51 protein-coding genes and 1 tRNA gene are annotated in these 54,047 nt (G+C 45.0%); 24 read left to right on the forward strand and 28 right to left on the reverse strand.

All coding sequences use genetic code 11. The features are described 5' to 3' along the window. Positions 1–62: 62 nt before the first annotated feature. Together D9A03_RS14335 and D9A03_RS14340 are read right to left on the reverse strand one after the other, a co-directional pair. The gene (locus D9A03_RS14335) at positions 63–1,859 is read right to left on the reverse strand and encodes a methyl-accepting chemotaxis protein (RefSeq protein WP_120497901.1); all 1,797 of its coding nucleotides are present in this window, start codon (positions 1,857–1,859) and stop codon (positions 63–65) included. 140 nt (positions 1,860–1,999) lie between these two features. Then, the gene (locus tag D9A03_RS14340; RefSeq protein WP_120497902.1) at positions 2,000–2,992 is read right to left on the reverse strand and encodes an arginase family protein; all 993 of its coding nucleotides are present in this window, start codon (positions 2,990–2,992) and stop codon (positions 2,000–2,002) included. 164 nt (positions 2,993–3,156) lie between these two features. Between D9A03_RS14340 and D9A03_RS14345 the strand changes: the two genes are divergently transcribed. After that, positions 3,157–4,089, forward strand: a complete 933-nt coding sequence (locus D9A03_RS14345; RefSeq protein WP_120497903.1) for a LysR substrate-binding domain-containing protein — start codon at positions 3,157–3,159, stop codon at positions 4,087–4,089. On the opposite strand, the gene D9A03_RS14350 is transcribed toward D9A03_RS14345, so the two are convergent. Further along, on the reverse strand, positions 4,086–5,162 hold the full coding sequence (locus D9A03_RS14350) for a P1 family peptidase (RefSeq protein WP_120497904.1): 1,077 nt from the start codon (positions 5,160–5,162) through the stop codon (positions 4,086–4,088). The two genes, D9A03_RS14345 and D9A03_RS14350, sit on opposite strands and share 4 nt — an antisense overlap. Positions 5,163–5,457: 295 nt before the next feature. On the opposite strand from D9A03_RS14350, the gene D9A03_RS14355 reads away from it, so the two are divergent. Further along, positions 5,458–5,946 (forward strand): YHS domain-containing (seleno)protein, encoded by a 489-nt coding sequence (locus D9A03_RS14355; protein WP_120497905.1) that lies wholly within the window; start codon positions 5,458–5,460, stop codon positions 5,944–5,946. A 73-nt stretch (positions 5,947–6,019) separates the two neighbouring features. Here D9A03_RS14355 and D9A03_RS19795 read toward each other — a convergent pair whose 3' ends face one another. Beyond that, a complete protein-coding gene (locus tag D9A03_RS19795; RefSeq protein ID WP_162938168.1) occupies positions 6,020–6,172 on the reverse strand; it encodes a hypothetical protein in 153 nt (50 codons plus the stop codon). Positions 6,173–6,582: 410 nt separating this feature from the next. Here D9A03_RS19795 and D9A03_RS14360 point away from each other — a divergent pair, with 410 nt between their 5' ends. The 4 genes from D9A03_RS14360 to D9A03_RS14375 all read left to right on the forward strand — a co-directional run bounded on the left by D9A03_RS14360 (position 6,583) and on the right by D9A03_RS14375 (position 9,698). Then, positions 6,583–7,116: a PAS domain-containing protein gene (locus D9A03_RS14360; protein ID WP_120497906.1), complete on the forward strand. Its 534-nt coding sequence runs from the start codon at positions 6,583–6,585 to the stop codon at positions 7,114–7,116. A gap of 4 nt (positions 7,117–7,120) precedes the next feature. Then, positions 7,121–8,272: a methyl-accepting chemotaxis protein gene (locus D9A03_RS14365; RefSeq protein ID WP_120497907.1), complete on the forward strand. Its 1,152-nt coding sequence runs from the start codon at positions 7,121–7,123 to the stop codon at positions 8,270–8,272. Positions 8,273–8,460: 188 nt separating this feature from the next. Continuing rightward, positions 8,461–8,946: a YajQ family cyclic di-GMP-binding protein gene (locus D9A03_RS14370; protein ID WP_120497908.1), complete on the forward strand. Its 486-nt coding sequence runs from the start codon at positions 8,461–8,463 to the stop codon at positions 8,944–8,946. Positions 8,947–9,188: 242 nt separating this feature from the next. Beyond that, a complete protein-coding gene (locus tag D9A03_RS14375; protein ID WP_162938169.1) occupies positions 9,189–9,698 on the forward strand; it encodes a hypothetical protein in 510 nt (169 codons plus the stop codon). A gap of 16 nt (positions 9,699–9,714) precedes the next feature. On the opposite strand, the gene D9A03_RS14380 is transcribed toward D9A03_RS14375, so the two are convergent. Beyond that, positions 9,715–9,805 (reverse strand) — tRNA-Ser (locus D9A03_RS14380). A 226-nt stretch (positions 9,806–10,031) separates the two neighbouring features. Here D9A03_RS14380 and D9A03_RS14385 point away from each other — a divergent pair. Then, positions 10,032–10,346: a hypothetical protein gene (locus tag D9A03_RS14385; RefSeq protein ID WP_120497910.1), complete on the forward strand. Its 315-nt coding sequence runs from the start codon at positions 10,032–10,034 to the stop codon at positions 10,344–10,346. 259 nt (positions 10,347–10,605) lie between these two features. Here D9A03_RS14385 and D9A03_RS14390 read toward each other — a convergent pair whose 3' ends face one another. The 3 genes from D9A03_RS14390 to D9A03_RS14400 form a co-directional block, all read right to left on the reverse strand. After that, positions 10,606–10,953, reverse strand: coding sequence for a YdbL family protein (locus tag D9A03_RS14390; protein ID WP_120497911.1), 348 nt, complete (start codon positions 10,951–10,953; stop codon positions 10,606–10,608). A gap of 25 nt (positions 10,954–10,978) precedes the next feature. Continuing rightward, entirely contained in the window at positions 10,979–11,191 is a 213-nt protein-coding gene (locus tag D9A03_RS14395) for a YnbE family lipoprotein (protein ID WP_254055055.1), read from the reverse strand. Between the two features lie 120 nt (positions 11,192–11,311). Next, positions 11,312–14,278, reverse strand: coding sequence for a YdbH domain-containing protein (locus tag D9A03_RS14400; RefSeq protein ID WP_162938170.1), 2,967 nt, complete (start codon positions 14,276–14,278; stop codon positions 11,312–11,314). A 223-nt stretch (positions 14,279–14,501) separates the two neighbouring features. On the opposite strand from D9A03_RS14400, the gene D9A03_RS14405 reads away from it, so the two are divergent. The 4 genes from D9A03_RS14405 to D9A03_RS14420 all read left to right on the forward strand — a co-directional run bounded on the left by D9A03_RS14405 (position 14,502) and on the right by D9A03_RS14420 (position 18,390). Continuing rightward, the gene (locus D9A03_RS14405) at positions 14,502–15,458 is read left to right on the forward strand and encodes a PDR/VanB family oxidoreductase (RefSeq protein ID WP_120497913.1); all 957 of its coding nucleotides are present in this window, start codon (positions 14,502–14,504) and stop codon (positions 15,456–15,458) included. Positions 15,459–15,599: 141 nt separating this feature from the next. Beyond that, a complete protein-coding gene (locus D9A03_RS14410; RefSeq protein WP_120497914.1) occupies positions 15,600–15,764 on the forward strand; it encodes a DUF3012 domain-containing protein in 165 nt (54 codons plus the stop codon). 28 nt (positions 15,765–15,792) lie between these two features. Continuing rightward, positions 15,793–16,773, forward strand: coding sequence for an alpha/beta hydrolase (locus D9A03_RS14415; protein ID WP_162938171.1), 981 nt, complete (start codon positions 15,793–15,795; stop codon positions 16,771–16,773). Between the two features lie 570 nt (positions 16,774–17,343). Next, positions 17,344–18,390 (forward strand): cytochrome-c peroxidase, encoded by a 1,047-nt coding sequence (locus D9A03_RS14420; protein ID WP_120497916.1) that lies wholly within the window; start codon positions 17,344–17,346, stop codon positions 18,388–18,390. Between the two features lie 399 nt (positions 18,391–18,789). Here the strand turns inward: D9A03_RS14420 and D9A03_RS14425 are convergent, their stop codons facing one another. Then, positions 18,790–19,446: an O-methyltransferase gene (locus D9A03_RS14425; protein ID WP_120497917.1), complete on the reverse strand. Its 657-nt coding sequence runs from the start codon at positions 19,444–19,446 to the stop codon at positions 18,790–18,792. A 210-nt stretch (positions 19,447–19,656) separates the two neighbouring features. Here D9A03_RS14425 and D9A03_RS14430 point away from each other — a divergent pair, with 210 nt between their 5' ends. The 3 genes from D9A03_RS14430 (at position 19,657) to D9A03_RS14440 (ending at position 21,800) form a co-directional block, all read left to right on the forward strand. Continuing rightward, positions 19,657–20,064: a 2Fe-2S iron-sulfur cluster binding domain-containing protein gene (locus D9A03_RS14430; protein WP_120497918.1), complete on the forward strand. Its 408-nt coding sequence runs from the start codon at positions 19,657–19,659 to the stop codon at positions 20,062–20,064. 177 nt (positions 20,065–20,241) lie between these two features. Next, the gene (locus D9A03_RS14435) at positions 20,242–21,087 is read left to right on the forward strand and encodes a fumarylacetoacetate hydrolase family protein (RefSeq protein ID WP_120497919.1); all 846 of its coding nucleotides are present in this window, start codon (positions 20,242–20,244) and stop codon (positions 21,085–21,087) included. A gap of 185 nt (positions 21,088–21,272) precedes the next feature. Then, entirely contained in the window at positions 21,273–21,800 is a 528-nt protein-coding gene (locus D9A03_RS14440; RefSeq protein WP_162938172.1) for a PAS domain-containing protein, read from the forward strand. A gap of 108 nt (positions 21,801–21,908) precedes the next feature. Here D9A03_RS14440 and D9A03_RS14445 read toward each other — a convergent pair whose 3' ends face one another. From D9A03_RS14445 to queC, 5 genes are all read right to left on the reverse strand, one after another. Further along, complete coding sequence (locus D9A03_RS14445) at positions 21,909–28,118, reverse strand: DUF5801 repeats-in-toxin domain-containing protein (protein WP_120497921.1); 6,210 nt, start codon at positions 28,116–28,118, stop codon at positions 21,909–21,911. A gap of 482 nt (positions 28,119–28,600) precedes the next feature. Then, complete coding sequence (gene queF, locus D9A03_RS14450; RefSeq protein WP_046504319.1) at positions 28,601–29,068, reverse strand: preQ(1) synthase; 468 nt, start codon at positions 29,066–29,068, stop codon at positions 28,601–28,603. Positions 29,069–29,157: 89 nt separating this feature from the next. After that, positions 29,158–29,946, reverse strand: a complete 789-nt coding sequence (gene queE / locus D9A03_RS14455) for a 7-carboxy-7-deazaguanine synthase QueE (protein ID WP_120497922.1) — start codon at positions 29,944–29,946, stop codon at positions 29,158–29,160. Next, positions 29,943–30,299, reverse strand: coding sequence for a 6-pyruvoyl tetrahydropterin synthase family protein (locus tag D9A03_RS14460; RefSeq protein WP_120497923.1), 357 nt, complete (start codon positions 30,297–30,299; stop codon positions 29,943–29,945). The genes queE and D9A03_RS14460 overlap by 4 nt, the downstream gene beginning before the upstream one ends. Positions 30,300–30,302: 3 nt before the next feature. Continuing rightward, positions 30,303–31,058, reverse strand: a complete 756-nt coding sequence (queC, locus tag D9A03_RS14465) for a 7-cyano-7-deazaguanine synthase QueC (RefSeq protein WP_216825493.1) — start codon at positions 31,056–31,058, stop codon at positions 30,303–30,305. Positions 31,059–31,405: 347 nt separating this feature from the next. Between queC and D9A03_RS14470 the strand changes: the two genes are divergently transcribed. Continuing rightward, positions 31,406–32,857 carry an NAD-dependent succinate-semialdehyde dehydrogenase gene (locus D9A03_RS14470; protein ID WP_120497924.1) on the forward strand — a complete coding sequence of 484 codons (1,452 nt, stop codon included), beginning with the start codon at positions 31,406–31,408 and terminating at the stop codon, positions 32,855–32,857. 48 nt (positions 32,858–32,905) lie between these two features. On the opposite strand, the gene D9A03_RS14475 is transcribed toward D9A03_RS14470, so the two are convergent. The 5 genes from D9A03_RS14475 to D9A03_RS14495 form a co-directional block, all read right to left on the reverse strand. Then, on the reverse strand, positions 32,906–33,721 hold the full coding sequence (locus tag D9A03_RS14475) for a hypothetical protein (RefSeq protein WP_120497925.1): 816 nt from the start codon (positions 33,719–33,721) through the stop codon (positions 32,906–32,908). 4 nt (positions 33,722–33,725) lie between these two features. Beyond that, positions 33,726–34,685 carry a hypothetical protein gene (locus D9A03_RS14480; RefSeq protein ID WP_120497926.1) on the reverse strand — a complete coding sequence of 320 codons (960 nt, stop codon included), beginning with the start codon at positions 34,683–34,685 and terminating at the stop codon, positions 33,726–33,728. Continuing rightward, positions 34,678–35,352, reverse strand: a complete 675-nt coding sequence (locus D9A03_RS14485; RefSeq protein WP_120497927.1) for a TetR/AcrR family transcriptional regulator — start codon at positions 35,350–35,352, stop codon at positions 34,678–34,680. Before D9A03_RS14485 ends, D9A03_RS14480 begins: the two co-directional genes overlap by 8 nt. 127 nt (positions 35,353–35,479) lie before the next feature. Continuing rightward, positions 35,480–36,406 (reverse strand): pseudouridine-5'-phosphate glycosidase, encoded by a 927-nt coding sequence (locus tag D9A03_RS14490; RefSeq protein ID WP_120497928.1) that lies wholly within the window; start codon positions 36,404–36,406, stop codon positions 35,480–35,482. A gap of 29 nt (positions 36,407–36,435) precedes the next feature. Further along, positions 36,436–37,362, reverse strand: a complete 927-nt coding sequence (locus tag D9A03_RS14495; RefSeq protein WP_162938173.1) for a carbohydrate kinase family protein — start codon at positions 37,360–37,362, stop codon at positions 36,436–36,438. Positions 37,363–37,594: 232 nt separating this feature from the next. Between D9A03_RS14495 and D9A03_RS19800 the strand changes: the two genes are divergently transcribed. Beyond that, positions 37,595–38,080, forward strand: coding sequence for a hypothetical protein (locus D9A03_RS19800; protein ID WP_162938174.1), 486 nt, complete (start codon positions 37,595–37,597; stop codon positions 38,078–38,080). Between the two features lie 188 nt (positions 38,081–38,268). On the opposite strand, the gene D9A03_RS14505 is transcribed toward D9A03_RS19800, so the two are convergent. Beyond that, positions 38,269–39,186, reverse strand: a complete 918-nt coding sequence (locus tag D9A03_RS14505) for a GNAT family N-acetyltransferase (protein WP_120497931.1) — start codon at positions 39,184–39,186, stop codon at positions 38,269–38,271. Further along, a complete protein-coding gene (locus D9A03_RS14510; RefSeq protein WP_120497932.1) occupies positions 39,173–40,165 on the reverse strand; it encodes an MDR family oxidoreductase in 993 nt (330 codons plus the stop codon). The genes D9A03_RS14505 and D9A03_RS14510 overlap by 14 nt, the downstream gene beginning before the upstream one ends. 334 nt (positions 40,166–40,499) lie before the next feature. Between D9A03_RS14510 and D9A03_RS14515 the strand changes: the two genes are divergently transcribed. Both D9A03_RS14515 and D9A03_RS14520 read left to right on the forward strand, forming a co-directional pair. Beyond that, complete coding sequence (locus tag D9A03_RS14515; RefSeq protein WP_120497933.1) at positions 40,500–41,291, forward strand: cache domain-containing protein; 792 nt, start codon at positions 40,500–40,502, stop codon at positions 41,289–41,291. A gap of 176 nt (positions 41,292–41,467) precedes the next feature. Continuing rightward, complete coding sequence (locus D9A03_RS14520; protein WP_120497934.1) at positions 41,468–43,411, forward strand: methyl-accepting chemotaxis protein; 1,944 nt, start codon at positions 41,468–41,470, stop codon at positions 43,409–43,411. A 124-nt stretch (positions 43,412–43,535) separates the two neighbouring features. On the opposite strand, the gene D9A03_RS14525 is transcribed toward D9A03_RS14520, so the two are convergent. Next, a complete protein-coding gene (locus tag D9A03_RS14525; protein WP_120497935.1) occupies positions 43,536–44,633 on the reverse strand; it encodes a GGDEF domain-containing protein in 1,098 nt (365 codons plus the stop codon). A 311-nt stretch (positions 44,634–44,944) separates the two neighbouring features. On the opposite strand from D9A03_RS14525, the gene D9A03_RS14530 reads away from it, so the two are divergent. Next, a complete protein-coding gene (locus D9A03_RS14530) occupies positions 44,945–45,862 on the forward strand; it encodes an ion transporter (RefSeq protein WP_254055056.1) in 918 nt (305 codons plus the stop codon). Between the two features lie 41 nt (positions 45,863–45,903). On the opposite strand, the gene D9A03_RS14535 is transcribed toward D9A03_RS14530, so the two are convergent. After that, positions 45,904–46,752, reverse strand: a complete 849-nt coding sequence (locus D9A03_RS14535) for a mechanosensitive ion channel family protein (protein ID WP_120497936.1) — start codon at positions 46,750–46,752, stop codon at positions 45,904–45,906. 235 nt (positions 46,753–46,987) lie between these two features. Here D9A03_RS14535 and D9A03_RS14540 point away from each other — a divergent pair, with 235 nt between their 5' ends. Next, positions 46,988–47,476 carry a PAS domain-containing protein gene (locus D9A03_RS14540; RefSeq protein WP_120497937.1) on the forward strand — a complete coding sequence of 163 codons (489 nt, stop codon included), beginning with the start codon at positions 46,988–46,990 and terminating at the stop codon, positions 47,474–47,476. Positions 47,477–47,494: 18 nt separating this feature from the next. Here D9A03_RS14540 and D9A03_RS14545 read toward each other — a convergent pair whose 3' ends face one another. Further along, the gene (locus tag D9A03_RS14545; protein ID WP_162938176.1) at positions 47,495–47,821 is read right to left on the reverse strand and encodes a hypothetical protein; all 327 of its coding nucleotides are present in this window, start codon (positions 47,819–47,821) and stop codon (positions 47,495–47,497) included. 298 nt (positions 47,822–48,119) lie between these two features. Between D9A03_RS14545 and D9A03_RS14550 the strand changes: the two genes are divergently transcribed. The 4 genes from D9A03_RS14550 to D9A03_RS14565 all read left to right on the forward strand — a co-directional run bounded on the left by D9A03_RS14550 (position 48,120) and on the right by D9A03_RS14565 (position 50,640). Further along, complete coding sequence (locus tag D9A03_RS14550; RefSeq protein ID WP_120497939.1) at positions 48,120–48,983, forward strand: radical SAM protein; 864 nt, start codon at positions 48,120–48,122, stop codon at positions 48,981–48,983. 166 nt (positions 48,984–49,149) lie between these two features. Beyond that, positions 49,150–49,752, forward strand: a complete 603-nt coding sequence (locus D9A03_RS14555; protein ID WP_254055057.1) for a YitT family protein — start codon at positions 49,150–49,152, stop codon at positions 49,750–49,752. A 173-nt stretch (positions 49,753–49,925) separates the two neighbouring features. After that, positions 49,926–50,141 carry a hypothetical protein gene (locus D9A03_RS14560; protein ID WP_120497941.1) on the forward strand — a complete coding sequence of 72 codons (216 nt, stop codon included), beginning with the start codon at positions 49,926–49,928 and terminating at the stop codon, positions 50,139–50,141. Between the two features lie 172 nt (positions 50,142–50,313). Continuing rightward, positions 50,314–50,640, forward strand: a complete 327-nt coding sequence (locus D9A03_RS14565) for an SH3 domain-containing protein (RefSeq protein WP_120497942.1) — start codon at positions 50,314–50,316, stop codon at positions 50,638–50,640. On the opposite strand, the gene D9A03_RS20300 is transcribed toward D9A03_RS14565, so the two are convergent. The 4 genes from D9A03_RS20300 to D9A03_RS14585 all read right to left on the reverse strand — a co-directional run. Then, positions 50,641–50,856, reverse strand: a complete 216-nt coding sequence (locus D9A03_RS20300) for a hemagglutinin repeat-containing protein (RefSeq protein WP_120497943.1) — start codon at positions 50,854–50,856, stop codon at positions 50,641–50,643. A gap of 172 nt (positions 50,857–51,028) precedes the next feature. Continuing rightward, complete coding sequence (locus tag D9A03_RS14575; protein WP_120497944.1) at positions 51,029–51,280, reverse strand: hypothetical protein; 252 nt, start codon at positions 51,278–51,280, stop codon at positions 51,029–51,031. A 62-nt stretch (positions 51,281–51,342) separates the two neighbouring features. Continuing rightward, entirely contained in the window at positions 51,343–51,762 is a 420-nt protein-coding gene (locus D9A03_RS14580; RefSeq protein ID WP_216825494.1) for an SMI1/KNR4 family protein, read from the reverse strand. 3 nt (positions 51,763–51,765) lie between these two features. Further along, positions 51,766–54,047, reverse strand: a 2,282-nt coding sequence (locus D9A03_RS14585) for a hemagglutinin repeat-containing protein (RefSeq protein ID WP_174233655.1), incomplete at its 5' end; no start/stop codon positions are given.

Genomic DNA, 54,047 nt, shown 5'->3' on the forward strand with positions numbered 1-54,047 from the left:
AGAGGGTATCTGACGCAGAAAACTTATTCCATATCAAGTTGAATTTGACTCCAATAAAATCACTAAACAGGCGATGAAGCAGCATTTAAAATCAGCCTTAGATCATTCTGCATGTGCCCCAAAGCTGATTTAATCAGATCGGACGTTTTCATCAATTTGTCAGTTGCATCACCAGTGGTTCGTGACGCGTCCCGCATAGCAGCAGTACTACCAGATACCTTTTGGGCATTTTCTACAGAGTCTTTGACAAATCGTGCAATTCCATTAGATGCATTTGACTGTGCCTCAAACAACTGGACCAGGCCACGCATCGACTGATCTACCTGATTGATACGCCCTTCGATAGTCGTAATACCCTGTGCTGCCTGCTCCGATACATCGCGGATAGATTTAACCCTGACAGCTATCGCATCTGTCGCTTGTGATGTTTCCGCAGACAACTTCTTAACTTCTTCGGCAACAACAGCAAACCCGGCACCTGCCACCCCGGCACGAGAAGCCTCAATAGTTGCGTTCAAAGCTAAGAGATGGGTTTGCCCGGCAATCTTCTGAATCATCTCAATAATCTCTTCCACCTGATTAGCCGTTTCATAAAGATCTTCAACAGTGGAATGTGCCTCTTTGGTATCCATAGTTGCCAAAGAAGTCAGCTTGATTTGCTGATCAACAGCTTCTGACATTTCTGAACTACAGGATATGAGATCTTCAGAAAGTTCTCTGATTTCGCCAGCCATTTTCGCATTGATATCTGCCAGCTCGATTGTCTCGCCAGCCTGTTGATTGGTATTGGTCGCAAAGCTTTGCAGTTGGTCAGACATAACAGCCAGATCGTCGGCATGTAAGGTAACATTTTTCACGCTGGAATTCATGCCACTTTCAAGTTGGGATGCCACATTGACAAGTCTATCTTCAACGGCTTTTTGATTACGCAGACGCTCCTTCTCGTTTTCTTCTCGTAAAACAGCCGCTTCATCCCTTGCCTGCTGAAAGCGTTCAATGCCCCGAGCAAGAGAGCCTATTTCATCAATACGGCTTGTTTCACCTAAATCGACATTTTCACCATCTGCAACTTCACGGGCGGCAGCCTGCAAGCGAACGAGTGAACGCGTTACCAGACTGCGGCTAACACCAAAAATAACACCAAGGATCAAAACAACAGCCAACCCGCCGAGGCCAATTGAAATTAAAAGTGCCAAATCCGCAAAAGCTTTTACCTCTTCATCTTTCTCGCGAATGACATCCACATGTTGAAGAATGGCAATGCGTTTCTGTTCCGCTTCCAGTGTTGCATCGGCCAGTATTCCCTTGAGCGACAGAACCTTTCGCCCCAAAGCATCATCACCTGAATTTTCCTGAGAAATTCTGGCCACTTCACGGTCAACATCAGCAAGAGCAAGCTGATCAAAGCGAAACTCCTTCACCTTGTCCTGATATTTATTACCTGCAAAAACTCCAAGGGATACAGCGGGTTTTCCGCCCGCCTCATCGATGACAAAAAATCCGTTCTTGGACAGATCCCTGCGCTGATTTCTTGTTTTATAACGGGCCTTAATGTCATTTCGTCCGTCATGAATTGTAATGATTCCACCTTGAGAAACAGCCCAATTCTCTATTTCTTTAGAAGCGTTGACTTCAAGATGCGTCCCAATGGAAAGATAACTTGTCTGCAGATCTGTTATCTCTGTCCGCAACATCTGATTCATTTCACGTAAGAGTTGGTTTCGAGCCTCTTCTTTTTCCATGATGTTTTTCATCAGAAGCTCAAACCCGAAAAGAAGCCCTGCCATAAGCGGAACCAGCACTGCGATCAAAGAGATAATCAGTTTGATATCAATTCGGGATTGTATAGCGGTAAACATAACGACCTCACACCAACAACAAAGGGGATAACATCTTTTTGGTCAGTGATCGGTAAAGCGAAAGTATTACATCTTAACGATAATTAAATGACTCTAAATCTAAATCTCTATTAAATTTCAAATACTTCTAAAACACAACGTTAACGTAAATTCCTTTGCCTGTCAGATATCAGGCAAATTAACTCAAACATGATAGACATCGCGACCATGGAAGTAATTTTATTTGGATTATCCTTTGTAGGCATCAGGCAGACCACATCACCGCCAATAATGTTTAAACCTCTTATCCCACGTAAAAGACTATTGGCCTGATCTATTGTGAAGCCATTTGATCCTGCCTCTAGATTTGAAACGGCAGGGGCTATGGATGGATCGAGGCAATCCAAATCAAAGGTGACATAGACAGGATCATCCCCAATGCGATTACAAAATCGACGAATTGTTTCTTCGATCCCAATCTCATCAAACTGCTCTTTCGTTATCAACTGATACCCCAGATCATCACTTGTATTGGTCCAGTCCAGTGTTCGTAAGTTTCCTCGGATACCAATCTGCGAACTTAAGTTTCCATCAACCTGCCCTTGCTGAACGAGATAACTCCCCCAATGAGCCGCAGATTTTTTAGCACCCAACCAATGATCAAGATTATGAAAAGTATCCGTATGCGCATCAAAATGTAATAGCGCTATCTTTTTCCCTTTTGTTAGTTTTGATCCTTCACAGCCAAGCCCCTGAATGATGCCGCCTGTTACTGAATGATCCCCGCCAATAGACACAACAGGTATTCCGCGTTGCGCCAAGCGAGTATAATAATCGGTTATACGTTGAATTGACGCTTCGTTATCATTTGCCTCTGGAAGAGGGACATCCCCCAAGTCAAAAATTTTACTCTCGGCCCAGGGATCAAGTTGGTATTTTCCATGAACACGTCGACCAATTGGTGAAACATCTCTAACAGCGCGCGGCCCCAAATGTTGATCTTTTTCAGTAGTCCCATTCCCGGACGAATGCGGAACACCAACCAACGCAATATCGCATTCCGTTGGATTTTCCTCATACGGGCAGCGGAATAATGTTGGAAGTCCCCACCAATAAAGTGCTTCCATAACCTTTTTATGATCATCATCCGACATCGCCACTTGCTTGAACTCCCGAAGATATAGAGTTGAGATTTTCTCAAGAAATAATTCTCCAGAACATCTTAAACATCTTGGACATATTAGATATTCAGTTTTGATCAAAACCTGATTGAGTTTTATTCAAGTTCCCTATTTTCAAAAAAATGATAACGTGAAGCATGCCACGAAACGCAATGATCCCTCTTAACGCTATCCGTGCCTATGAGGCGACCATTCGCTTGGGCAGCGTAAAGGCAGCCGCAAAAGAGCTTTGCGTAACCGAAGGCGCGATCAGTCGACAAATTAAAAAGCTTGAAAATGTATTGGAGCTTTCGCTTGCGAGAAGAGATCAACATAAGATCGCAGCAACTGCTGTAGGCAACAAGCTTGCGCAAAATTTGACAACTGCCCTTGATCTTGTTGATCAAGCCGTGTCAGAAGCACAAAACAAACACACAAGAATAAGATTACAAGTGGCCCCAAGCTTTGCCATCAGGTGGCTCATGCCCCGATTAGAACAGCTCCACCAATGCCTTCCCTTGCTTGACATACGCGTAACAACTACGCTTCTGGATAATCAATTTGATCAATACAGCTTTGATGTTGGTATTATTTACGGCGACGGGAAATGGCCTAATCTCAACACCACAAAGCTTTCAAACGAGTATTTGCTTCCTGTTGTATCATCAAATACCTCAACACAAGCAGTTAGAAACTTCCAAGAACTAACCTTTTTGCACACCACTGTAGATCAACGGGACTGGAAATTGTGGGTAAAAAAATCAAAACACGATCAGTCGGTAGCCCTGACAGGACCAACCTTTGAAACATTAGATCTAGCCGTACGTGCAGCAGAAAATGGCTTTGGCATCTCCCTTGGTGATCTCAGTTTAATCCATGACAATATTCGCGCAAATAGCCTCAAGACACCATTTGGGCCAATGATTAAAACTGGACGCGGGTATTATCTCGTGCATGAACCAAATCATTTATGTGGGGGCGCCATTAATGACTTTAAACGATGGCTTCAACCTCAGAGCCCTATTGAAAGAATAGATGCTGAAGCTATTGCCCAAAGTATGGGAATTAATCTGATTTCAGCAACTTCTTAGATCAGTATAGAAGTTAATCGTTCCAACGGTAATTCATGAACAACCCTGCCTTTATAGCCGATTGTTGTTGTCGCCTTGCAAATAGAATTAACGATTGCTTCCTCGGTAGCCTGAACCACACCGTGAAAGAGCGGATTGATATCTTTCTCAGGAACAATTTTCAAATTTGCATGCATCCCCTCTTCTCGTAATTCGAGAATATTACCTGTAGAGAAAGCGATAGCATAATCGCCACTACCATTATGACCATAGCCACCTGTTCGTCCCAATCCTAATGTTGCTCGTCGGGCCAGACGATCACACTGTTTGGATGAAAGAGGAGCATCAGTGGCAACAACGATAATAATGGATCCATCTTCGACATGAGGTACCCGCTTTCGATCTGGCACAGGAACATCTGCATCCGGAATCTGTTCCCCAACTGAGACACCATTGATACGCAAGTCTTTTCGGTCACCATAATTGGCCTGTACCAACACACCCACCGTATAGGTTTCACCCAGAACATTTACTTCCCGAGAAGATGTCCCAATACCTGCCTTGAAGTCATGGCAAACCATGCCAGTCCCACCCCCCACGCAACCTTCTTCCACAGGGCCAGAATGTGTATCATTCATTGCCCTGGCAACGTGCTCGGTCGTCAAGGCAAATGCATTAGGGTCACTCAACCACCCGTCCCAGGTTTCAGCAACAATCGGATGGGTACCACTATGCGTATCCTTATCATCACAAAGCTGGTTTATTCCCCGGTGAACTGCCCCCACTCCATAATAGGATGTTAAAAGAATAGGTGATGACAGTTGACCAGCTTCTTCCAACCAGCCCCGCCCGGTCATTTCGCCATAGCCATTGAAGACACTCGATCCCGCAAAAACGCCATGGCTCCAGAGTTTCTCTTTCCCAAGCGGTAATATCGCCGTAATACCTGTGCGTAATACCGACGGCGTCTCTTCCCAAACGGTACAGTGTCCGACTTCAAGTCCGGATACGTCTGTGATTGCGTTTAGGGGGCCAGTCGGTAAATCACCAACTTCTATACCTAAATCACGTAGCCGTTTTCTCTGGTGTGACATTTTCAAATCTCTCTGCTTAGCCAAGATCCTCGACCTTAAATCAAGCCTTGCTGATTCGTACAGAGATCTAGATAAAAAATGACGTTCATAAACAGATTTATCGAAAAGCCTTGTTCAAAGCGTTTTCAAAAATCTTTCCTTTGACGGTATTCACTCAACGAAATGTGATATGCACTTTATCCCCATACCACTTATCTATTCCTTGCCAGTTATTCATGGGGCTAGTTATTTATTGGGCTAGTCATTTATTCTGGGCAACTTATCTTGTTAAGCAAAGATTTTAGGAGAAAAAGCAATGTCCCGCTCGCACGATATAAACAGACGCAATTTACTGAAAGCTACCGGATCAGCGCTTGCCGCAGTCTTTATTATATCTGGGCCGACAAAATCCTTTGCCGCCCAAGATCCGGTTTACACCAGCTTTCTTTCTTCAGTCGCAATCAATGGTTATGATCCCGTCGCCTATTTCAAAGCAGGCAAGCCGGTAGAAGGGTCCCAAAACCACAAGACGGAATGGATGGGGGCAACCTGGTATTTCGCGAATAAAGAGAACCTGGATACCTTTATCGCATCACCCGAGGCCTATGCCCCACAATATGGCGGCTATTGTGCGTGGGCCGTTGCTCAGGGAAATACAGCCTCCACAGATCCTCATGCCTGGAAAATTATCGATAACAAACTTTATTTGAATTACAGTGCTGATATTCAAAGTCGATGGGAACGTGATATTGCCGGGAACATCAAAAAGGGCGACAGCAACTGGCCCAAAGTGCTGAACGATTAAAGTCAGATAACCAGATGAAAACTCTTTAGCTGTCCTCTTTCCATAGACAAACTTTCGAGTTAGTACTTATGCGCTAAAACAAATCTAATCTTTGGCCAGATGGATCACCGATGTGATCACCAAATGCCCGTCGGCTGACACTATAGTGTTTTGTAATATTTGCCACGTAGTTCATTGTTTCGTAATCGATAATCTTACGTGTGATTTGCTCAATGTTGGAAACCATTTATTGGAATTCAACCCTTTCTTTACAGCCTGCTCCCACATGAAGTGAACTTTGTTTGGCACTGCATTACAGGCCGTAAACGTGAAATCAACAATACCTGAATTCACCCCATAGTTTTCACCAAGCTCAACCAAAAGAAAATCAATAACAGTTTCACTCTAAGTAATTATTTATTAAGGGCTACAAGTTATTATTTTCATGAAAACAAGGGTAGTGAACTGAGAGAATTCGCATTTTATATACATAAAAATAAATGTGAAATCATACCCTCTTTTCATAAAATCTTAACATGTGCGGTACCAAAGCTAAGTGCGTTAAACCAGAAAAACTGAACGCAACTAATCGTTCACTTTAGTGTTCGCAGTGCAACTGGATCTTACTCTACTTTTGCCACCCTCTCAGAGGTCCAAATGAAAAACTTACCCATTACAAACAAGGAACGTTTTTTTGCCGATGATGATATAATTGTCAGCAAAACCGACCTGAAAGGCCGTATCACCTATGTCAATCAAATATTCCTTGAAATTGCAGATTACAAAGAGCAAGACGTCCTCGGACAACCCCACAATCTGATCCGCCATCCCGACATGCCACGCTCAATTTTCAAACTTCTTTGGGATACCTTACAGAATCAACAAGAAATATTCGCCTATGTAAAAAACCGTGCCAAAGATGGCGATCATTACTGGGTTATTGCCCATGTTACGCCCAGTAAAAATGCTCAGGGGAAAATTATCGGTTATCATTCAAACCGAAGAGTCCCTGATCGCAAAACATTAGATGAAACGATTATCCCCCTATATCGCAGCCTTCTTGAAATTGAACAAAGCTCGGATAGAAAAACCGGGTTGGACAACTCATACAATAAACTGACGACCATCCTTCATGATCATGGTTTGGCGTACGATGAATTTATTGCAAATGTCATGAGAAAAGCGGGGTAAAGTTATGTTTGGGAGCAGTTCAAGCAAAGAATTACAGCAGATACTCGATGTATGCCAAGCCGTATCCAACGGGGATTTTGAAGCCCGTATCACCGATATAAAATCAACAGGCAAGACTGCAGAGATCATGCACGCGATTAACCGGATGATTGACCGTACAGATGCCTTCATGCGCGAGGCAACGGCTTCGCTGGAATATGCCAGCCAAAACAAATATTATCGTCGCATTGCTGAAAAAGGCATGGTTGGGTCCTTTGGTGTTGCTAGTCAAACAATCAACGAAGCCATGGATTCAATGGAAAACCGAGTGCATTCTTTCTCTGATATTGTGACAGACTTTCAGGAATCAATGAACTCAATTGTGTCAACAGTTTCGTCTGCCTCGACCGAGCTTAATGCCACATCCGAAGCCATGACAGCCACAGCAAGTCAAACCAGTGAACAGGCAACCGTTGTCGCCGCAGCATCGGAAGAAGCTGCCGTCAATGTGCAAACCGTTGCATCTGCTGCAAACCAGCTTTCGAGTTCAATTAACAAGATAAACAAACAGGTCTCGCAATCATCAAGCATTTCCATCGAAGCCGTTGCCGAAGCCCAGGAAACAGCTGCGATGATTTCCACGCTGTCAGAATCATCAGAAAAGATCAGTGAGGTCATGAAGCTGATCAAAGACATTGCAGAACAAACCAATCTGCTTGCTCTTAACGCCACCATTGAAGCTGCCCGCGCCGGAGAAGCAGGAAAAGGTTTTGCCGTTGTCGCCTCAGAAGTCAAAAATCTTGCAAATCAGTCAGCAAAAGCAACCGAAGAAATTGCCTTGCAAATTTCCAGTGTACAGGACGCAACAAAAAATGCTGTCTCGGCCGTCGACAAGATCAAAACGGTTATTGAGCAGGTCAACGATAGCTTCACAAACATATCTGCCGCAATAGAGGAACAAGGGGCAGCTACACAGGAAATAGCCCGTAACGTCGACGAAGTTTCCACGGGAACAAATGAAGTCACCAGCAATATTCAGAAAGTAACGGCTGGATCTGTTGAAACCGGTAATGCATCAAAAGATGTATTAGTTGCGTCGTCTGAACTTTCCAAACAAGGAGAGATGCTAAACGGTGAAGTTAATCGCTTTCTGGAATCTGTGCGCGCCGTGATCTAGCCAATCCATTGGCCGTTAAAGCCACGACTTTTATATTTTAACCCCCGTACAGTTCGGCTATTCTGCTTCGCAATGGCAGTACGCCGACGGTACGAGGGTTTTACACTGGCCGTTCACAGTCGCCAAAGACAGGCAATAACACCAGATCTCAATAAATACAGGTCGCAGTAAACAAGGAAGAATTTACGATGCCATCATTTGATATCGTCTCAAAAACCGATATGCCGGAAGTTAACAACGCGCTTGATGGTGTGCGCCGGGAAGTCACCCAGCGCTATGATTTCAAAGGCTCAAACTGTGAAATCACAATTGAGGGCGAGATCATTACCATTCTGGCCGATGATAATCTGAAATTGACCCAGATGCAGGAACTCCTGAAAGGTCATGTTACCCGTCGTGGTATTGATGCCGCGGCACTCGATTTTGGCAAGGAAGAAGCCGCATCCGGCAATATGGTACGTCAACAAGTTACCCTTAAACAGGGTATTGACCGCGAGCTTGCCAAAAAGATCACCACAGCCATCAAGCAATCCAAGCTCAAGGTTCAAGCCGCTGTTCAGGGCGATGAAGTCCGTATCACAGGTAAAAAACGTGACGATCTCCAGGGCGCTATCGCCATGATTAAAGAACTGAACATCGAACAGCCGCTACAGTTCGAAAACTTTAGAGATTAGGACTACAATTTTGAGTAAAGCTGCGAAAGCCCGGCATTCATGTCGGACTTTCTTCCAGCAAATGTCAACAGTAGTAGACTCTTCCTCCTCAAGCATATTCTACCTAGCCGAACTTACTTTAGCTGGTTATCGGAGACAGCCCCTGATATAAAAAAATGCGTGCAATAGAACCCATCCATACCGAAATCGAAGAACTCGCCTCTGTTATGGACATAATCCATAAGCTGTGCCTATAACGGTTTATGGATACTCAAATTATCAGAAACTTGTTTTTATTCTTGGGAGCTTCATTATCGCTAACAAGCATGAGTTTTGCGCAAGAAAAAGTTAACGTTGTCAGTGAATCAAATTTTCATGCCTTAATCATTGATAAAAATGGTGTCACACGAAAATATGAGACAACTGTGATTCCAAACATACCAGACTTTGTTTGTTATGGTTGGCAATTACAACTCACTAATGCTGACAATCTTGTCAAGTTTACAGAAAAATTCTCACTGCCATCTGAACCTGACTATTGGGCAAACGAAGATAATAAGTACGCGACAAATACTATTTCAAATGATCGGAAAACTTCCGTGACCGAAAAATTTGTAGTGCCTGACAATGAGTGGATTGAAAACAGTTGGTGCATAGCTGAAGGTGATCCCAACGGAATCTACACAATGGAGGTTTTCATTTCGGGTGCTTTAGCCCATGAATTTAAGTTTGAAATTGTATCTGTTAAAGAATTTCAGAAACTTCAAAATTAAGAATGCATCAAGATAATGGCGGAGAGAGAGGGATTCGAACCCTCGATACGCGATTAACGTATACACACTTTCCAGGCGTGCGCCTTCAGCCACTCGGCCACCTCTCCAGCATTATAGGGCACCCTTGGGTGCGAGGCGGAATTTAATGGGTATGGGCAGAGGATGCAACCATTTTTTGCACCAGATTAGCACACCATTTATTGAACTTCTGGCAAAGCAGTTAAGTCTTGATTTTGACAGACAAAATTTCTTTACTCATCCTTATACTATTGGGTTTTATGCTGACATTCGTGACGGCATAACTTGAGCTAAAATTTTATCGGAATAGAAAGTATGACTCTCGTCCTGCGAATACTCGGCTGGCTCTTTCTGGCAATCGCCCTCGCGTCGCTCGCCTTTGATCTCTTCCAGTTGATGGGAAAGGATAGTTTTCGGCTCTCGTTGTTGGGAGAAAACTGGTTTGCCGTGCATTCCGGCTCACTCAATCTGTTACAAGCCATCACCGAACGCTATATCGGATTATGGCTATGGGATGATGTCTTCTCGCCCCTACTCTTTCTTCCGACCCTGGTTTTCGGCCTTATCGCCGCCGCGATCTTCTTGATACCCGGTTATCTGTTTAAAAGTAGCCGCAGAAGACGCCGCTAGAGAAAATTCGGTTAAACAGAAAATAATGCAAAAAGCGGTACGACAAAGCCTCGGAATATCTAAAGTGTTATGCTTTTTACAAACATAAAAGCTCATGCCCCGATACTCTCAATTACTTCAGGCATCATAAAAAATTTTATAACATTTCCTCACATAAAAGAGGCAGAAAGATAATAACAAATCTTTCTGCCTCTTTTATGTATAAGTCTCGCGATTGCAGGGCTTTGACAACTAAGCTTAAAGTCTGCCGCAGATTATTTTACTTCTGCACCCAGGAACCATCTTCAGCCTGGAACCATGTTCCACTTGGTGCTTTGTTCATAATCTGTTTGGCGTAAACCATACCGACCTGCTTGACACTGACGCCTTCTTTATTCGCCCGCTCCTGATAAATTTGTGTCCGTTTTGCATTTGTAGCAGACACAAAATCAGATGCCGAACCATCACGTGCAACCGCCAAGCCATCGTAACGCTCACCGACAGCGCCAGAACTACGCAAGCTATCAAGATCAGCGGCCCAGGCTGTTGGCCAGGCTATTGGAATGACCGATGCAAATGCAAAAGCCACAAACAGAACTCTCAACATTTTCATGCTTTTAAAAACCATTGTTTCAGTTTCCTCCACCGACAATCTAGAAGAGATCTGGGTTATTATTGATGTCATCTTTCGCCTGATCTTCAAGACGGACGCGGACTTCGGCATCCAGCTTGATATTCAGGTTGATTGTGATCGGCTCTTTTGGGGCCTCAACCTTGACCGTTGGCGTACAAGCCTGAAGCCCCATTACAACCGTGGCAACAAGAACAAGCTGCTTGTTTATATTTTCATTCAGAAGGCCACCCAAGGCGTTATCCTCTGTTATTAGTCATTAAATTCTCTGAAGAATAGTCATCGAAATAAGGCAAGGGAAAGGCATTTTTACGCCCGCTTGCGATTTCGATACCATTTCAAACATTATTATTGCTTATTTATTCAACAGCCCCGAAACCAACCCTTGTGAAAGTTTTTGCCCTTGCAAAAGGACCTCAAGCAAAGGTTCTACCTTGGTTTCAAGATTAATATTCAATCGAAAAGGATGCCCGTCGAGAACGTCTTTATTAGCGCCACTAATGCCCAAACTTACCTGAGCTGGAGAGTTGATTGGCTTATCAATATCCAATGTGAGTTCTGTGTATTCAAAATTCTGCAAAGCTTTCACCAAGAGCTCGACCTGTTCCCCCCCTGCTGCCAAGGCATCCGCGATTAACTGCGAACGAATTTGTAAAACTCCCGGCCCTTCCGTCGCCAAAGCGCCTTTTTCAATAATAATTTGCTCCCCTTCAAACTTAATAGGGATCTGCCCCGTAAGCTGCCCTGTACCACTGAGATCTTCGCGCCCAATCAAGGTAAAAAGCTCTTTTAAATCCAACTTTTCTACTTGTAGAAGTATCGATTTTCGATCTGCGAGAACTGGAATTTTTTGCGGTTCAAAACCAAGATTCCCCCCCGCGATCATCAATCCGGCGTTACGGAGATCAACAATAAAATCATCCTCTTTGGACTCTATACCAAACACCAATTCTATATTTGAAATTGGTACTCCCGCATCAAAAGATGCAACCTCAAGCTTCTGACCGGGCGGCAAGACTAGTTCTGCTATGCCTTGAAAGAAAAATCGCCCGACCAAATTCTTGAAAGGAAGTTCATTAATCTCTGCGTCGGATAGATCCACATTCAAATACCCGTGCCCATCGGGAACACCCTTGTTGAGATCCAGCTCAACACGCCCGGAAACCGAGCCATCACTGACCTTTAGATCAGACAGATGCGAGGTGAATATCTTCGGTTGGATCCCATTTTCACTAAAGGAAATCTGAGGAATAGCCGCTTCAATCTTTCCATCAAGTGAAATCAAATCCATATTCCCGACAAGGTTCAATAACTGTGTACCCTCGAGAAGCTTCACATCAGCAGACAGATCTGTCTTTTCCAATGGCCCCGAAGTCTTCCCCATAAAGGTAAATACAGGTAAAGCAAGCTCGGGATCTTCCGGTTTGATGTTAGCTTCGAACAAGCCATCAAGAAAAAGTTTCTTAACATCAAAATCGCTGGTCAGTTGAAAGAAAGGCGTGGTGACATCATTACGAATAGCGTTGATCTTTAACTTTTGATCCGGCAATTCGATTTCAGATATTGTTGTCCCGATATGCCATTTATCCCCCTCGCGTCCTCGAAGTTTGCTCGAAAAATTAGAAACAATAATATCATTGTTTTCTTTGACCAGATTGAGTTTCAGCGCTTTAGCACGAAAATCACCAGAAACACTTTTGAGTTCAACAGCATTTTCTGCCGCGTCCGGCAGAAGTTGGAGCTCACTCTGAAAATCCTTAAAAGAGAAGACCTCTTTGGCCTGAGTTCGAATAACACCAGGAACTTCGAACTTTGCAAGCTTGATTTGTCCCTCACCACCGATGAATATCAGCTTCTCTCCATCTAAAGCTAGCCCCCCTTGTGCTTTGCTTTGTGTAGCATTGAGAAGATAATCTTGCTGTTCTTTAGACTGAGTATTATCAACACCCTCTGTTTTCACGCTCCAGTCACCCCGCCAACCTTCTGAAGCGCCTTTCAAGAGATTGATAGCTAAGGATCCGTCAGATATTTTATGTCCAGCAAACTCTAGTGCTCTTCCTCTGACATCAAGAGCCGCATTTTCGAGTTGTACTTGGTCATATCCTCGACTGATTCTTCCCGTTGCCTGCATCAAAGACGTTATCTCAACAGGTGTTTCTCCGCGGATTGTAACCCCAATCCTACCCGTAACAGGCTGTTCATCATTCAGGTTAAAGGTAATGATCGTTTCGGCAGGGTCGATTTCCCCGGATAAGGACGGACCGAACATTTGTTTTATGGCAGGGGGAATTGTTTCATCGGTGGCCCAATTCTTTAAATTGAACTGCCCAACTTCTCCAAGGCCAATTTCGGTCTCGGGACCTTTTTGTATAAGCTTTAAGGGTATTTGCCCATCAAAACGAGCTCCTGAAATCAGCTGCCCCTCTGCCCAAAGATCTGTAATCAAGTTCACTGTCGCTTGCCCCAGATGAAGCATCAGGGGATTGATTGCCTCTCGCCATCTTGAGAGCTGGACCTCACCCGTATCAATCTGGCCAACACCATCCAGATTAACCTTTACCCGGGTACGTTCTATATCTGGTGGCAAAAAAGCCTTTGGAATATTACCTGTTATATCTCCGAAAGCATTCCAATTCAGGCCGGGGTCATCCAGAAAAAAGGATGCCGCACCTTCCCCTGAAACACCAACCTTCTGCCACTTGATATCCCAGTCAATTTGCAGGTCAGAACTTGAAAAAATAGCTCCGAGATAAAATTCTTCCGGTTCATAATCGGCCAGATGGCCCCCTTCAAAGCTAATCCATCCCTGCAGATCATCTTCCGAATGCCCCCTGACTTCGACAGCAAAGGGCAACTGCGCAGCCCCCAGATCAGTCATAATTTGAAGATTACTATTATTGATTTTAAGTGCGGGCCTAAAAGGGAGTACAGGTAAAGATGATTGAGACTCTGTTTGCCCTTCAGATCCAAACAAACTGTCCAAAGATCCTAAAACAGGCCCTTGACCAGTGACATCAAGCGACAAGAATAAACGATCGATATCAACCGCCAACTCACCCCCTTGCCACAAATCGATCAGATCATAGGTCAAAACAAGACGATCAAGGGTAATCTCTCGCTCGTCACCAATGACTATGTCCTGAACGACAACTTCATGGTGGGATAGTTCAGAAACTTCGGCAAAAAAACCGGGTACTACCAAATTGTCTGCTACCTGATCCAATAGATACTGAGCAAGCGAGAGACGATAATAGATTGCGGAACCGCCAATCAAAAGCATCACGGCCCCGAACCACAAGAGCCTAAGCCCCCATTTTTTCAAGCTATTTTTTCCTGCAATCATATCCTCAGATTAACACAGGAAGCGTCGGAGGAAAGTCACTATTCATTTCATACTTTAGAATAATCAGGTAAAAATTTCATAGGGAAACAAACACTTAATCCAGAACACTTTATGGTAAAGCCATGTCGCATATTGTACCTTGTCTGATGAGAGCACACCTAAACATAAGCAGATAGATAATATTTCAGGAGCACGTGAGGCTATGGCACAGAGGATCAAGGTTCTTATTAATGCAATCAAGGATCAAGCCCTCAACATCAAAACCTATGAACTTGTCAGCTCCGACGGCGAACCTCTTCCCCCCTTCTCCCCCGGTGCACATATTGATTTTTTCCTGCCTAATGATCTGATCAGGCAGTATTCCCTGTCAAACTCTGCCAATGAGAGAAACCGATACGTCGTTGGCATTCAAAAAGAAGAGCAAGGCCGTGGAGGATCACGCCTCATCCACGATCACTTCAAGGTCGGTGATGAAGTCGAAATTTCTCCACCCAGAAATAATTTCGAGCTAGATGAGACAGCCCAACGCTATAAGCTGATTGCTGGCGGAATTGGCATTACCCCGATCATGTCCATGGCGCGCCAGCTGAAAGCCATCGGTAAACCTTTTCAACTCTATTACGCTTGTCGCAATGAACAACGTGCAGCTTTTCTTGAAGAGCTGAGGTCAACAGAATTATCGAAGCACGTGGTGCTTTCCTATGATGATGTTCACGGCCCCCTGAATACATTAACCCTGTTCGGACGAGCAGAGCCAAATGTGCAAATATATTGTTGTGGCCCAACCGGGTTGATGGGTGCCGTAAAATCAGCGACGAGATCCTGGCCAGCAGAAAGCGTTAGATTTGAACATTTCTCAGCAAGTGAAGACACTGGCCCGCGAGACAATGACGGCAGTTTCGAGGTCATCATTCAAAGTACGGGACGTGTTTTACAAATCCCCGCAGATAAAAGCATCCTCAGCGTTCTGGAAGAAAACGGAATCTTTATAGATCATGCCTGTTGCGAAGGTATTTGCGGCACATGTGAAACAGGTCTTATCGACGGGGAGGCAGATCACCGTGACATGATCTTAACCGAAGCTGAAAAACAGGAAAATCAACAAATCATGGTTTGTTGCTCCAGAGCAAAAACGCCAACACTGACACTGGACCTTTAAGATGTTGCTGACTGTACTAGGCTGTAAAAAAACAATGTTTTCTCCTTAAGTAAAATCACGAGGTGGCATCAAACGTTTTTCTGACCTATCATGTTTGCAGTTTAATCCTTTACCCATTCATAACCTATTTCGGGGGAATTTATGACTTACTTAAAACTTGCTCTTGCCGCTCTTTTTATTACAGGTCTTAGCGCCTGTTCACCAGAAGTTGGTAGCACAGAATGGTGTGATGCACTGAAAGAAAAACCAAAAGGTGATTGGTCAGCCAATGAAGCCGCTGATTTCGCAAAGCACTGCATTCTATAAACACACACTACTTTACAAAGGTATGCCTATGAGTGAGGGGTTGGATAAAGAACTTCAGGAGTTCGTCTCGGTATCAGAGAGTTTTTCTATACCAGGAACAACCGACCTGAAGGATATCAGAGCCGGTTACAATCTGATGTGTCAGCATTACAATACCCCTCACCCCGAGGACCTTAAGATTCTCGAGGGCGTTGTCGAAGGCCCGGAAGGTGACATTCCTATCCGGGTTTATCGCCCCATTGAAACGATTGAAGAAGCAGACCCAAGAACGCCGACTAAACTTCCAACTTTCTTGTATTTTCACGGTGGTGGATGGGTACTTGGTGATCTTGATAGTCACGATGCCATTACGGCTGATCTTGCCAGTCAGGCAAAAGTACAGGTCATCGCCGTCGATTACCGATTGGCCCCAGAACATGTGTATCCGGCAGCTCTGGACGATTGCTGGGCAGTCTATCAGGCCATTACAGAAAACCCGAAAATATTTGGTGTTGATAGTAATCGTTTAATTATCGGGGGTGATTCAGCTGGCGCTTCGTTGGCTGCAAGTGTTGCCCTTATTGCCAGAGATATGAATCTTCTGGGGCTTAATGCTCCGTCATTAGCAGGCCAGTTGCTGATTTATCCTGCTCTAACAAGTGAAAACCTGCCATCACGCACAACACAGGCACAAGCACCTTTGTTCAGCACATCCGATCTGGATAACTTCATCGACTATTATCTCGGGCATAAAGCCATCGAAGAAAACAAACAAGATTTCAAAATCTTCCCAGCCCAAGCGGAAGATTTTTCAAAGTTACCAGCTGCCTTTATCAGTGCCGCAGAGCTTGACCCCCTCGCAGACGACGGTCCGGATTACGCTGACAAGCTGAAAGTTGCGAGTGTTCAGGTAAAATCCATCGTCGAACCCGGCCTGATGCATGGCTGGCTGCGCGCCCGACACACCAGCCCAAGAGCATCTGAAGCCTTTGCCAGAATCGTGCAAGCACTAAAGAGTTTGTCTATCTGAAATAAAACTTACGATACTCAGTTGATACTTTAAAATTCACTAATCTGGTCGTTATTTTCCCAACGAAATGTTCGATTAAACAGTTTTATTTTGACTGATTTAAACGACACTCTCTTATAGTCGCCATTTAATATTATCACGGACATCCCTTATAGAAATTTAAGCAATACATAACTTATCTTTTGACCAAGTCCAGAATTAGAATTTTCAGTTATAATGACTATCGGAAAACTCCTACAATTTCTCTTGGTCGAGGGCCAAGTGTTTTCTGTGAATCAGTTTCAATCCGCCACCTATAAGTAGCTAATATTTATTTAACCGCGAAGATCCGCTGCGTACGTGTCATTTGATTCGTTGCCGCTGTTTATCGCTATTTCTGGTGGGCTTTAAATTTATTTTCTAGGTTCGCCGCAGATATAGTGCTCTCCGATATTAAATCGATCACAAACACTACCTATCCCAATAATATATATAGAAAAAATACCTATTTTAGAATTGATCTAAATCATTGGCATAATAATTTTTAGATCGAATAGTTATCGAAACGAGTTATTAATATGGAGTAGAACAATGAACACAAAACTCATGTTGACCAGTATCTTGTTTGCCTCAATATCTCAGGTGGCATTGGCCGACGAATTACGCGATGTAGCCTTGGAAACTTTCAAACCGCTACCGTCAACTATTCCTGCAGTAAATGATAACCCAATCACCAAGGAAAAAGTGGCACTTGGCAAAGCGCTTTTTTTTGATCCACGGATGTCTGCTTCTGGCGTGTTCTCTTGCAATTCTTGTCACAATCTAGCTACTGGTGGAGATGATAATCTTGAAACCTCTATTGGCCATGGCTGGCAAAAGGGCCCTAGAAATTCTCCTACGGCCTTGAACTCCGTCTTCAATGAAGCACAATTCTGGGATGGTCGCGCCGCTGATCTCGCCGAACAGGCAAAAGGGCCAGTTCAGGCTGGGGTAGAGATGGCCAATACGCCAGACAATGTGATTGCAACCTTAAAGTCCATGCCTCAGTACGTAACTTGGTTTGAATCTGCATTCAAAGGGGAAACAGATCCAGTCACATTTGACAATTTTGCAAAAGCGATTGAAGCATTTGAGGCAACACTCATTACTCCCGCTCCTTTCGATGCTTGGCTGAATGGAGATGATGCTGCAATGTCAGAGATACAGTTGGCTGGTCTTGAAAAATTCATGGATCTGGGTTGTTCTTCTTGTCATTCTGGAATCAACGTTGGTGGGCATGGTTATTACCCATTTGGCCTGATTGAAAAACCAGGCGCAGATGTTCTTCCCGTTGGTGACAAAGGCAGATTTTCAGTAACGGATACAGTGGATGACGAGTATGTTTTTCGGGCGTCACCGCTACGTAATGTTTCCCTAACAGCGCCTTATTTCCACTCCGGAAAAGTTTGGGATCTGAAAGTCGCAGTCGAGATCATGGCAGAAAGCCAATTAGGAGAAGAGATTGACGAAAAAACCACTACGCAGCTCGTGGCTTTCCTTAATAGTCTTACTGGAACATTACCTGAAGTAATTTACCCTGTTTTACCAGCGGAAACGTCGAGTACTCCAAGGCCGAACGGTGAAGTTTTACCTAAATAGCCACTTTTCTCGAACGTAAAGTGGCGCAACTTAAAGGCCTCCTATCAATACCACTTATTCAAGCTTGGCTGATCATTAGAAACCAAGTCTGGATTTCGTATATTTCAGGAGGCCTTTATTTGTTTTATCAAATGTCATTTTCTTCGCAGGTCTGGTAATAGGCTTCTGAAATAGTGGATTGAAATCCAACGATCCTAACCCTAATTCCACGATCTTGTGCTCCCTTACAAATTCGACTGAAATGACTTCCATCACATTCTAGGTGTATTGCGAAGCTACTTATTCGTGCTCACACCTTAGCCAAGATAGAATCTCAATTAGATTTCGACCACTTCGGCACTTAACCTTGATAGCTTTTTTAAAGCGAGAATATTGCAATTTTTTATATGATAAACTTGCTTATTTTTTACGAACGAGTGTCATGCCATCCGAAAAGGGAAGCATCACCATTTCCACCCGTTCATCTTTAACAACAGCTTCATTTAATCGACGGATAGCGTCTGTAACGGGCTCTTTCACAGTTGCCTTGGCAACGTTTCCATACCAAAGAACATTATCAATCACCAACAAACCATCTGTCTTCAAAATTTTGAGGCAAGCCTCGTAATATTCAGGATATCGTTCTTTATCGGCATCAAGGAAAATCAAATCAAACTCAAGTCCCTTGTCCTGCAATCTGGCGACTTCTGCCAAGGCATCACACAGGCGGAGTTCGATCTTATTTTCAACACCAGCCTCGAACCAAAAGGCCTCGGCAATATCTGTGAACTTCTTTTGATTATCCAGCCCAAGCAGTACACCATCATCAGGCAATGCCCTGGCCATACACAAACTGCTGTAGCCGGTGAAAACACCAATCTCCAAAACGGATCGGGCCTTTAGCATCTTAACAAGAAAGAACAGGAATTGCCCCTGTTCCGGACACACCTGCATATGGCCGAATCTCATTTGCAATGTTTCTGCTCTCAATCGGGCTAGTAGCGAATCTTCCCGCCCGCCAAAATTGAGTAAATATTCTTGCAGTTCATCCGTAATAGAAACATGGCGAGAATTCATAAAAAAATTCCATTGTTTTCAAATAATCACGACACCTTTTACCATGGCAACGACCTATTTTCACAAGCATAAATTACAGTGTCGCAAACGTCGATCTCGCTGTCGTTTTTCAAGGCGCCCAAGTGACAGGGTTTCATAAAATCGGCCTAAGAAATGAACTTAAAAATGACAACTCCTCCAGGTGTTTCATGACGTTAATCTTTTGATTTTATGAAAATAATTGGGAAGTCGGTCCGCGATATTCTCAATACGGCAGGCTTCAACATGGAACAATACCATGAAGAAAACTTTGAAGCGCCGATCATTGAAGAGGAAGACCATCCAGAGCACGACGACATCATCATTGATGACGATGCGAAATCATCTGTTAGCTTCACAAAATCGAAGAAAGACACCCGAGTTCAAGAGTCCGATACCATCCTGAGCGCCGCCAAGAAAACAGGCCTTCATATTCCGAGCGCCTGCCAGTTTGGTGTTTGTGGAACCTGCAAAGTCAAAAAGGTTTCCGGTGAAGTTCATATGGTTCACAACGGTGGCATTACCCAAGAGCAGATCGACGATGGTTATGTTCTTGCCTGTTGTTCCAACCCGTTGGGAGATGTCGTTATCGACTTCTAAGTGTATACTTGAAACAAGGAGATGACCTTTGACAGGATCATCTCCTCTGCAACCTTCATATAATTATATGACCTCTTTCGTGCCCAACAGTCACAAATCTTTTCCAAACTTTCCTATCGTCTCTTCATATTTCTGACGTTACTGTAGTCGCAAAGATATAAAAAGGGACTAGAGATCATGAAATTACTGCGGTATGGCCCCATTGACAAAGAAAAACCCGGATTGTTGGATCAGCAGGGAAATATCCGAGATCTTTCCGCAGTCATTGACGATATCAACGGCAAGAATCTCAATTCTCAAGCTCTTTCAAAAATAAAGGAAATAGACCCTGCCACTTTGCCATTGGTAGAAGGCACACAGAGGGTAGGCCCCTGTATCACTAATGTTGGTAAAATCATCTGTATCGGCCTGAACTATCACGATCATGCCAAAGAAGTCGGCGCGAAACCAACCCCAGAACCCCGCATTTTTATGAAGGCAACATCTTCAATCTCTGGACCTTATGACAATGTTGAAATCCCTAGGGACTCAGAGAAAACCGATTGGGAAGTCGAGCTTGGCGTCGTCATCGGTAAAAAAGCAAAATACATCGAAACAAATCAAGCTATGGATCATATCGCCGGTTACTGTTTGGCAAATGATGTGTCAGAACGGGATTTTCAAATGCATCGATCCGGACAATGGGTAAAAGGCAAAAGTCACGACACTTTTTGTCCCCTCGGCCCGTGGCTGGTTACATCAGATGAAATTGAGGACCCCCACATGCTTCCAATTTGGCTGAAAGTTGATGGCACGCGCTATCAAAACAGCTCAACAAGCAACCTTGTCCACCGTATTCCAGAAACAATTGCCCATCTTAGTCATTTTATGACGCTATTCCCTGGGGATGTTATTTTGACAGGCACACCTTCTGGTGTCGGCATGGGGATAAAACCGGTTCCACTTTTCCTGAAACCAGGCATGACAATGGAACTTGGAATTGATGGCCTTGGTATCCAAAAACAAATAGCCGTTTCTGCGTAAAGATCTCCCCGTTAACATTTCGCAATTATTCTACGACAAACACATCAAAAGGATGTGATCTACAAATTTGTGCTTCCGTTTTGCCTTAAATAATATAAATACTGGCTCCCAATTAGATATAAGAAATGAACAAGCCTTCGGCACGATAGGAAATCGCGCCCATAAAATTGGATCCAGTGTTGATAGTGACCTTGAAAAAACTTCATAACTATTGGAGTAAGAAAAAAGAGCAACGGCCTTTTCCTGCCCGAAAAGATCTTGACCCGCTCGATTTTCACTATGCTCTTGGTGACGTTTCTCTGATTGACGTTGAGCAAAATGAAAATACTCCTAATCCAATCTACAAAGTTCGCTTGCTAGGTAGTAATATTCAAGAGCGTATAGGTAGTTCTTTTTCCAATCGCAATCTTGATGATTTCCCCGAACAGGGCTCCCTCAACAAGATGCGTATTGCCTATCGGGAAGTTCTCAAAACAGGGGAACCTCTGGCTTATCCCAGCTTCTTTAAGTATGGCGAAAAAGAACAGCCCTTTGTTTGCTGTATCTGGCCGCTTTCAAGTGATGGGAAAAAAGTCGATATGCTGCTTTGCTGTCGAGAGCAGATCTTTAATAAGGCTCTTGTGCCCGATCAATGCCATCTCTCGAAAGAACCGGAAATATGGCCGTACCAACAATGGGGAACCAGTCCCCTTTTCTCTACTCTGGTTCATTAAAGAGCATGCTCTTTAACTATTTAAAAACCTAAAAAGGCTCTGAATGAAAAATTCAGAGCCTTTTTAATTAGCGTAAAAGTAAAGCCTTACATTTCAGCACTTCATCCTTTATTCAACGATCAACTTTTGACTATCTAACAAGGCTTTTATAGCATCGTCTTGCGAGCCACCATTCAAGAGATCCACATTATCGAGACGGATCGTTGTTGTGATATTACTCGCCCCAGCACCATCATGATCTATTGTTACAACAGTGCTCCCCTGATCTTCTGAAAGAGATAGATAATCTTTTAACGCAACCGCAGTTGCTTCACTATTTGTCCCGGCAGTAAAACCACTAAGAAGAGCGCTCAGATCAAGAACATCACCTTCGGAAGCATCAAAATCAGTAATGATATCACTCCCGCCAACACTATCAGCTTTGAAGACAAAGATGTCTGCACCATCGCCACCTGTCAGGGTATCGTTGCCTGAACCGCCGGACATTTTATCTTCATAAATACCGCCGATAATAATGTCGTTACCTTCACCGCCATCAATAAGTCCGCTGATACGGCCACTTGATCCTGAATCTTCATGGAAAAGATCAATGATATCGTTACCGTCATGAGCATAAAGACCACCGGTAACATTTACACCGCCTGAGAGTTCAATAGAGTCATTTTTATCAGATGCAACGATATCTCCATTGATATCTCCATTTGTAGAGATCGCATAATGCGCTCCTTTACTGCCCTGAGCAGGACTTGTGGCTAAAGTCATACCATCAACACCATGCGAGTTACCGTTTTGACCGATACTATCCGGAGCTAAATCACCATCCCATGTGCCGGATGACAGATGAATATTCCATGGATTAACGGCCCCAGGAACAGGATCAACATCTGTCTTACCGTTAATATCAATAACAAGTTCAGCGATGCTCTTATCACCATCTCGGTCTTCAACGGTATAGGTAAAGGTTTCTTTTAGAACACCACCATCATTGAGATCATCGACAACAGCATGGGCATTATTCAACTCATAACTATAGCTGCCATCATCTTTGACGGTTAGGGTTCCATAAAGGCCTCCGACAATCATCCCTGTTGCTTCATCCCAGGTAATGGATTTAAAGCCATCAGCCCCCAGCTTGTCCGCGTTACCATCAGTGCTGTTATTGTCACCAGAAGTCACATCATTCCCGGTTACAACATTGCCTGTTGCCACTAAGCCGCTATCTTCGGTTACACTGTCAATGTCATCAGTTGCTACAGGTGTACTGTCTTTAACGTTGATGATAATACTAGCTGTCGCTGTATCCCCGTCACCATCAGTCAGCTTGACTACGAATTTTACAGGAAGCGAATCACCATTGGGATGATTATGATCCAGTGCTTTGGTCTGGCTATAAACATACTTGCCTGAGGTCGTATTAAAGACCAGCTTGTAAACCAAAGCACCTGTTGGCTGACCATTATCCAGCTCACGACCTTCAATTGTAATATAAGAGCCACTAATGACCGGATCAGTCGCTTCAACATCCACACCATTGGCATGGAGAGTTGTCGGACCTTCAATCTCAAATTTATGACCGCTGACATCAGCACCAATATCAAAGGTCATTTGACCTGCAACAGCACCGCCAACTGGTCCGCTTCCAGCACTGGCACCATCGACATCAATCTTGAGATTCAAATCGCCATAATCTGCATCAGAATATGGGAACCTTAGATCTTCCCAGTTATAATTGCCCTCATGGTCATTGTCTAATACATGCGTAGTACCATCACTATTCAATCGTGGGTCAGAAAAATAAGCCGATTCACCAGCACCTTTGACTTCATCATTGCCAATAAAGGCCGTCCACTTCCCATTGATGTTCTTGAAGGTGACGGCGGCCCCATCCTTGAAATAAGACCCATTGTGATCAACACCATCAGGTACAGTAAAGAAGCCGAATGTTACACCATTTGGATAGTCTGCCTTGTTAATAATAGCACTTACATCATCACCGACCTTGAAAACAGTTGAATGCGCATCCGCCTGAACGATCTGCCCACCAATCGGATTGCCATTCGCATCAGCGACAAAGAAACCGATGCTGTTATGATGCCCGGCATAAGATGTTTCTGCAGATTCAATGTTGATTGTGACAGTATCTTCTGCGTTCTCCAGATCATACACACCCTGAACAAAGTTGCCTTCATCCAACTCAGCGGCGGTATTCTCGATAACTGGCCCCGAATCAGCGACTTCAACGATCAACTGACCTTTATCTGTATCCCCGTCACCATCAGTAACTTCGTAACCGAACACCAGTTTCAGGGCTGCATCAAGTTTCGCACCTTTGTGATCCAGCGCCCCAAATTGGCGGAAAGTATAGTCACCCGTTTCTTTGTTCAGATAGACGTCAAAAACAGGCTTACCATCTGCACGACCAACCAGGACAAGATCATCACCGTTTTCTGTCAACTGAATAGAAATCGGGTTACCGCCAGAAGACAGGTCGGCAAGATTGACGGGATCACCGTTATTGTCAGTAACAGCATCCAATGTAATTGCCGTAAACTCACCGCCATCAGCACCGAAATCAACATCGATTTCACCTTCGGCAATTGCTGTTGCACCAGGTAAGCTGTCTTCGTCGACAGACGTATTAACTTGCTCTTCAACAACAGGCACACTGTCCTTGACGTTAACAACAATATCAGCTGTCGCAGTATCACCGTCACCGTCGATCAACTTGACGCCAAACTTAACAGGCAAGACTTCGCCATTCGGATCATTGTGATCCAAAGCTCTGTACTGGCTGTATACGTATTTCCCTGTTTTGGTATCAAACGTCAGCTTATAGACCAGATCCCCATCAGAAGTCTTTCCTTCGATAACAATTAAAGAGCCGGAAATGATTGGTGTCCCTGCTGTAACGACCTCACCATCTGAAACCAGATCGGACGGACCTGTAATTTCGAACTTGTGACCGACAACATCTGTACCAACATCAAAGCTCAATTTACCAGAAACGGCGCCCCCGACAGGTGCTTCGGCATTTTTAGCTCCATCAACCTTGATTTGAAGGTTTAGATCGCTGTAATCCGCATCAGATCCGGGGAAGCGAAGATCTTCCCAGTTATAGTTACCGCCGTGCCCATTATCATAGACATGAGCAGCACCGTCACTGTTTAAAGTTGGATTTGAGAAGTACGCAGATTCACCGGAACCTTTAACCGGGACACCATTGATATGCGGTACAAGTTTGCCATTCACATTTACAAATGTAACATCGGCACCGTCTGTATAATCACCGCCGAGATGGCTATTTTTATTCCCACCGTTAGGAACGATAAAGAAACCAAATGTTGCTCCATCCGGGTAATCTGCCTTGTTGAAGCTAACAGAAGCATCTGATCCAACTGCGAACTGACTGGAATGTCCATCAGCAACGATGATCTGCCCACCAATTAAATTACCATTGGCATCTGCAACATAAAACCCGATGCTGTTATGAAAACCAGCCCGTGATACATCAGCGGATGTCACCGTTATAGTCACTGGATCCGTAGCATTAACCAGATCATATTCACCCTGAACAAACTTGTCTTCGTCCAGACATGATGATGAACCTGTGATCGTCGGCCCATCGTCTTTAAGATCAATCTTGGCTTCGGCATACGGGCTCGCGTCACCTTCGTCATCAACAGCACGGTATTTCAGAACCAGCTGTTTCAAGTCATTATGATCAGATGGGATGCTGCCATCGGTATCGTGGTTAATCTGCCCATATTGGACAAAAGTCATTTTCACCGACCCAGAAGACGTAGTTCCCGGTTGCCCCAGATGCACAGCAAAAACAGCATTTCCGCTTGGATCAAGTCCCCAAACAATATTTGGATTGGCATCATCTGTATGAAGCGTGATTGCAACTGGAGCAGCATCCCCACCTGTGTAAAGACCGCTTGGTGTGCCGTTATAATCCTCAAACTGCAGAGATTCCACTTTTACATCAGCTGCGTCCTTTGGCGTACCTGCACCATCCGTTTTAAAGTCAAAGGCAACATCACCTTGGGCTTGTCCGATCACTGCCCCATGCTCACCAACAGTACTTGCAACAAGTGCTGCAACTACACCGGCATTTAACGAAGCCTGATCGCCTGTCCCGGCATCAACACCGTCTGTCTCGTCATGAGAAAAATGAACTTCTTCAACTGTAGGAGTGTCTTCATTAACTTTAACAGTGTGAGTTGTCTCGCTCTCGGAACGGTTGTTATCTGTTGTTAGCTCTTGGTCTGTTGTATTTGTTTCTTCGGCAATTGCTTTGATTTTTATTACCGCGTCACCACCATTATGTGGCTCCCCATCGCTCCAACGTGATGAAGACCAATCCTGCGGATTAAATTCGAAATTTAGGTCAACATTTTCACCAAGAGACGTCACGTCAATCGTGATGGAATAGGTTGTGTTAAGACCAATCTTACCCGGGTTTTCTCCGCCCAGACCATCAATCATGTCCGGCGTGAATGGAAACTGCGGTATCCAGTCAGAAGGAATGTTACTAAGAACGATTGTATGGGTTTCAGATCCGTCATTATCAGTGAAGGTAACATCAACAGGCACTTCAACAATCGCCTGTTCATCGTATACATTATCACCCTTATCAGATGGTCCCGAAATACCTTTGAGCAAGTTGGCAAGAAGATCTGAACTGTCGGACGACAGGTCCAGCACTTTCCCACGGCCCAGGAAATCTATAAGATCTTTATATGTATCTTTAACATCAGAAGTCACCATAAAAACAGGTACAACACCTGATGCTTCAAGTGCAGCTTTCAACTGTGCAAGCTCTGGATAGTCTTCATCCAGATCGTTTGTCAGATCACCATCGCCATCATTCTTACCAAGGCGTAGTGCATCACCAGCTTTGTGAAAATCTGCATCCGTTGTCAAAACAACATATTTTGTTGCGCCCTCACGAAATCCCAGATCAGCAGCATTCTTGGCAAGATTAAACAGTGCCTCAATTTGAGCTTCCGGACCATCACCACCCGAACCAAGAGTGAAGGCATCGACTGCCGCTTTTACAGCATCCAAATCAGCGGAAACATCCTGCGCATTTTTATAAACATAGTCCCCATCACGTCCAAGACCACCAATTGCTTTATCAATAAAGCTCCCCGCACCAAGATGGACATCTGCTGAAAAATCACCATTCTTAATTTTACCAATTAAGTCGGCAATTGCCTGCTGCACATTAGGCACATCGTCACTAAAAGAACCGGAAAGATCTTGCAGCAAATACAGATCAACAAGACCATCACCGTCCAAACTACCCTCGTTACCAAAAATCGGTTTGTCAGCAACAGCATCAATAATTGCAACGACTTCAACCGGGATTGAAGTACTTTCACCAGAATCCGGGTCTGAAATATTAGCCGTAACATTCAGTGTAAGATCAACATCAGAGTTTGTGTCCGGCTTGATAAATACCTGATCAAAGTCACCCGGCGTTATCGTTACGGGGAAAGGCCCACTATAGATATTCGCGGCATCAGAGCCCCCGACATAAAGCACTGCATTTTCAGGAAGCGCCTCAATAACAATTGAATCAAGTGTTTCGTTATCTGACGGTGTGAAGTTGAATTCGACCTGCATTGGCGCAGGTCCTTCATTACCAATATGCTGATTTGGTCCCCAATCTTCGAAACCGCCGTCATAATCACGTGCTTCAATACCACCTTTCACTTCACCGACGGCTGTTCCGGTTGTGATAAAGCTGACATCAAAGGTACCTTCGGCAGGATCAGTGATATCCCCACCATTTGCGAGTAGTCCGAACTCAAGCTCTGTGCCCCCAAGCGTTCCCAAAGCAGACAAGCCATCAATGACATCCCCCAGATTGTCATTGTACTGGCTTCCCCCGCCCCCTGTTGGACCGGCATCTGCGCCCGCAGCAGTCTCCAGTGTTTCTCCTTCACCAAGGGCTTGTGCCTGACCGATCAAAAGGCCAGCTGAAAGCTCAACACCACCGATCACAAGAACCGGGGCATCTGTGCCCTGAGACTCCTCGACCAGATTTTGGAATACAATCCGACTATCTGCACTGCCATCACCATTTGTATCGAAAGTCAGAACAAAATCATTTCCTTCAATCAGCGGCGTTGCAGCTGTAGCATCAAAATTCAGGGTTGCCGTTTGCCCTTTACCAAGAGAAATATTCTTGGTTACTCCACTTTCCGGTGCCGTAATTTCTTGTATCTCAGCCCCCTGACCAACAAGAAGATCACGCCCCTCGACACCTGAAAGGTTCTCACTTGTGCGCTGTACGAGCTCAACAGCCATTATAAACTCCAGTTCTGATTTTAATGAGAGTTATCCGACCCCCTGCCAGATAACCTGAATGGATTAGTTTTAACGGGATCTAAAATAACGAATCAAAAAATAACCACAAATGACAACATTCTTAATAATATATAAATATGTATGATTTTTACAAATTTTGTGGCTTTTTAAGGGTAAATATTTGATTATATTTGGAAAATTTATCTTATTTGAATAATTTAATTTAAGCTAATTTCACTTATTTGGCGAAACAAAAATACCATCCAAAATAACATCACACGAATCCATAAAAATCCATGAACACGCAAAAATGCCTTATTTATTCTTCCCAAACTTCAATGAATTTTGCGAAAACACGAAATACAGGAGTTACACAAACCCAATAAAATAAAGCCAGCCGATAAAATCGACTGGCTTTAAAGGAAAGACACAAAAAACTGACTTTCCTAACTGCATCAATATATTTTAGGGCAGATCAAATACTACCCACGACCACGATAAGGAGGAACGCCCTGATCCGGGATCCAGATACCTTCTGGTGCCGGACCAGATTGATAGAAAACATCAATTGGGATACCACCACGCGGATACCAGTACCCACCGATACGCAACCACTTTGGCTCCAGAAGCTCTTCGATGCGTTTGCCGATGGAGACAGTACAATCTTCGTGGAAAGCACCGTGGTTCCGGAAAGACCCAAGAAAAAGTTTAAGCGATTTGCTTTCGACCAGCCAGTCACCAGGTACGTAGTCGATCATAAGATGGGCAAAGTCCGGCTGCCCTGTAATAGGGCAAAGAGAAGTAAATTCCGGTGCTGTGAAGCGGACAACATAGCCAGATCCCTTTTGCGGATTGGCAACACGTTCCATCACAGCTTCTTCCGGGCTATCTGGCAGCTTACTGTCGCCGCCCAACTGGGTCAGATTTGAATAGATGCTTTCTTCTGTCATTTCTTTTCAAGCTCCAATGTTCAAGAGCAGCCACCCTTTTTGCGATTATGGGTGGCCCAATTCATTATACGAAAAAGATCTCGGCGAAATTAAACGCCGCGTTCATTGCCCCAGATCAAAACATGCAACTGAGGCAAGACCGTCGCGTCATACCACTCGTCTTCAACCACTTTATCAATGAGCCACCGCATCCGATCCATAACACCCGACATATCAATTGTGGGTTCTGTTTCCTCTACCGTACCCGGCGTATGATTTCCGGGTTGCAAATACATCCTCAGCCTCGGGAAGCGTCGATGCACTTCCTTGGCATAGGCATAGTCCCCATCATCAAAGACAACCACTTTCATAATGGTTTCTGTATCAGAACCAGCAGCAGCCACACAACTGACCAACAGATCCCAATCGGTTTCCATTTCCGACGACGGTGGTTTCGGGCTTAACGTCAGATTATCCAGCTTTGAAAACCAGTCTTTAACAACACTTCCCTGTGTTTCCAAAGCAAAGCGATAGCCCTGCTCATGCCCCAAATCAATCAAGGCCCCAAGCGGCTGAATAGCCGGGTTTCCCCCGGACAAAGACACGAGTAACGGCTTGCCGCCCGAAAGGGAAGCGACTTCCGCCATAATTGTAGCCGGAGACATTGGTTTCCACTGATCCCTGAAGCTTGAATCCACGGCATAGAGTGTATCACACCAACTACAACGGTAATCACAGCCACCCATGCGGACAAAAACAGTTGGCAGGCCCGTTAAAGCACCTTCACCCTGTATGGTCGGGCCGAAGATTTCACTGACCCTTATTGTACGCGCGTTCGGCGGCGCATCGGAAAACATTTTCATGCCCGATGTATTGTCGTTTGATGTTCCGGTAATCATGGTCTGTACTCGGCCCAGGTCTTTGGGGTTTCGCTCACCCGCAGGGCCGTGACCTCTGGCCAGCGTTCAAACGACCAGTCAAACAGATGCTTGGACAGACGTTCAGCTGTAACATTATCATCCCCCAATACCTCATTAAGGTGACGGTGATCCAATACATCATCGATATATTGTTTCAGCTCGCTTAGCTCGAGATAATCACGAACAAAGCCAGCTGAATTCAAATCTTCACCAGACAGTTCAATCTCAACAATATAGTTATGACCATGCAACCGTGAACAGGGATGTCCATCAGGAACCCCCATTAGCTGATGCGAAGCTGAAAAGGTAAATTGCTTAGATATACGATACATCCATCAGGCTCCCTTGGCTTTTTCAACAGCTTCAAGCCAATAGTCGGGATCTTGATAGATTGTCGGATCTTCTACATTAGCAATATGAAAGGCTTCGCGACGTTCCACACAGGTACCACACCGTCCACAGTGATGTTCATAGCCTTTATAGCAAGACCATGTGTCCTCGAAAGGAACCTTTAGACGACTACCTTCTGCCGCAATATCACTTTTGGGAAGGTGTACAAAAGGTGTATAGAGCTTAACCGCCGCGTAGCCATCCAGCGCACGCCGCTGCATTTCTTCGAAAGAATCAATGAAGGCAGGACGGCAATCAGGATAAATGAAGTGATCCCCCCCGTGAACCGCAGCGGCAACAGCATCTGCGTTCTCGGCAGCCGCAGCACCAAAGGCAATTGCCAACATAATCGCATTGCGGTTCGGTACAACCGTAACCTTCATGGTTTCTTCTTCATAATGTCCGTCAGGCACATCAACATCGTCAGTAAGCGCAGAGCCGGACAGCAAAGCACCTACATTGGCAATATCAATCACATTATGCGGAACACCAAGACATTCGGCACAACGGCGGGCATAATCGAGTTCTTTCTTGTGACGTTGACCGTAGTCGAAAGAAATCAGGCGCGTTAACTCAGCCTCCGCAGCAACCTTGTGCGCAAGCGTGACCGAGTCCAAGCCACCTGAACAGATGACGAGTGTTTTCATTCGTTCCAATCCTTGTTTTTCTACCGGGTAGGCTGCGACCGGGGAGCCCAACATTGCGCGGATGGCTCCAGTTTCGATTTAAATCGCGCCCCCCGATATACCCCAGAAGAAGAAAAAAGCAAAGAGCAAGAGCAATTCCTTAATCGAAGACCACCTATGCGAAGGCAGTAAAAATGACCATTTCGCCCTCAACACAAAAGAAAAGACACATCCATCAAGCATAAAAGTAAGCCATGAAATCCGGACGCGCTTCCTGCGTCACACCCAAAGTTCGCACCCCGATCTCTGGCCCGATCTGTGGCCCTAAACAAAATTTCACTCTGGGCCGTTGTCCTGTCACAATGCCTGTGGTTATGATGCTTTTTATTTATCTACCCTCTCCTTAAATCCTCGAGGCCATTATGGAACTTAAAGACCCCTCTTTGTTACGTGATAAATGCTACATCAATGGCACATGGGCTGGCGCTGACAGTGGTGAAACCTTTGCTGTTACCAACCCGGCAAATGGTGATGTTCTTGCCTCGGTTCCCAAGATGGGAGAGACAGAAACACTTCGTGCTATTCAAGCCGCCGAAGACGCCTTTGGCGCATGGAAAGACAAAACGGCAAAAGAACGTGCGCAGATTATGCGTAAATGGTTTGAATTGATTATGGAAAATCAGAGTGATCTCGCACTTTTGATGACACTCGAGCAGGGAAAACCCCTCACAGAAGCAATGGGTGAAGTGGCCTATGGTGCAAGTTTTGTCGAATGGTTTGCCGAAGAATGCAAACGCATCTACGGCGACACCATTCCAGAACATCTGCCCGGCAGACGGCTTGTTGTAACAAAAGAACCAATCGGTGTTGTCGCCGCCATTACCCCGTGGAACTTCCCGATTGCCATGATTACCCGTAAATGCGCCCCTGCGATTGCTGCAGGTTGCACCGTCGTGATCAAACCGGCCGAAGACACACCGTTAAGTGCTTTCGCATTGGCAGAACTTGCCGAGCGCGCAGGTATTCCCAAAGGCGTTATGAACATCGTCTCCGGCATTCCACAGCAAATCGGCAAGGCATTAACAGAAAGCAAGGCCGTCAGAAAGCTCACCTTTACCGGTTCGACACCTGTCGGCAAACTTCTTATGAAACAATGCGCCGAGACGGTCAAAAAGACCTCTATGGAACTCGGCGGCAACGCCCCCTTTATTGTTTTCGATGATGCAGATCTGGATGCTGCGGTCGAAGGCGCAATGATGAGCAAATTCCGCAATGCAGGGCAAACATGTGTCTGCTCAAACCGGATACTGGTTCAGGAAGGGGTTTATGACGCCTTTGCAAAGAAGCTTGTCGAAAAAACGGCGACACTGAAAGTTGCTCCCGGCATTGAAGATGGCGCCCAACAAGGTCCGCTTATTAATGCAGCAGCTTCAAGCAAAGTCAGCGAACTTATTGAAGATGCTGTCAGCAAAGGGGCAAAAACTGAAATCGGCGGTAACCCGCATGATCTCGGTGGAACCTTCTTTGAACCGACAGTAATCACAGGCGTTACCGATGACATGCGTATTTTCAGCGAAGAAATCTTTGGCCCTGTGGCCCCTCTCTATAAGTTCAGGACCGAAGAAGAAGCCGTGCAAATGGCAAACGATACACCTTTCGGCCTCGCGGCATATTTCTACAGTCGGGATATCGGGCGGGTATGGCGTGTCTCTCGTGCACTTGAGTACGGCATCGTCGGGATCAACGAAGGCATCATTTCAAACGAAGTTGCCCCCTTTGGCGGCGTGAAAGAAAGCGGCGTGGGCCGCGAAGGTTCCAAATACGGCATGGAAGACTTTCTGGAAATCAAATACCTCTGCATAGGCGGCATTTAAGGGTTTTCGATACCGATCAAACAAAAAGGAGCTTGCGAGCTCCTTTTTTCACCTAGAAATCCTGTCCTGATCATAACTCAGCATCAGAACGACCATATAAACGGCCATTGCAGCTGCCATATGTTTCAAACTATGGCCACTTATCATGTTGCCCAACAAGTCATAAACCTCTGCATCAAAGTATTCCAAAGCCTTTGCCAAAGCGTACCATACATACATCCAGACAAGATATTTAACCGATGTATGTTTCGACAAAGGGTATAGCCAGCATATCAGCGGAAGTGCGATCAACGGATAGAACTGAACAAGAACATAAGGTCTGAGATCCCCGTTTCCCGTGCTTTCTGTTTGTTGCCAGTAAACCAAAGATGCAACACCAAGAAAAATGAGACCCAAAATAAGTTTTTCAGTTAATTTTTGCCCAGTTAATTTTTGCCCAATTAATTTTTGCATGGAAAACATATCTACTCGGTCAATCAGAATTGCCCCGAACAAAGACATAAAAGCCACCGTCATCGGTAAGCGATCCCAAAAGAGACGATCATTATCAGGGTCCTCGTGATAATAAGCAGAGCCGGGCGCAACCAGAGCAACAGATAGAAAAAAGATTATATAGGGCAAAACTTCACTAAGGCTTTGAAATTTCCCCGATTGATATAGTTCTCTCAACTTTAACAGACCAAGAGATCCGACGATTAAAAATCCCAAATTTGAGCTAACGTCGCCAAAATTTGCAATTCCCAGACAACTACGTGTATCAGCAAATAAGTGATAAAGTTGATCCTGAGGCAGCTTTGGCACCAGAAGCGTTCCGAGCAAAGAGAGAATAAAACTTAGGCCTAAAATAAAATCCCGTCGCTCCATATTCTTAAACCTCTAGATCATTATCAGTGGATAGCTTTCCTGATCTAAAATAATTAAGTGCAGCAGCCACGACAGTGTCTTTATCACACAGTGACGAGTGTAATCCAGGTAACACCAGCACCTGATCACATCCCAGCAAACGGGCTTCTTCCACCGAAACAACCCCGTCATCATCACCAGGCAACAGAGGGTTATACCCCTCGCCATCTGATCTCCCACCTGCAATAATCGCAGTTTTACATGTAGGGGTTGGTATTTTTTGCGCGAAATCAGGCACCAGTTCTTGCCCTGACTTTCCATAAATAAGTTGATAGAAAGCCATCTGTTTGACCCATTCTGCGATGGCCGAACCCTGATTAGGCGGGGCAACCATAAGCAAACGGCCAATATTTATCTTTGCTTTCCAGAATGTCAGATTTGCCAGAAGCTGTCTGACAACCAATCCCCCCAGAGAATGCGTAATAAATGATACTGTTTTAACGTCATTGCGATGCGATAAAATTCTGGCTAGTTGATCTGCATGCTCGTGAATATAAGCTCTTGTAGAGGGATAGGTGATCGCGGCAACTTCATAATCTTCCTCTGCAAAGGCTTGTTTCATTTTCTGGAACGTATCACCTGAGCGTGTGATCCCATGAACCATCACCAAAAGATGCACACCGTCGGTTTCAGGATGCAAAGGCCGCACAATTTTCTTTTGGATCTTCAATTCTTCAAAAACAGAAAAACAGTCTTCTGACGTTCCCCACGCCTGACGTTTATCATCAGGATCAAGCAAACGAAAATGCCCGCTATACAGGTTGTACTGTATACGCCATCCTGCATAGATAAACTCGTCCCGCCAAAATTGCTTACCCCCAAGCGTTGGCATTGTAATATTAAGGGGAACGCCTTTGTCTGTACGAAGGCTTTCTGTTGCCAACTCCATCCCCTGGCGCAGGTATTTTTCGATACTGTCAATCATTGGCTTTCCCCTCACTGAGATCCCTACGATAAATTTCCTCTGCGAGACCACCGTGATCTTTGAGGCCCTTTAGAAAAGTTGTTATCAGCAAGCTACACACATCATGCGAGGATTGGCTTACAACCACATCCAGCTTCTTTTTATCTGCCAGTGAAATAATGCCATGTAAACTGGCCCAAAGCGTTGCAGAAATATGCCTTCGTTCTTCTGAAGTTCTTTCTGACAAAAGAGGCGACAAGGCCTGATCAATAACGCCCAATAGTTTTGACACCCGTTGATTGTACCAGTCAGGCAAACCTTCTTCATTGGACGGCACGTGATCAAAAAGCAGACGCCACAAACTTTTGTTCTCATCAATAAAGGCCAGATAACCAATCAAAAGCTTCTCAACATTTTGGTTAACTGAGCCAAGTCTCGCTGTTGTATTATCAAAACAAATCATGGACAGATGGTCATACAATCCTTCCAGTGTTCTGCCATTCAAGGTCAGAATAAGCTCATCAATGTTGGCATAAACGTTATAGATCGTTCCTGGCGCATAGCCGATTTTTTGCGCAATCTTTCGCGCAGAAAGTTCTGATATTCCACCCGCTACAACCAATTCCTGAGCCGCATCAAGAATCATCATTTTCAATTCATCTGGACTATGATCAACACGACGCGCCATCAGCTAAAACCCTGAGTTACAATTAAGCTATAATAATAAAATAATGAACACCGTTCAAAATTCAACAAAAAAATAACGCCACACATCAATTATGACATATGGCGTTATCTCAAATTCATTGCATAAATTAGCTTAACGCACTTAAATCCTTGGCAATGTTTGCCGCAAGAACTGCATTATTTTTTACAAGCGCGATATTGGATTCCAAGCTACGCCCTTTAGTCAACTCAACGATTTTACCAAGAAGATAGGGGGTAATTGCCTTGCCAAAAACTCCATCTTGGGTCGCGCTGTTCAATGCCGACGCAATTACACCATCCATTTCAGTTCTATCCATGGCATGGCTTTCAGGAATTGGGTTCGCAATTACAGCCCCGCCCTGATATCCAAGGTCTTGTTGTACAGCCAGCATACCTGCAACTTCCGTTGCAGATTGAGCCGTCAAAGGGGCATCCAAACCGGAATCGCGACAATAAAAAGCGGGAAACCTGTTTGTTTGATAGCCGACAACGGGCACACCTCTGGTTTCCAGAAACTCGAGTGTTTTCGGTAGGTCCAAAATAGATTTCGCACCGGCACAAACAACAGCGACAGGTGTCTTTGCCAATTCTTCCAGATCAGCAGAGATATCAAAATCATTCTCTGCACCCCGATGAACACCGCCAATGCCCCCCGTCGCAAAAACAGAAATTCCAGCCATTGCTGCGCAAATCATTGTTGCCGCAACCGTTGTTGCGCCGTCACCTTTTTGCGCAACTATCAATGGTAAATCCCGGCGGGATAGCTTTGCAACATTATCGGCCTTACCCAGTTTTTCCAATGCAGCTTCGTCCAGACCGATACGGATAACACCATCGAGCACAGCAATTGTTGCTGGAACTGCGCCCTGCTGGCGAATCAGATCTTCGACCTCACGTGCCGTTTCCACATTCTTTGGATAGGGCATCCCATGCGCAATAATAGTTGACTCCAAAGCAACGACAGCTTTTCCCTCGGCAAGAGCCTTCGCAACTTCAGGAGCAATATTCAGGTGTTTTTCCAATTTCGGATTCATACTTTTACCAATAGTCTATTTTTAAGAGTTCAAGAGCCAATAGCGCCCAGAGAAAGATCTCGCAAGTTCTCAGATGTCGCGCCCTGATCTTTTACGGTAATACTTGCTGCATTAATGCCCCGCTTCAGAGCAACATCCAGCTTATATCCTTCGGCTATGCCGCTAAGAGTACCCGCAATCAACGAATCTCCGGCACCTGTTACATCAGTAATTTCAACCTCGATCGCAGGGAAGTGCCTGAAACTATCACCTTGGAAAATATAGGCACCTTTGATACCCGCAGAAATTACAACTGATTTTGCCCCCTTTAACGTAAGCGCAGAACCAGCTTTGACGATGTCCTCTTCTGATACGACTGTCAGCCCAACCAGCTCACTTGCCTCATCCACATTACAGAACAGAATATCAAGATATTTCAGAATAGAGTTAAGCTTTGTCGCTTTTGCAACAGAAACGGCATCCGCTGCGAGAAACTGTTCAGAGCCATATCCCTTTGATAAGGCCTCTAACACCGAAACGGGCATGTTTGTATCGATAAACCAGATCGGATAAGAAGCCAAACGATCCTGCAGTCCGGTAAACATCGCTGGATTAACATGATCATAGATTTCCATATCAGCCAAACCAAAAGCCAACTCACCACCGGGTTGAAGAACAGCCGTATATGTTGCTGTCGAAAAGGCCTCTGATCTGGGCAAAGCGACAACATCGAGTCCTTGGGCAATGAACTGCTGCTCCAAGGCATCGCCAGCTACATCCTGTCCCCAATAACTCAATAATCCGGCCTCGACACCGAGTCTGTTGAGATTCATTGCCACATTATGGGCAACCCCGCCGGGGTAACGTGAAACCGTGACCGGGTTCGATGTCCCTTGTCGAATCTCTGTGTGGCATTCAGAGCGCACATCCCAATGGGCTGCACCAATGCAAAGCACCGACTTAGTTTTCTTTTCCAACAAATTAACTCGCGAAACAGGCTAAAGAACAGTTACGGCAAACGTTTTACACAGAAACATCCTCATAAGACCAGAAGACCTTCGTACATTTGATCAATATCAATGTTTCTTACTCAATATTATCTAAACTCACACGTGAAAATGATTTTTGGCTGATTGAATGATCTTGTCTTTGTCATTTTCAATACCGGTTCAGTACTGGCGACGACAAAATTTAAGTAAAGAGCATCGCGTGAAAAAAAACGTAAAAAGAGCGACATCAAAAAAGAGCGGCTTCTCACCCCGCTTTTTCTCTCGTCGCACATTTTTTGCGTTCGCAGCAATTATATCTCTATGCTTACAAATCCTTGTTCCGCTGGAACAGAGTTGGGCAAACCCGCCACAAAATCCGGATATCAACTCAGAAGATGTTTTTGTTATCTGTACACCAAGCGGGCTCAGAGTTCTTTCATTAAACTCTGGGGATGATGGCCAACCAATAGAAAGTACGCTGGACCTTTCCTGTCCTGCTTGCTCATTGGCTTCGGTAACCCTTGCTCCTCTACCCGTCAATGATCCCGTTCTATACCAAACAAACTTTGCTATAACGGATAATTGGATTGAGCTATCAGAAATATCCCATGATCGACCAGCGCCGCTACCTCCTGCCAGAGCGCCACCTCTCATGGTACAACCTAAAAAACATACTGAAGTCCTAATAAGACCTAAGACTGTGTAGACACATCGTTTCACAGTCTTTGGTTTTTTGAATTTCTGTGACCACACTTCTTATCAACATAATACGAGTTCAGTGATCTTAATAAATACCGAATAGTTTGCCATTCTCTGTTCCAAATACAAGATAGGAAGAAACAGCTTATTACTCACCCAAAAGTCGACTTTGGCCTAGCATAAACATAAGGCTACTTAACCATAAGCCTGGCTCATAATCGACCAATATAGCTCACGACAGCCGGGATAAACAGACTGTCCGAGAGATGAATAACTCTTTTGCCTCATTGTTGAAGGGCGGACCATTGATGGCGGATTTGCAATCAGATCAAATCCCAGATCTGGTAAAAGATTGTGTAATTCGGCTTGCTTTTCAGGAACATCAATACGCAGTTCTTTGGTTGAACGCTCTGCTACATATCTTATCATTGCCAATGCTGTATCTCTATCCGGTGCAACCATTGGTCCCACGTGATGTTGTTCGCGTTGGGGGCTGGCAAGAGTAAACCCGATAATCTCACCATCTTTATTCTCAGCAACAACTGCGTGATCAGCCTGAAGAAATCTCTGCTCCAAGAGTTCGTGCCTGCTTGCTCCCAAGGCCTTTGTATCCAAACGGACGACACTCTCCATATCATTTCTCTGCATTTCCCTAAGCATCACATGGTCGAGACGAGGCCCCGTGCTTTTACTTAAAAATACCTCCGGAGAGCCGAAAAATTTCCTGATACGTCCGGCGACCTGGTATCCACAACGACGATAGAGTGGCTCACCTTCTTCTGTGGCAATCAAACATAATGTCCGTCCCTGTGTGACATCATGACCATGTAGTGCGTCCATCACAGCGCGGCCATATCCTCGCCGCTGATATTCGGGACTCACCATGATCATCCCGATTGATGCCAAGCCTGTTCCATAGGGGAAAAGAGCACCGGTCGCGATTACATCATCATTAGCATCACGAACACCTAGAAAAATGCCAACCTGCAGCATAATCTCAAGATCTTTAGCAACATGCGTCCAACCAAGGTTTTCAATCAGATTATAAATTGCAGGCACATCATCAGGTGTTAAACTTTCAAAAGAAGATGCTTCAGGCCTATCCGTTAACATCGACAACAATACGCCCCTGAACTGCCCCCTTCAAGATGGCAGATCCCAAATCTGGTAAATCATTCAGTGTTGCATGTTGCACCATTTTTTCAAGCTTCTCTAGCGGCAGATCTGAAACAACACGTTGCCAGGCTCTTTGACGATTTTCGAAGGGCTGCATAACTGAATCAATACCTAGAAGATTCACCCCGCGAAGCAGAAAAGGAATAACCGTCGCAGGTAACGCCGCACCGCCAGCAAGGCCAACAGCAGAAACAGACGCACCATATTTCATCTGCCCCAGGACACGTGCCAACATAGCTCCGCCAACTGCATCCACACACCCTGCCCATGTTTCACTTTCAAGCGGACGCTTCACTGTTTCGTTCAATTCTTCCCGGGCAACAATACGGCTTGCACCAAGTTCTTTAAGATATTCTGCGGTATCAAGGCGTCCGGTAACTCCGGCAACACTGTAACCAAGCTTTGCAAGAATAGACGTTGCCACGGAACCAACCCCGCCTGCAGCCCCTGTAACGAGAACATCACCCTGATCAGGCTTCATACCATGGCCCTCAAGCGCCATAACGGCCAACATCGCAGTAAATCCAGCTGTTCCCACTGCCATCGCCTGTTTCGTGCTCAACCCGTCAGGCAAAGGCACCAGCCAGTCGGCCTTCACACGTGCTTTTTGCGCATAACCACCCCACCAGGCCTCACCAACACGCCACCCGGTCAATACCACTTTGTCACCAACCTCATAGCAATCATCATCAGACTCTTCGACTGTTCCGGCAAAATCTATTCCCGGAACATGGGGATAGTTACGCACCAAACCACCATTCCCCGTTATACAAAGACCGTCTTTGTAATTCACAGTAGAATATTCCACCGCCACAGTCACATTGCCATCAACGGGAAGACGGCTATTTTCCAGTTCTTTAACCTCGGAACTCACTACACCTTCTTCGGACTTATCAACAACCAGAGCTTTAAACATAATCACTTCCTAACAATTTAGCATGGCGGCATTAAAAGTTGTCTTATTATGTAAATAACGACAAGCTACATTAGATAAGATCAGTGAGATACCAAAAAAGTACTTCGCTCTACCATCAACCAAAAAAAGAAACTTACAAAAATCATGCTGGAAAATAAGGTCCCCTATCCCAAGGAGAAAGGAAGTAATCGTTCTTTCGCGTACCATGTGCTTTGTACTTTGTCGAAACAGTAGCGGCTCAAGACAAAAAATGAGTTCCTGTAAAGCAGTTATATCAATCAAACAATTAGAAGTGTCATATTTAAAATTAACATTCAGATGAGAAGAGTAAGAAATGATTTGCCTGATTAAATTGAAAACATCATTTTCGATATGCTTTATTATCCTTGTTTCTACATTTTTATTTCATTTCAATGCCACAGCCGACAATACTGCCCTCAAAACAGTGCCTTTAGAAGTCAAAGAAGCAGGATATTCAAAGAGTTCAAAAGTTTCAGAATGGATAGGAAAACATCAATTTTTGATAGAAAGTTTTGGGCAAGCCATAAGTTCTGGCTCCAAGCCACAAAGGGTGAAATCCTATTTAAACAATACTGTGTGGGACGATGACTACCTATACAGCTATTTTGGTAGCGAAGATGGCATAATAACAATACTTCCCGATTTCGAATATCCCGAAGGATACGATCCCCGCAACAGGCCATGGTATACAAGAACAAAAAAAGCAAAGGTGACAACATTATCAGACCCTTACCATAACGCCGCTACAGACGGGTTCATATTAACGATCACCACCCCTGTCTTCAACGGCACAAATCTTCTCGGTATCTTTGGCAGTGATATAAATGCTCAGGCTCTTGTAAAGCTATTAAAAACCGAAATAAAAAAAGGAGTTAGTCAATTTTTCTTAATTAATCGACAGGGAAAAATTTTACTCCACACCAGTACAGTACAATCACTACATTCTCTCAAGCATGCCTTAAGCACAGAACATGTAGAAATAAAAGAAAATCATGCCGTCACTTTAGGAGATCAAAAAGGAACGATACTAACCTTCTATAAAATCAATGGTATTCCCGCTTCTGATTGGTATATTTGTGCTGCCTTCAGCAAAAAAAATAAATAAAATTACTCTACATATCGTCATCATTACAATCAGTTAAAGTATTCTAAAAAGTAAAGAGGATTTTTTTCCTTTCACAACGACAGAATATTATCACTTTTTTTATATATTCAAGGAATAATAGCTCTGAGACATTGAACAAAGATCAATAAATTATTGATCACCTGGAGATTAGAACTATGTCCTTTAATATCGGAAGCAGAATTCTAGCGGCGGCAGCCCTGATTGTTGTCGTTACGTTTTCTGCTTTTATTTTGTATTTTGATATTCACCAAAACGATGAAATTCGAACGTCGTTAAAATCCAACGTGAATGAAACTGGTGCCTTAGCTACGGCAGGGATTTCAAACTGGATCAGTGGTCGGCAAGTCCTTATTGAGAATGTGGGACAAAACATCCTTTCAAATCCAGCACCTGAAAATATAAACACTTTCGTTGATCGAAAGGTATTGAACGATACCTTCATGTTTACTTATTTTGGCAGTAAAGACGGGGTCATGACCATGTTTCCCGATGATGAGCTGCCGAGTGATTATGATCCCCGCAAACGCCCTTGGTACACGGATGCGGTAAGTGCAAAATCCAGTACTCTAACCGAACCTTACGAAGATGCGTCAACAGGCAACCTGATTGTGACGGTTACAACCCCGGTCATTGATGGAAATAACGTACTCGGTGTTGCCGGGGGTGATATTGAAATCACAGTACTTGGTGACCTGGTGCGTTCTGTTGACCTCGGCGGTATAGGCTATGCATTTTTGGTCAATGATCAGGGGACAATTTTAATTCATCCAGACAAAGAATGGACCCTGAAACCAATTGCAGAAGCCTTCCCTGAAGACACACCAACGGTGAGCACAGAAACAACTGATTTTACGACAGGCAATAGCGAAACCATGTTTGCCTTCTTCAAAGTTGATGGTCTTCCCACTGTAAACTGGTATCTCGGTCTTGCGATTAATAGAGATGCTGCCTTCCAGGAATTAACCAACTTTCGCATCACCTCTATCATTACCGCGGTTGTCGCAGTCCTGTCGATTATGGGATTGCTCGGTATTCTTGTGCGTCTTTGGGTTTCCAAACCTGTACTTGGCATGACAGATGCCATGACAAATCTTGCCAGTGGTAATCTGGAAGTGGAAATTCCCGGTAGCGACAAGAATGACGAAATCGGATCCATGGCCGCAGCTGTCGATGTATTCAAAACCAACGCCATCGAAATGAGACGACTGGCAAAAGAAAACGAAGAAGCGACAGAAAGACACGCGCGTGACCGCCGAGAAACGCTGAATAAAATGGCAGATTCATTTGAACAGTCTGTCCTGTCCATTGTTGAAGCCGTTGTGCAGGCATCCAGTAATACTCAGGATGTTGCCAGCCAACTAACAGCGAGTGCGGAAGAATCAAACGCCCGGACAATGGCTGTTTCAAATGCTGCAACTGAAACCAGTCAGAACGTACAAACTGTAGCTGCAGCAACAGAAGAACTTTCTGCGGCTATTCGCGAGATTGGTGTACAGGTTACTCAATCTATACAGGTTGCTTCCGAAGCTGTCGCCGGGGTCAACCGCACCAGCGAAACAGTCACAGCTCTGGCCGATGCCGCACAGCGTATTGGTGAGGTTGTCAGCCTTATTCAGGATGTCGCAGGCCAAACCAACCTACTGGCTCTCAATGCAACCATCGAAGCCGCACGGGCCGGAGATGCCGGCAAAGGTTTTGCAGTCGTTGCTTCTGAAGTAAAGACGCTTGCAAATCAAACAGACTCGGCGACAGGAGATATCCAGACGCAGGTCGACGGTATTCAAGGCGCGAGTGGTCAATCTGTACAGGAAATCACCAATATCAGCACCACAATTGAGCGAATGAACGAATTTGCCAACGCAATCGCAGCCGCTATTGAAGAACAGGGTGCCGCAACACAGGAGATTTCGAACTCTGTTCAAAAAGCCGCCGCTGGTACACAAGAGGTTTCTTCAAATGTTGAGGTTGTTACAAGCGCATCAACACAGGTTAGCAAAGAAGCGCAACACTTGCTCGAATCATCAAGCGAAATGCAGTCGATGGCTGAAAACCTTCGAACCGAAGTACAAGGCTTTCTGTCCACAGTGCGGGAGAGTTAATTACATTCAGACAAAACTTCCGATCATGCAGGCCCCGTCCCAAAAACGGGGCTTGTTTTGTATATACCCTGTTTTACCACCCAAAAAAAGCTTTGGAGCAGAAGCAAATTTTTCTGAAAAAAAATCAAAGATCAGAGAAAAAACCAAAACTATTCTTACCCTTTTTCTTGATCGTATACATGGATTGATCAGCACAGTTCAAGAGCTGTTCAGCTGTCGTTCCGTCATCAAGCGAAAAAGCAATTCCAACCGAAGCACCAATTCTTGCTTCTTCGCCATCCAACAAAAAAGGAATGTTCAGTTGTTCAATCAGAGTTTCGGCAAGTACTCTAACCCCATCCCGGCTTGTCGCCTCTTTTAGCAGAATGATAAATTCGTCGCCCCCAATCCGCGCGGCCATATCCTCCGGTGCCAAAAGCGCACGAATACGATCAGCCACGCCAACCAAAATGGCGTCCCCGGCTTCATGTCCCAAGGTATCGTTAACTGCTTTAAAACCATCAAGATCAATAAAAAAGACCGCTGTTTTCTCTCCCTCTGCTCTGTCTTCAGCAAGAAGATCCTTGAGGTATTTCAAACAAAGTCGGCGACTGGGTAACAGTGTCAGAGCATCGTGATTAGCCAGGAACTTCATCTTCTGTTCTGCCGCCTGCAGATCTTCGGCAAGCCAAACCATTTCCTGAGCCTGAGCAGCCATGCGCTCTTCGCTATCAATCAGCTCAGAAACCTGAACTTGCAGACGCTCTTCAGACAGACGTAATGCTTTTTCTGCCTCTATTCTCTTTTCAATATTCAACTGTTGTTCTTCGGCAATAATCGCCAGTTCTTCGGCCTGAGCCTCTAGACGTTCCCCAATGTCGCGGAAGTTATGACGTTCGATATCAAAGCGTTCTTCAGCCAGTATCAAGGCATCACTGATCTTTTGTTTTACTTCTTTTTCCTGGTGTTTCTCAATCTCAAGGACAGAAGCCAAAGCTCTTGAGAGTAAGTCGTCGACCTCTTTAGCTGAAGGTTCGGCATCCCACCAGATCACGTCGGAAATTCGGGTTTCATCTGCATCGAAATTTGTGTCAGGATTGTTGCTGGAATGAACTGTGGCAACAAAGCGTGGCGCAAGCGTACGCAAAACATAGCTTTGATCACCAGTCCCCCGACCCAGAACAAACTCTTCAACTTCAAGCCCTGCCCCGAGTGTCTCTTCGGGGTTACCGAACGCCAGCATTACAGAAACTACCCCCACTGCCCTTTTGCACCAATGGATCTGACAGATCTGTTAATCTATGGTGGAGTGTTATTTTTCTTATGGCACCTTCTATTAACACATTTTGGTTAAAAAAACATGTCTTTGCTGAAAACGTTACTTTGATGTTCGTGATTAGCATATTCTGAGTAATCGATTTGACTGACTTTTCACTGACGAAACTTCTTTTCGTTCAGCAAACTCTTGACCAAAAAGTTTCCTGCGTTAAGTAATGAGCCGTGAAATTAAGGCATAAACGATAACTGCGTAACAACAGACAAGCATTACATCAGATGGCGATCGACCCCATGGTTCAAAACCAGATATCAAAAGAACAACCCCAGGCAGACACTCAGCAAAATTCTGGGACCTCTGATCCACGGAATACAAAGCTACATGTGTTTTTGGAAGGGAACGTCTTCACTTGGGCGATCACCATTCTTATTCTGATCAATGCCGTTACATTGGGACTGGAAACCAGCTCAAGCCTGACACCCTCCGAGACCCGATTGCTTTATTGGGCAGATAAAATCATTCTGGTCATTTTCTCGCTGGAACTTGCTTTAAAATTTTATGCCCATCGGTTGAGATTCTTTAAGTCAGGGTGGAATATTTTTGACCTGCTTATCGTCACAATCGCCTGGGTTCCGGCCAGTGGCGCCTTTGCTGTTTTACGTGCTCTCCGTATTCTGCGTGTTTTACGATTGATTTCCGTGGTGCCGCAAATGCGTCGGGTTATTGGCGCAATCGTTGCCTCTGTTCCCGGTATGCTTTCTGTTGTCGGAGTTCTTTCCATCGTTTTCTACGTGGCTGCCGTTCTAACAACCAAACTTTTTGGCCAACATCCTGATCCAAACATGCAGGAATGGTTCGGATCCGTATCATCATCGGCCTATACACTGTTTCAGATTATGACACTGGAAAGTTGGTCTATGGGTATTGTACGCCCGACAATGGAGATTTTCCCGCTGTCGTGGATTTTCTTTATTCCCTTTATCATCATCACCAGTTTTGCGGTACTCAATCTCTTTATCGGTATCATTGTGGATGCCATGCAGACATCACATGAAAACGATACCGACGAAAAGATAACAGAGATGGCGAATATTACGCATGATGATCTTCAGGCGCTTATCAATCGTTTTGATGTGCTGGAAAACAAGATCGATCAACTATCTGATTCTGATAACCGTACACCTTCCAAGAGTTAAGACCTCACGGGGAAGGCGGTTGAGGGAGGCGACGGTTGAATTCAGGATACCTCTTCAAAATCAGCCGTGGTATCATTCAATGTGATCGCCATGCCTCTACCAGAGAGTAACTCTATCTGTTCAGCCTTAAGCGCGCTTAACAGGGCTGTGTTTACCCGGTATCGCTCTTGATAATAGCGTTGGCTGGGCACCCAGTAACGCATACCGATAACAATACCGCCATACGTAAAGTCATGCACACCGATCTGCGCCCGCGGTTCACTGGGCACCAAATCATCTACTTCCAGAACACCGCGCAAAACCTTGATAGCACGGTCGATATCCACTGATCCGGCGAGGGGGATACGTGTTTCCACTATCCGGTTGCTGTGGGAATTGGTAATAACTTCGCCGACAATCCGTTTGTTCGGAATTGTGATGAGTTCCTTGTCTTCACCAATCAACTGGGTATAGGCCAACTTGACCTCATGCACAACGCCGCTCCCCCCTTTGACGATAATGGTGTCTCCAATGGTAAAGGGCCGTGTAAGGATAATGGAAAGCCCCGCGCCATAGTTGGACAAAGGACCCTGTACTGCTAGGGTCATACCAAAGGCACTTGCCCCAGCCAGAGCAATAAGCGGGGCCGTACTGATCCCGAAGTTGCCAAGAGTAATAATGATAACAAAAGCTATCAAAACGACTTTGACAATATTGCCAATGAAACCGGACAGTGTCTGATCAAGCTGTTTACGCAGGCATAGCACCGTCACCTTGCCACCAACCCAGCTGGCAATCTTCAAACCAATGATCAGAACAATGATTGCCCCGAATATCTGAAAACCATAGGCCACCCCAAACTCAATGATCGTATCGATCAGGGCCTCAGCAGTTTTGAGTTCTTCATCCATCGTCTAACCACCGCCAAACATTATCTGATTACTATGCATTTATGACCATCGCTGGCTTAGAATTCCTTGCCCACATCAAAGCGTGAAGTGAAGAAAGCATCAATAGTTAATCAGCATTCCACAAAAATTGTTTGGTTCTTTGAACATATATTTAACTTCTTTGCGCCATGCTTATCGAAAGGAGATGTAATTTAATCCTGTTTCACTTTGGTTTCATATTTGAAAGTCGCTTTTAATGAAAAAACCTAAAAAATTTTATAACCGGGATTTTGATGAAAGCTTTCTTGATCAATGTGACGAACGGATTGCTGCATTTTATCAAATGTGGAAATCAAAATGCAAAGGTAACACCATTCCCGCCCGAAGCGATTTTGACCCTATAGAGATGGTGGACTTTTTACCCGGAATAACACTGGTTGATGTCGATAAAGAAACCTTGAATTTAACCTATCGACTGGTCGGAACAAACGAAGTTGCCGTCCGGGGAAAAGACCCCACAGGCGATAGTGTCAAAGAGCATTTTCACGCAACGACCTGGGAAGATACCTGGGAAAACTATAACCATGCCATCAATAATCAAGGCATCGTCTTTGACGATATGGATATGCCAAATTCAAACGGCATTATCGTCGGCGATGAAACAATATTTGTCCCCTTATCCCCGGATGGAGAACATGTGAACATGGTGATGCTATACAGTATACAGAGAGAGCCAACCAAATAGAGATTTCAATAAAAAACACTACAAAATAATACTTCTGGACTTTATCGCTTCAGAGAATTTGGATCGCAGGCAGATCAAGTTTGAGCGATAAAAATTAGGCCCCAGCCACGCCGCAAATTGTCGACCAGTTTCATAGGCAAGCTCGGCACTTTTAAGGCTCGGGTTTGGCCCCTTACAACGTTTGGGATAATCAAACGGCAAGCCACGACGATAATCCTCATAGCCTTGTTGAAAAGCCTCAGAGCGATATAACTTATCAACCGATGTCGTAATAAACACTCTAGAATTGCGGGAAGATGAGCCGCTATAGGTAGAGTTGTTGTAAGTTTCCAACGTATCACTCATCGCTTAACCGTAGCTTGTTAAAGTACTCTTGCTGATTGAAACCGTTTACCTACCACAGAATATAATATCATCTTCTTCTTTTTTACAGAGACAATGTCAGCAATTTCTTGTTTCAAAGCCCTTTATTAAACGCCATAGCAAAAAAGCACTAAGATCAGCGTAGCAACAGAACCACCAACTAACTTGACTAAACAATCGATACGTATGAGTTTGTCGAGTAAATACATAGCAAATTCACCTACTCTGTTACGAAACGACCTTTAACACCCACTTCGGAGGAAGAACCATCTATTACGATATGCCGCTCTATCGCCCTCCGAGTGAAGGAAACAACCTGATCATACAGGCAACGCTTGGGTGCTCGGCCAATTACTGCACCTTCTGTTCCATGTACAAGACCAAAACGTACCGGGCCAGACTACTGGATCAGGTTTTTGCGGATATTGATCAGGCGGCGCGCGAATGGCCCACGGCAAGCCGTGTTTTTCTTGCTGATGGCGATGCCCTGACCCTGTCGATGGATAATCTGCGCGCGATTTTAAACAAGCTCCACGAAACCTTCCCCGAACTGACCCGCGTATCGGCCTATGCAACGCCGAAAAACCTGATCGACAAATCTGTTGATGAGTTGCGCGAACTGAAAGCCATGAAGCTCAGCCTTGTTTACATGGGCATCGAATCAGGCTCGACACAGGTCCTCAAGCGGGTGATCAAAGGTGCCTCACACAAAACCCACGGCATGGCACTGGACAATGCAAACGCCGCTGGCTTGAAAGTATCCGCCACGGTAATCCTCGGGCTCGCCGGACAGGCAGGCTGGGAAGACCATATTGCGAGCACCGCCCAACTGATCAACAACCATCCGCCAACCTATCTCTCGACCCTGCAACTCACCCTCGATGAGGGTGCCATTGATGAATTCATGGCAGAGCAGGAAGCAGGGTTTGAATTTCAGGATGATGATGCCATCCTCCTGGAGCAGGAACAGTTGCTCAAGCTTCTGGATCCGCCAAAGCCGGTTATTTTCCGTTCTAACCACGCATCGAACTGTTTGCCACTGGCTGGCAACCTGCCCAAAGACAGGAACAAGCTATTGGACATTATTACGGCGGCAAAAGAGCAAACTCACTTGCGTCGTTCTCCTTTTATGCGCGGCCTATGATAAATGAGTCTGTAATAATGATAATAGGCCTGTAATAACGGATTTATGATACTAAATCTCTCTATGCGTAACGTGTGATACTGAAATTTTCATGAAAATCTTCCCCCGCCTTTCTTTCCTCTCCGTCAAGGGTGTCCCCACCCTGTCCTGGAGTTCGCCAAAACCATTGAATTTGCGACCTGACCTTGTCACCGTGATCTTGCTGGTTGTCGGCCTGACAATATTTGGCCTAGGCGAAGCCCTCCTAATCGCTGCGGGAACAGGCGTCAGCCCCTGGACCGTTCTTGCACAGGGCGTCAGTCAGCAGGCCGGCTGGAGCATCGGTCTATCAACCTTTATCGTCAGCATAACCGTGCTGATCCTCTGGTGGCCGCTCAAACAGGTGCCCGGTATCGGCACCATCCTGAACGCCATTATTATCGCCCTCGTACTGGAATTTGTCCTGCCCTACATCCCGACACCTGACGGCTATGTATCGCAGGTCTTGCTGACCCTTCTGGGCATTCTGGTAACAGGCTTGGGCAGTGGCATTTATCTGATCGCCAATTTAGGCCCCGGCCCAAGAGACGGCCTGATGACCGGGCTACAGCAACAAACCAACCTTCCCATCGCATGGATCAGAAGCGGTATAGAGCTAACTGCGGTAATCGCCGGATGGTCCCTCGGCGGTGTCGTCGGCCTCGGCACCGTACTATTCGCCGTTTTGATCGGCCCTTCGGTCGCGTGTAGCCTGTTTGTTCTGGATAAATTTTTTGGCGGGGAAAGCTAAAAGCAAAAACCATCTATAGTCCAATTACACTCTTCCCCCAAGGGAAACAGGTGTTGCCTGACCATCCACTTATGCTGCAAATGTCGTGTAAGTATGTTAATCTCTTAAACAATATACACCTATCAAATGGCGTCATGTTTGATCCGCGCTTCTATCAAGACTAAGGTCAGAATATGCAAATCAGCCTGTACATCATTGCTGCTGTCACTTTTCTTGGACCCATTGCCGCTTGGGCATATATCATTGGCCTTGCTGGGGCCTTTTCCCACAATGCATCGAAAAAAAGTATTCGATTGAAAGACTATTGGGATCGAGAGTTTGCTGCTCTCGCAGCCCTACCCTGGCTCATCAGTATCATCTGCTTGGTCTTTGCCCTCAGAATGCATTAAGTGCAGTTGCTCCAATAGAAGTTGGTGCGATAATACTGTTCTAAAACTTATCATTTACTACCGTCTGAATTTGCAGGGAACACAAAACATTCAAACAGTCTTACGAGGATCGGCAATTTCAAATTAGATGTGAATGGAATAATAACCGCTCCAAAACCATACGGAGAGTATAGTGAAAGTCCATCCCCTTCATTTTGCTGTAAGTATGAGCATCTTTCTCGCCACCACTTCACAAGCGCAGGCGACAGTTGGCTGCACGGTTATAGCGAATACAACCGAGGCAGAAAACGCCAATCTCTATCTCGCCCCCAATGAAACATCCGAAATTATCCGGGAAATTCCACAGGGTGACATTGTGCTATACCCAGATCAGGAATTAGCCCCAGAACAAACAGATAATTGGATCTGGGTACGACATGACATGACTCAAAAAGACATCTGGACGAACGGAATCTACGGATGGATGAAAACTGAGAACATTTCAGAATACTGTGGATAGCTAATGACCAAAGTGGTTAAGGACACCAACAAAACCACCCTTGCTGTTGCCATCAATCCGGCTGGTATCCTGCAACGAGGCGACGGTCAAATCACCGCCCACATCCGCATCAATGGACCCGTTTGCCTGAACCTGTGCGCCCTTGAGGGTCGTGTCATCCCCGGATTTCAGGGTGACGTCATTTCCGGCAAGAATGCGGCTGTTGGTGTGAGTCAGGTTATCGGCATTACGGTTCGATGCACTGCCGGAGCCTTATTTAAAGTTTTGCGTGAAAATTTAACGGAACCTCCTCCAACTAAAGTTAGAGAATTCAGTGTAATGAGCGCCTTTGGCCCATGATTATATATTTATCCGGCTGAAGTCGGAGAATTTAACCAATTTGTGGAAACTAAATACAGTCAGAAGAAACAAGCCAATGTTTTCCTTCTGGAACTTGATTTTCGTGCAGCCAACAAATTCTGTTTGATCGCCAGCCTTTCTGATCTAGAAAGTCTTCAACAGCAAGCCATGCTTGTTCTGGAGACAAATATAGCCCTTCTAGGGTGACAGAACCTTCTGCAACATCGACATATTTTTCTAGTTTCTCTGAACTACCAAGCGATACATATTTCTCGTCACGGCCATCAGAACAATTGTGCATATACCATAACCAAATCCCATATTGAGGATTTGCAACTATTGATAGCTTGTATGTGAATACCACTAGTTTCCCTCAAGCCACACTTCTTTTACCCATGTAGCTAAATCAGCCCATTTTTCATCGACATCACCATCATGGCTCCAAAATCTTATTTCCCCATTTGGAGTTAAGCAGTAATAATCACTATTATCTTCACATATTGGCAACCAACTTTCTGGTAACCCAATTTCTCTCCCTTCACGAATAGCATTTTTTAATTCACCGTAATGTTCTTCCCCGTTGGGATTAAGAACCAAAAGAGACAGAAAACCCACAAAAACGTTACCTGTATTTTTTAGCAACTTTTTGTAGTCATCAGAAAATGTAAACCCTGTAGATTGTTCGTAATGTACAATTAAACGGTCATCTGGCAAAAAATTGCTATTAACTGAAATATCTTTTGCATGATTTAAATCATCAATCGCGTCATTTATAGTGTACATGATTTATTCAACCTCAAAATCAATGGCTCTGTTTTTCCAATAATTTCGCCTCCAAGCATTAAACTCTGCTCTATTCACACCAGATGGTAATTTTCCAGTATTTATATGAATTGTACCAAAGTTTTGCTGATGGAAACTCTGTGTTACTTCTGTAATCGGTCCATGTTGCGTTTGTATCATATGATGAAGGTTAACGGCTTTTCCATCAGGCCCTAATGGTGCGCGACCAACCCTCATTAACTCTAAGTTTGTCTTACCACTGATTGGATCAATTCGATTAGGATCAATAATATCATTTCTTTGATAAACTTTATTCCCGTTAAATTCTATCGGATCCTGTGTCCAAAATTGACGTTTTTGTCCAAAATAATTGGCTGCAATCTTACGATTTTGAACAGTTTGTTCAACGACATTAATCTGGTCAGTGAGATTATCAAGCGTGTCAGCAAGTTCATTTACTTCTTTACGGGTGTTCCCTGATCCTCCAGTGAGACGTTTTGCCACTACTCGTGTGACGATGACACTGCTTGCTGCAACAGTTGCATAAAGAGCAGCTTTTTCAGGTGATATATCACTGTCTTTGATTGTCTCAAGGAAGAGGTCAATAGCCCCTTGTTGTATAGCTTCGGTGCCTTCACCCAATGCTTCTTTGTCACGGATTAGCCGTTTTACGCCAGCTTCATATTCACTTGCGTAATAATCCAGAGAAAATTCGGGACTTTCTTGACCATTAGTCGAAGGATTAACAACCTCTAACCCACCCTCAGCAGCAGCCATAAGGCTCCACACTGAATTTGCGACCATATCAGTCATTCCGATGATTGCCGTTGCAGCCTCGGGATTTTCTCTCAGGGTATCCGCCGCCCAGCTAAAGCCCTTTTTATAATTATTAAGTAGATAAAGCCCTGCATCTTGCTGAACTTGCTCCAGAGTAATTCCTATTCCGGTAAGAACATCACTTGTTGAGGCCAGTTGAATAGAGGTTCCCAGAATTTTATATAGGCTTTGACGCTCCTCATATGAAAGGCTTGAAAGGTCAGTATCTCCACCATTTTTCTCAAGATAGGCTTGGACCTGTAGCATTTCCCCCATAGGAGAATTGATGATTTCATAAGCTTCTTCGGGGTCAATACCTTGCGAAATCAGATCTCGATACAAACCATCGATTGCTTCTCCTTTAACTTTCAGAGCCTCTGGCAAGACTGCTAACTGCGCTTCTATAAGGTTTGCAACTGCCTCTACTTTATCCGCAGCCGTTGCGACTGCCTCTCGCAATCCCTGAAACCCACTAACAACTTCTGCAATGGCAGCACCATCTACATAAACCTTTACCTTGGTTTTTTTGTCTTTGGTGATTTCCTGCGCTTTTTCGAGGGCGTTGTTCAGGCCTTCGATACCTTGGCCGGGATTGGCGCGGATGGTGATTGTGGCATCACCGTTCGGGGCTGCAACCGTGGCGCGAGTGATCTGTTCTTTCTCTGCGTTTTCATAGGACCCTTCGATGGTGGGCAGGGCGGCGATGCGGTCTAGCAGATCCGGGGAGGCGCTGTCTCCACTATCACCCCCGCCAACACCGATAGAGCCGGAAATAGAACCATTAACGTTCTTGTAATTGTCGTGATCCTGAATATCGCTGTAGTCGAAGGTCTCTGTATCTAGTGCAACATCACCCTCGGTCGAGGCAATGACCGCCCCGTCAAGCTGCGTGTGCCCGCCGACGGTGACATCCACGTTGCCTTTGGCAATCAGGGCAGACTGTTCCTCGACCCACGCCTTGCGGCCCTTTTCATTGCCGTAGGAAAGGGAACCATTGACGGCCGTTCCGCCTGCAGCGGGGGTATCACTGCTTGTATCCCCACTCCCGTCCAGACCAATGCTCAGGCCAAGAGAACCGCCCTTGCTGTTGCCATCAATCCGGTTAGTATCCTGCACAGAGGCTACGGTCAAATCACCGCCAACATCCGCATCAATTGATCCCCCAGCCTGCACCTGTGCACCCTTAAGGGTCGTGTCATCCCCGGATTTCAAGGTTACATCATTCCCGGCGAGAATACGGCTGTTGATATTGGTCAGACTATCGACATTGCGGTTCGAAGCACTGCCCGAGATCGACCCTGACACAGAAGTCGTTGCCCCGGTGACACCAATGCCCACAGAGGCCCCSACAGAGGCGGATTTGCTTTTCGATGAATGATCCAGCGCGTAGGTGCTTTGCGCAGCTGTGAGGGTAATACCATCCCCCGCCTCAAGGCTAACATCAAGGCCTGCAGGGACTTCAAGTCCCC

The sequence above is a fragment of the Kiloniella sp. EL199 genome, from assembly GCF_900313065.1.
Classification (GTDB): domain Bacteria; phylum Pseudomonadota; class Alphaproteobacteria; order Kiloniellales; family Kiloniellaceae; genus Kiloniella.

Bases quoted from the DNA above. Each gene is read 5' to 3' on its own strand.
- D9A03_RS14550 (WP_120497939.1), top strand. From the start codon at position 48,120: ATGCCGCTCTATCGCCCTCCGAGTGAAGGAAACAACCTGATCATACAG.
- D9A03_RS14560 (WP_120497941.1), top strand. From the start codon at position 49,926: ATGCAAATCAGCCTGTACATCATTGCTGCTGTCACTTTTCTTGGACCC.
- D9A03_RS14545 (WP_162938176.1), bottom strand. From the start codon at position 47,821: ATGAGTGATACGTTGGAAACTTACAACAACTCTACCTATAGCGGCTCA.
- D9A03_RS14520 (WP_120497934.1), top strand. From the start codon at position 41,468: ATGTCCTTTAATATCGGAAGCAGAATTCTAGCGGCGGCAGCCCTGATT.
- D9A03_RS14485 (WP_120497927.1), bottom strand. From the start codon at position 35,352: ATGGCGCGTCGTGTTGATCATAGTCCAGATGAATTGAAAATGATGATT.
- D9A03_RS14540 (WP_120497937.1), top strand. From the start codon at position 46,988: ATGAAAAAACCTAAAAAATTTTATAACCGGGATTTTGATGAAAGCTTT.
- D9A03_RS14390 (WP_120497911.1), bottom strand. From the start codon at position 10,953: ATGGTTTTTAAAAGCATGAAAATGTTGAGAGTTCTGTTTGTGGCTTTT.
- D9A03_RS14410 (WP_120497914.1), top strand. From the start codon at position 15,600: ATGACTTACTTAAAACTTGCTCTTGCCGCTCTTTTTATTACAGGTCTT.
- D9A03_RS14580 (WP_216825494.1), bottom strand. From the start codon at position 51,762: ATGTACACTATAAATGACGCGATTGATGATTTAAATCATGCAAAAGAT.
- D9A03_RS14430 (WP_120497918.1), top strand. From the start codon at position 19,657: ATGAAAATAATTGGGAAGTCGGTCCGCGATATTCTCAATACGGCAGGC.
- queF (WP_046504319.1), bottom strand. From the start codon at position 29,068: ATGACAGAAGAAAGCATCTATTCAAATCTGACCCAGTTGGGCGGCGAC.
- D9A03_RS14355 (WP_120497905.1), top strand. From the start codon at position 5,458: ATGTCCCGCTCGCACGATATAAACAGACGCAATTTACTGAAAGCTACC.
- D9A03_RS14345 (WP_120497903.1), top strand. From the start codon at position 3,157: ATGCCACGAAACGCAATGATCCCTCTTAACGCTATCCGTGCCTATGAG.
- D9A03_RS14375 (WP_162938169.1), top strand. From the start codon at position 9,189: ATGGATACTCAAATTATCAGAAACTTGTTTTTATTCTTGGGAGCTTCA.
- D9A03_RS14475 (WP_120497925.1), bottom strand. From the start codon at position 33,721: ATGGAGCGACGGGATTTTATTTTAGGCCTAAGTTTTATTCTCTCTTTG.
- D9A03_RS14470 (WP_120497924.1), top strand. From the start codon at position 31,406: ATGGAACTTAAAGACCCCTCTTTGTTACGTGATAAATGCTACATCAAT.
- D9A03_RS14445 (WP_120497921.1), bottom strand. From the start codon at position 28,118: ATGGCTGTTGAGCTCGTACAGCGCACAAGTGAGAACCTTTCAGGTGTC.
- D9A03_RS14535 (WP_120497936.1), bottom strand. From the start codon at position 46,752: ATGGATGAAGAACTCAAAACTGCTGAGGCCCTGATCGATACGATCATT.
- D9A03_RS14425 (WP_120497917.1), bottom strand. From the start codon at position 19,446: ATGAATTCTCGCCATGTTTCTATTACGGATGAACTGCAAGAATATTTA.
- D9A03_RS14490 (WP_120497928.1), bottom strand. From the start codon at position 36,406: ATGAATCCGAAATTGGAAAAACACCTGAATATTGCTCCTGAAGTTGCG.
- D9A03_RS14530 (WP_254055056.1), top strand. From the start codon at position 44,945: ATGGCGATCGACCCCATGGTTCAAAACCAGATATCAAAAGAACAACCC.
- D9A03_RS19795 (WP_162938168.1), bottom strand. From the start codon at position 6,172: ATGGTTTCCAACATTGAGCAAATCACACGTAAGATTATCGATTACGAA.
- queC (WP_216825493.1), bottom strand. From the start codon at position 31,058: ATGTTGGGCTCCCCGGTCGCAGCCTACCCGGTAGAAAAACAAGGATTG.
- D9A03_RS14340 (WP_120497902.1), bottom strand. From the start codon at position 2,992: ATGTCGGATGATGATCATAAAAAGGTTATGGAAGCACTTTATTGGTGG.
- D9A03_RS14350 (WP_120497904.1), bottom strand. From the start codon at position 5,162: ATGTCACACCAGAGAAAACGGCTACGTGATTTAGGTATAGAAGTTGGT.
- D9A03_RS14405 (WP_120497913.1), top strand. From the start codon at position 14,502: ATGGCACAGAGGATCAAGGTTCTTATTAATGCAATCAAGGATCAAGCC.
- D9A03_RS14480 (WP_120497926.1), bottom strand. From the start codon at position 34,685: ATGATTGACAGTATCGAAAAATACCTGCGCCAGGGGATGGAGTTGGCA.
- D9A03_RS14435 (WP_120497919.1), top strand. From the start codon at position 20,242: ATGAAATTACTGCGGTATGGCCCCATTGACAAAGAAAAACCCGGATTG.
- D9A03_RS14385 (WP_120497910.1), top strand. From the start codon at position 10,032: ATGACTCTCGTCCTGCGAATACTCGGCTGGCTCTTTCTGGCAATCGCC.
- D9A03_RS14515 (WP_120497933.1), top strand. From the start codon at position 40,500: ATGATTTGCCTGATTAAATTGAAAACATCATTTTCGATATGCTTTATT.
- D9A03_RS14525 (WP_120497935.1), bottom strand. From the start codon at position 44,633: ATGCTGGCGTTCGGTAACCCCGAAGAGACACTCGGGGCAGGGCTTGAA.
- D9A03_RS14415 (WP_162938171.1), top strand. From the start codon at position 15,793: ATGAGTGAGGGGTTGGATAAAGAACTTCAGGAGTTCGTCTCGGTATCA.
- D9A03_RS14575 (WP_120497944.1), bottom strand. From the start codon at position 51,280: ATGCACAATTGTTCTGATGGCCGTGACGAGAAATATGTATCGCTTGGT.
- D9A03_RS14420 (WP_120497916.1), top strand. From the start codon at position 17,344: ATGAACACAAAACTCATGTTGACCAGTATCTTGTTTGCCTCAATATCT.
- D9A03_RS14365 (WP_120497907.1), top strand. From the start codon at position 7,121: ATGTTTGGGAGCAGTTCAAGCAAAGAATTACAGCAGATACTCGATGTA.
- D9A03_RS14510 (WP_120497932.1), bottom strand. From the start codon at position 40,165: ATGTTTAAAGCTCTGGTTGTTGATAAGTCCGAAGAAGGTGTAGTGAGT.
- D9A03_RS14360 (WP_120497906.1), top strand. From the start codon at position 6,583: ATGAAAAACTTACCCATTACAAACAAGGAACGTTTTTTTGCCGATGAT.
- D9A03_RS14505 (WP_120497931.1), bottom strand. From the start codon at position 39,186: ATGTTAACGGATAGGCCTGAAGCATCTTCTTTTGAAAGTTTAACACCT.
- queE (WP_120497922.1), bottom strand. From the start codon at position 29,946: ATGATTACCGGAACATCAAACGACAATACATCGGGCATGAAAATGTTT.
- D9A03_RS14370 (WP_120497908.1), top strand. From the start codon at position 8,461: ATGCCATCATTTGATATCGTCTCAAAAACCGATATGCCGGAAGTTAAC.
- D9A03_RS14460 (WP_120497923.1), bottom strand. From the start codon at position 30,299: ATGTATCGTATATCTAAGCAATTTACCTTTTCAGCTTCGCATCAGCTA.
- D9A03_RS14335 (WP_120497901.1), bottom strand. From the start codon at position 1,859: ATGTTTACCGCTATACAATCCCGAATTGATATCAAACTGATTATCTCT.